This is a genomic window from Arenibacter amylolyticus (assembly GCF_002150785.1).
GTDB classification, from domain to species: domain Bacteria; phylum Bacteroidota; class Bacteroidia; order Flavobacteriales; family Flavobacteriaceae; genus Arenibacter; species Arenibacter amylolyticus.
In genome coordinates this window covers 1-57,671 of record NZ_MTAZ01000016.1, presented here as the reverse complement: position 1 = coordinate 57,671, position 57,671 = coordinate 1, and the positions used below count along the sequence as shown (strand labels likewise).

At 40.6% G+C, this 57,671-nt stretch carries 59 protein-coding genes (1 of these 59 running past the window's edge); 40 read left to right on the top strand and 19 right to left on the bottom strand.

Annotation, left to right across the window (positions count from 1 at the left end):
* The 18 genes from sov to tsaB form a co-directional block, all read left to right on the top strand.
* On the top strand, positions 1-1,075 hold the final stretch of the coding sequence (gene sov / locus BV214_RS08245; RefSeq protein WP_394334926.1) for a T9SS outer membrane translocon Sov/SprA. Its footprint begins 6,095 nt before the window's first position; the window shows 1,075 of its 7,170 coding nt (coding positions 6,096-7,170); the start codon falls outside the window, past its left edge; it ends in the stop codon at positions 1,073-1,075.
* Between the two features lie 133 nt (positions 1,076-1,208).
* Positions 1,209-1,589: a glycine cleavage system protein GcvH gene (gcvH, locus tag BV214_RS08240; protein ID WP_086477027.1), complete on the top strand. Its 381-nt coding sequence runs from the start codon at positions 1,209-1,211 to the stop codon at positions 1,587-1,589.
* A 37-nt stretch (positions 1,590-1,626) separates the two neighbouring features.
* Positions 1,627-1,986, top strand: a complete 360-nt coding sequence (locus BV214_RS08235; protein ID WP_176328482.1) for a VanZ family protein — start codon at positions 1,627-1,629, stop codon at positions 1,984-1,986.
* Between the two features lie 219 nt (positions 1,987-2,205).
* A complete protein-coding gene (locus BV214_RS08230) occupies positions 2,206-2,910 on the top strand; it encodes an energy transducer TonB (RefSeq protein WP_086477025.1) in 705 nt (234 codons plus the stop codon).
* A gap of 301 nt (positions 2,911-3,211) precedes the next feature.
* Positions 3,212-4,111 carry a heme o synthase gene (gene cyoE / locus BV214_RS08225; protein ID WP_086477024.1) on the top strand — a complete coding sequence of 300 codons (900 nt, stop codon included), beginning with the start codon at positions 3,212-3,214 and terminating at the stop codon, positions 4,109-4,111.
* A 4-nt stretch (positions 4,112-4,115) separates the two neighbouring features.
* Positions 4,116-4,697 (top strand): cytochrome c oxidase subunit 3, encoded by a 582-nt coding sequence (locus BV214_RS08220; RefSeq protein WP_086477023.1) that lies wholly within the window; start codon positions 4,116-4,118, stop codon positions 4,695-4,697.
* A 149-nt stretch (positions 4,698-4,846) separates the two neighbouring features.
* Complete coding sequence (locus BV214_RS08215) at positions 4,847-5,821, top strand: cytochrome c oxidase subunit 3 (RefSeq protein ID WP_086477022.1); 975 nt, start codon at positions 4,847-4,849, stop codon at positions 5,819-5,821.
* A 51-nt stretch (positions 5,822-5,872) separates the two neighbouring features.
* Positions 5,873-6,256, top strand: coding sequence for a cytochrome C oxidase subunit IV family protein (locus BV214_RS08210; protein ID WP_086477021.1), 384 nt, complete (start codon positions 5,873-5,875; stop codon positions 6,254-6,256).
* Between the two features lie 117 nt (positions 6,257-6,373).
* A complete protein-coding gene (locus tag BV214_RS08205; RefSeq protein ID WP_086477052.1) occupies positions 6,374-7,006 on the top strand; it encodes a thioredoxin domain-containing protein in 633 nt (210 codons plus the stop codon).
* Positions 7,006-7,734: an SCO family protein gene (locus BV214_RS08200; protein ID WP_086477020.1), complete on the top strand. Its 729-nt coding sequence runs from the start codon at positions 7,006-7,008 to the stop codon at positions 7,732-7,734. Before BV214_RS08205 ends, BV214_RS08200 begins: the two co-directional genes overlap by 1 nt.
* Complete coding sequence (locus BV214_RS08195) at positions 7,735-8,268, top strand: DUF420 domain-containing protein (protein ID WP_086477019.1); 534 nt, start codon at positions 7,735-7,737, stop codon at positions 8,266-8,268.
* Positions 8,258-8,518: a hypothetical protein gene (locus BV214_RS08190; RefSeq protein ID WP_086477018.1), complete on the top strand. Its 261-nt coding sequence runs from the start codon at positions 8,258-8,260 to the stop codon at positions 8,516-8,518. The genes BV214_RS08195 and BV214_RS08190 overlap by 11 nt, the downstream gene beginning before the upstream one ends.
* Positions 8,519-9,090: 572 nt before the next feature.
* Positions 9,091-9,795, top strand: a complete 705-nt coding sequence (locus tag BV214_RS08185; protein WP_086477017.1) for an ABC transporter ATP-binding protein — start codon at positions 9,091-9,093, stop codon at positions 9,793-9,795.
* The gene (locus BV214_RS08180; protein WP_086477016.1) at positions 9,785-11,014 is read left to right on the top strand and encodes an ABC transporter permease; all 1,230 of its coding nucleotides are present in this window, start codon (positions 9,785-9,787) and stop codon (positions 11,012-11,014) included. The genes BV214_RS08185 and BV214_RS08180 overlap by 11 nt, the downstream gene beginning before the upstream one ends.
* A gap of 1 nt (position 11,015) precedes the next feature.
* On the top strand, positions 11,016-12,278 hold the full coding sequence (locus BV214_RS08175; RefSeq protein WP_086477015.1) for an ABC transporter permease: 1,263 nt from the start codon (positions 11,016-11,018) through the stop codon (positions 12,276-12,278).
* Positions 12,279-12,310: 32 nt separating this feature from the next.
* A complete protein-coding gene (locus BV214_RS08170) occupies positions 12,311-13,450 on the top strand; it encodes an efflux RND transporter periplasmic adaptor subunit (RefSeq protein WP_086477014.1) in 1,140 nt (379 codons plus the stop codon).
* A 36-nt stretch (positions 13,451-13,486) separates the two neighbouring features.
* Positions 13,487-14,827: a TolC family protein gene (locus tag BV214_RS08165; RefSeq protein WP_086477013.1), complete on the top strand. Its 1,341-nt coding sequence runs from the start codon at positions 13,487-13,489 to the stop codon at positions 14,825-14,827.
* A gap of 18 nt (positions 14,828-14,845) precedes the next feature.
* On the top strand, positions 14,846-15,520 hold the full coding sequence (tsaB, locus tag BV214_RS08160; protein WP_086477012.1) for a tRNA (adenosine(37)-N6)-threonylcarbamoyltransferase complex dimerization subunit type 1 TsaB: 675 nt from the start codon (positions 14,846-14,848) through the stop codon (positions 15,518-15,520).
* Here the strand turns inward: tsaB and BV214_RS08155 are convergent.
* From BV214_RS08155 to BV214_RS08145, 3 genes are all read right to left on the bottom strand, one after another.
* Positions 15,517-16,347 (bottom strand): mechanosensitive ion channel family protein, encoded by an 831-nt coding sequence (locus BV214_RS08155; protein ID WP_394334925.1) that lies wholly within the window; start codon positions 16,345-16,347, stop codon positions 15,517-15,519. The genes tsaB and BV214_RS08155 overlap by 4 nt on opposite strands.
* Positions 16,348-16,521: 174 nt before the next feature.
* Positions 16,522-16,722: a dodecin family protein gene (locus tag BV214_RS08150; RefSeq protein WP_086477011.1), complete on the bottom strand. Its 201-nt coding sequence runs from the start codon at positions 16,720-16,722 to the stop codon at positions 16,522-16,524.
* Positions 16,723-16,791: 69 nt separating this feature from the next.
* Positions 16,792-17,700 (bottom strand): NifU family protein, encoded by a 909-nt coding sequence (locus tag BV214_RS08145; RefSeq protein ID WP_086477010.1) that lies wholly within the window; start codon positions 17,698-17,700, stop codon positions 16,792-16,794.
* 119 nt (positions 17,701-17,819) lie between these two features.
* On the opposite strand from BV214_RS08145, the gene BV214_RS08140 reads away from it, so the two are divergent.
* From BV214_RS08140 to BV214_RS08115, 6 genes are all read left to right on the top strand, one after another.
* Positions 17,820-18,812 (top strand): PorP/SprF family type IX secretion system membrane protein, encoded by a 993-nt coding sequence (locus BV214_RS08140; RefSeq protein ID WP_086477009.1) that lies wholly within the window; start codon positions 17,820-17,822, stop codon positions 18,810-18,812.
* Between the two features lie 192 nt (positions 18,813-19,004).
* Positions 19,005-19,514 (top strand): gamma carbonic anhydrase family protein, encoded by a 510-nt coding sequence (locus BV214_RS08135; protein ID WP_394334924.1) that lies wholly within the window; start codon positions 19,005-19,007, stop codon positions 19,512-19,514.
* A gap of 211 nt (positions 19,515-19,725) precedes the next feature.
* Positions 19,726-20,613, top strand: a complete 888-nt coding sequence (gene fabD, locus BV214_RS08130; RefSeq protein ID WP_086477008.1) for an ACP S-malonyltransferase — start codon at positions 19,726-19,728, stop codon at positions 20,611-20,613.
* Between the two features lie 245 nt (positions 20,614-20,858).
* Positions 20,859-26,519 carry a Calx-beta domain-containing protein gene (locus BV214_RS08125; protein WP_086477007.1) on the top strand — a complete coding sequence of 1,887 codons (5,661 nt, stop codon included), beginning with the start codon at positions 20,859-20,861 and terminating at the stop codon, positions 26,517-26,519.
* 8 nt (positions 26,520-26,527) lie between these two features.
* Positions 26,528-27,517, top strand: a complete 990-nt coding sequence (locus BV214_RS08120) for a PorP/SprF family type IX secretion system membrane protein (RefSeq protein ID WP_086477049.1) — start codon at positions 26,528-26,530, stop codon at positions 27,515-27,517.
* 60 nt (positions 27,518-27,577) lie between these two features.
* On the top strand, positions 27,578-29,473 hold the full coding sequence (locus BV214_RS08115) for an OmpA family protein (protein WP_245806762.1): 1,896 nt from the start codon (positions 27,578-27,580) through the stop codon (positions 29,471-29,473).
* Positions 29,474-29,546: 73 nt separating this feature from the next.
* On the opposite strand, the gene BV214_RS08110 is transcribed toward BV214_RS08115, so the two are convergent.
* The 3 genes from BV214_RS08110 to BV214_RS08100 all read right to left on the bottom strand — a co-directional run bounded on the left by BV214_RS08110 (position 29,547) and on the right by BV214_RS08100 (position 31,870).
* The gene (locus BV214_RS08110) at positions 29,547-29,741 is read right to left on the bottom strand and encodes a hypothetical protein (RefSeq protein ID WP_086477005.1); all 195 of its coding nucleotides are present in this window, start codon (positions 29,739-29,741) and stop codon (positions 29,547-29,549) included.
* A gap of 152 nt (positions 29,742-29,893) precedes the next feature.
* Positions 29,894-31,144, bottom strand: coding sequence for an NRAMP family divalent metal transporter (locus BV214_RS08105; RefSeq protein ID WP_086477004.1), 1,251 nt, complete (start codon positions 31,142-31,144; stop codon positions 29,894-29,896).
* A 90-nt stretch (positions 31,145-31,234) separates the two neighbouring features.
* The gene (locus BV214_RS08100) at positions 31,235-31,870 is read right to left on the bottom strand and encodes a SanA/YdcF family protein (protein ID WP_086477003.1); all 636 of its coding nucleotides are present in this window, start codon (positions 31,868-31,870) and stop codon (positions 31,235-31,237) included.
* Positions 31,871-32,116: 246 nt separating this feature from the next.
* Here BV214_RS08100 and BV214_RS08095 point away from each other — a divergent pair, with 246 nt between their 5' ends.
* Both BV214_RS08095 and BV214_RS08090 read left to right on the top strand, forming a co-directional pair.
* On the top strand, positions 32,117-32,575 hold the full coding sequence (locus BV214_RS08095) for a pyridoxamine 5'-phosphate oxidase family protein (protein ID WP_086477002.1): 459 nt from the start codon (positions 32,117-32,119) through the stop codon (positions 32,573-32,575).
* A gap of 96 nt (positions 32,576-32,671) precedes the next feature.
* Entirely contained in the window at positions 32,672-33,067 is a 396-nt protein-coding gene (locus BV214_RS08090) for a DUF302 domain-containing protein (RefSeq protein WP_086477001.1), read from the top strand.
* Positions 33,068-33,071: 4 nt separating this feature from the next.
* On the opposite strand, the gene deoD is transcribed toward BV214_RS08090, so the two are convergent.
* Together deoD and deoC are read right to left on the bottom strand one after the other, a co-directional pair.
* Positions 33,072-33,770 (bottom strand): purine-nucleoside phosphorylase, encoded by a 699-nt coding sequence (gene deoD / locus BV214_RS08085; RefSeq protein WP_086477000.1) that lies wholly within the window; start codon positions 33,768-33,770, stop codon positions 33,072-33,074.
* The gene (deoC, locus tag BV214_RS08080; protein WP_086476999.1) at positions 33,767-34,426 is read right to left on the bottom strand and encodes a deoxyribose-phosphate aldolase; all 660 of its coding nucleotides are present in this window, start codon (positions 34,424-34,426) and stop codon (positions 33,767-33,769) included. The genes deoD and deoC overlap by 4 nt, the downstream gene beginning before the upstream one ends.
* Before the next feature lie 281 nt (positions 34,427-34,707).
* Here deoC and BV214_RS08075 point away from each other — a divergent pair, with 281 nt between their 5' ends.
* Complete coding sequence (locus tag BV214_RS08075) at positions 34,708-35,553, top strand: universal stress protein (RefSeq protein ID WP_086476998.1); 846 nt, start codon at positions 34,708-34,710, stop codon at positions 35,551-35,553.
* A 64-nt stretch (positions 35,554-35,617) separates the two neighbouring features.
* Here BV214_RS08075 and BV214_RS08070 read toward each other — a convergent pair whose 3' ends face one another.
* Positions 35,618-35,872, bottom strand: coding sequence for a hypothetical protein (locus tag BV214_RS08070; RefSeq protein WP_140157740.1), 255 nt, complete (start codon positions 35,870-35,872; stop codon positions 35,618-35,620).
* 169 nt (positions 35,873-36,041) lie between these two features.
* Between BV214_RS08070 and BV214_RS08065 the strand changes: the two genes are divergently transcribed.
* Positions 36,042-36,920 carry a universal stress protein gene (locus tag BV214_RS08065; RefSeq protein WP_086476996.1) on the top strand — a complete coding sequence of 293 codons (879 nt, stop codon included), beginning with the start codon at positions 36,042-36,044 and terminating at the stop codon, positions 36,918-36,920.
* A 161-nt stretch (positions 36,921-37,081) separates the two neighbouring features.
* On the opposite strand, the gene BV214_RS08060 is transcribed toward BV214_RS08065, so the two are convergent.
* Positions 37,082-37,468 (bottom strand): hypothetical protein, encoded by a 387-nt coding sequence (locus BV214_RS08060; protein WP_086476995.1) that lies wholly within the window; start codon positions 37,466-37,468, stop codon positions 37,082-37,084.
* 250 nt (positions 37,469-37,718) lie between these two features.
* Between BV214_RS08060 and BV214_RS08055 the strand changes: the two genes are divergently transcribed.
* From BV214_RS08055 to BV214_RS08025, 7 genes are all read left to right on the top strand, one after another.
* Entirely contained in the window at positions 37,719-38,951 is a 1,233-nt protein-coding gene (locus tag BV214_RS08055) for a PAS domain-containing sensor histidine kinase (protein WP_086476994.1), read from the top strand.
* Between the two features lie 25 nt (positions 38,952-38,976).
* Entirely contained in the window at positions 38,977-40,029 is a 1,053-nt protein-coding gene (locus tag BV214_RS08050) for a response regulator (protein ID WP_086476993.1), read from the top strand.
* Between the two features lie 166 nt (positions 40,030-40,195).
* Entirely contained in the window at positions 40,196-41,092 is an 897-nt protein-coding gene (locus BV214_RS08045) for a universal stress protein (RefSeq protein WP_086476992.1), read from the top strand.
* A gap of 102 nt (positions 41,093-41,194) precedes the next feature.
* Positions 41,195-42,040 carry a universal stress protein gene (locus tag BV214_RS08040; protein WP_086476991.1) on the top strand — a complete coding sequence of 282 codons (846 nt, stop codon included), beginning with the start codon at positions 41,195-41,197 and terminating at the stop codon, positions 42,038-42,040.
* 53 nt (positions 42,041-42,093) lie between these two features.
* Positions 42,094-42,945 (top strand): ATP cone domain-containing protein, encoded by an 852-nt coding sequence (locus BV214_RS08035; RefSeq protein ID WP_086476990.1) that lies wholly within the window; start codon positions 42,094-42,096, stop codon positions 42,943-42,945.
* Positions 42,946-43,036: 91 nt separating this feature from the next.
* Positions 43,037-44,407: an MBL fold metallo-hydrolase RNA specificity domain-containing protein gene (locus BV214_RS08030; RefSeq protein WP_086476989.1), complete on the top strand. Its 1,371-nt coding sequence runs from the start codon at positions 43,037-43,039 to the stop codon at positions 44,405-44,407.
* Positions 44,408-44,512: 105 nt separating this feature from the next.
* Positions 44,513-45,148, top strand: coding sequence for a hypothetical protein (locus BV214_RS08025; RefSeq protein ID WP_223883396.1), 636 nt, complete (start codon positions 44,513-44,515; stop codon positions 45,146-45,148).
* 126 nt (positions 45,149-45,274) lie between these two features.
* On the opposite strand, the gene BV214_RS08020 is transcribed toward BV214_RS08025, so the two are convergent.
* Together BV214_RS08020 and BV214_RS08015 are read right to left on the bottom strand one after the other, a co-directional pair.
* Positions 45,275-46,123 (bottom strand): 3-keto-disaccharide hydrolase, encoded by an 849-nt coding sequence (locus tag BV214_RS08020; protein ID WP_086476988.1) that lies wholly within the window; start codon positions 46,121-46,123, stop codon positions 45,275-45,277.
* A 236-nt stretch (positions 46,124-46,359) separates the two neighbouring features.
* Complete coding sequence (locus BV214_RS08015; protein ID WP_086476987.1) at positions 46,360-48,384, bottom strand: S9 family peptidase; 2,025 nt, start codon at positions 48,382-48,384, stop codon at positions 46,360-46,362.
* Positions 48,385-48,748: 364 nt separating this feature from the next.
* Between BV214_RS08015 and BV214_RS08010 the strand changes: the two genes are divergently transcribed.
* Positions 48,749-49,525 (top strand): DUF1206 domain-containing protein, encoded by a 777-nt coding sequence (locus BV214_RS08010; protein ID WP_086476986.1) that lies wholly within the window; start codon positions 48,749-48,751, stop codon positions 49,523-49,525.
* A 173-nt stretch (positions 49,526-49,698) separates the two neighbouring features.
* On the opposite strand, the gene BV214_RS08005 is transcribed toward BV214_RS08010, so the two are convergent.
* From BV214_RS08005 to BV214_RS07990, 4 genes are all read right to left on the bottom strand, one after another.
* Positions 49,699-50,196: a hypothetical protein gene (locus BV214_RS08005; RefSeq protein ID WP_086476985.1), complete on the bottom strand. Its 498-nt coding sequence runs from the start codon at positions 50,194-50,196 to the stop codon at positions 49,699-49,701.
* 151 nt (positions 50,197-50,347) lie between these two features.
* Entirely contained in the window at positions 50,348-51,049 is a 702-nt protein-coding gene (locus BV214_RS08000) for an LrgB family protein (protein ID WP_086476984.1), read from the bottom strand.
* A complete protein-coding gene (locus BV214_RS07995; protein ID WP_086476983.1) occupies positions 51,042-51,380 on the bottom strand; it encodes a CidA/LrgA family protein in 339 nt (112 codons plus the stop codon). The genes BV214_RS08000 and BV214_RS07995 overlap by 8 nt, the downstream gene beginning before the upstream one ends.
* 409 nt (positions 51,381-51,789) lie before the next feature.
* The gene (locus BV214_RS07990; RefSeq protein ID WP_086476982.1) at positions 51,790-52,698 is read right to left on the bottom strand and encodes a serine hydrolase; all 909 of its coding nucleotides are present in this window, start codon (positions 52,696-52,698) and stop codon (positions 51,790-51,792) included.
* 357 nt (positions 52,699-53,055) lie between these two features.
* Here BV214_RS07990 and BV214_RS07985 point away from each other — a divergent pair, with 357 nt between their 5' ends.
* Positions 53,056-53,568, top strand: coding sequence for a YfcE family phosphodiesterase (locus BV214_RS07985; protein WP_086476981.1), 513 nt, complete (start codon positions 53,056-53,058; stop codon positions 53,566-53,568).
* Between the two features lie 549 nt (positions 53,569-54,117).
* Positions 54,118-54,981: a hypothetical protein gene (locus BV214_RS07980; RefSeq protein WP_086476980.1), complete on the top strand. Its 864-nt coding sequence runs from the start codon at positions 54,118-54,120 to the stop codon at positions 54,979-54,981.
* 3 nt (positions 54,982-54,984) lie between these two features.
* Here the strand turns inward: BV214_RS07980 and BV214_RS07975 are convergent, their stop codons facing one another.
* A complete protein-coding gene (locus BV214_RS07975; RefSeq protein ID WP_086476979.1) occupies positions 54,985-55,242 on the bottom strand; it encodes a type II toxin-antitoxin system RelE/ParE family toxin in 258 nt (85 codons plus the stop codon).
* 25 nt (positions 55,243-55,267) lie between these two features.
* Complete coding sequence (locus BV214_RS07970) at positions 55,268-55,543, bottom strand: type II toxin-antitoxin system ParD family antitoxin (protein WP_086476978.1); 276 nt, start codon at positions 55,541-55,543, stop codon at positions 55,268-55,270.
* 1,075 nt (positions 55,544-56,618) lie between these two features.
* Between BV214_RS07970 and BV214_RS07965 the strand changes: the two genes are divergently transcribed.
* Positions 56,619-56,819 carry a hypothetical protein gene (locus tag BV214_RS07965; protein WP_086476977.1) on the top strand — a complete coding sequence of 67 codons (201 nt, stop codon included), beginning with the start codon at positions 56,619-56,621 and terminating at the stop codon, positions 56,817-56,819.
* On the opposite strand, the gene BV214_RS07960 is transcribed toward BV214_RS07965, so the two are convergent.
* A complete protein-coding gene (locus tag BV214_RS07960; RefSeq protein WP_086476976.1) occupies positions 56,805-57,158 on the bottom strand; it encodes a hypothetical protein in 354 nt (117 codons plus the stop codon). The genes BV214_RS07965 and BV214_RS07960 overlap by 15 nt on opposite strands.
* A 117-nt stretch (positions 57,159-57,275) precedes the next feature.
* On the opposite strand from BV214_RS07960, the gene BV214_RS07955 reads away from it, so the two are divergent.
* Positions 57,276-57,482, top strand: coding sequence for a hypothetical protein (locus BV214_RS07955; RefSeq protein ID WP_086476975.1), 207 nt, complete (start codon positions 57,276-57,278; stop codon positions 57,480-57,482).
* Positions 57,483-57,671: the final 189 nt, after the last annotated feature.

The window sequence follows — 57,671 nt, the reverse complement described above, 5'->3', positions numbered from 1 at the left end:
AGTGGCAGATAGACAGTTCTCTGAAAGCTATAAAGAAAGTTTTAAAGTGACCGACCTTGGAAACAATGCCTTCGAATATGTGAACCTCTTGGGGAATAATTATGGGAGCTTTAGTATTTCTACCCTGATGATTGGTACGGTATTCAATAAAAGTGACGAGTTTGGTTCTGCTAATTTTGAGACCTTTAAAGAAAACCGTATAACCGTGGCCAATAGAATTGTGGCCGAGCGAAACCACGAAACGGGCAATGTAGATGAGGACGGCTTCCCAGAACGATACGGAAAAACCAGTCAAGACGTATTGTTGCCAGCATTTTTTGCCGCCTATACGGGGCAGGATGCCAACAAAGTAAATTTAGGTGCTTTCAGGAATGTGCCCATTCCCAATTGGAATATTAAATATACAGGCCTCATGAGGAATGCTTGGTTTAGGGAGAAATTTAATCGCTTCTCTTTAACCCACGGGTATAGATCGGCCTATAGCATCAACTCCTTTCAGACCAATTTGGAGCGTACCCAAATGGTGAATGAGGGCTTAGAGCCCATAAATAGAGAAAATCAAGACTTCCTGCCGAAGACCATTATGAACAACGTAGTGCTAACGGATCAATTTAATCCGTTGGTGAAGGTAGATTTTGAAATGCGAAACTCCATGAGTGTCCTTGCCGAAATTAGAACCGATAGGGCCTTGTCCTTGAGTTTTGATAATAATTTAATGACAGAAATTACTGGGAAGGAATATACCCTAGGGCTGGGATATAGATTTAAGGATGTACAATTGGTTACCAATATTGGCGGAGAGCAACAGCGACTAAAAGGAGATCTAAACCTAAAGGCAGATGTTACCCTTAGGGACGATGTTACCATTATAAGGAACTTGGATATAGACAACAATCAAATAACCTCCGGGAAAAATATTATGTCGGTTAAGTTTAGGGCAGATTACGCTCTAAGCAAAAGCTTAAACGCCCTATTTTTCTACGATCATTCCTTTTCCAAGTTTGCGGTTTCTACCGCTTTTCCCCAGACGGCTATCAATACTGGGTTTACCCTAATTTACAACTTCGGGAATTAAGGATACCATTGTAAGCGTGAGGGTGTAGGGTAGGAGGCGTTAAAAATTCCGTATTAATTGGAAAGTTTAAATGCGTAATATAGATTTGCTTCGGATAATCTTTTTAAATTTGTTTTTTTAACAATCAGAAATAATGAATGTACCTTCAGAATTAAAATACACCAAAGACCACGAGTGGGTTAAAATAGAGGGCGATACCGCTACAATAGGAATCACGGATTTCGCGCAGGGAGAGTTGGGCGATATTGTATATGTAGAGGTGGAAACCTTGGATGAGACCTTGGATAAGGACGAGGTGTTTGGATCAGTAGAAGCCGTTAAAACCGTTTCGGACCTGTTTCTTCCCTTAAGTGGCGAGATAGTTGCCTTTAACGAATCCTTGGAAGACGAGCCCGAAATTGTAAACAGTGACCCTTATGGGGCGGGGTGGATCATAAAAGTGAAATTTAGTGACGCTTCCGAGATAGACGAGTTGATGTCCGATGCGGATTACAAAGAATTAGTGGGTGCTTAAGAAATATTTTTTCACCATTGCATTTATAAGCTGGATAGTGTTAGTAACACTGCTCAGCTTATTTTCTTTTAGTGGTACTCATGTACTCCCTGTAATTAGAATACCACACTTTGATAAATTAGTGCATCTTGCATTTTATTTTGGAGCCACTATTCTGGGGACACTGTGTATTTGGGAGCGTACTAACGGAAGGTATACACTTCATAAAACCGTAGGTTGGGCTGTGGGCTATGCAATTTTTTATGGCATAATTATTGAAGTTCTTCAGGCGTGGTTTACTACCTATCGCCAAGGCGATATATTAGATGTGCTGGCCAATACTGCCGGGGCTCTTTTGGGAGGACTAGTGGTAAAGTTGATTTTTTCGGGGAATACCTCCCTGAAGTGGAAAAAGTAAAATTTTTTGAATACCTTGTGGACGGTTTCCAAAGAGGCAGCTAAAACGTATATAATTCTTTCGCCCAATTGGGTTTGGTGGTATTGGCTACATTAATAGGATTCTATAGCAAACTTGGCGCTCCTGGAAGGGGTTTTAAAGTTTTTTCCCTATTTTTTGGAAAAAATTTTAAACAGATGAAATAAATATATAAATTAGCGAACATTAAACTTAAAAACTATGGAACTTAAAAAAAATCCAAAGGCGGATTTAACAAGGAATAGCGGACTTTACTTCGTTATTGGTTTGGTGATAGTGTTGTTGTTAACTTGGGGTGCCTTGGAATGGAAAACCTATGACGATGACAATCAATTTGATTATACTATGAACGTGGATGATACGTTGGATGAAGAAGTTCCTATGACTGAACAAATAAAAACACCACCGCCACCGCCGCCACCAGCAGCTCCAGAGATCATCGAGATTGTTGAGGATGAGGAAGAAGTGGAGGAAACTGTAATTGAGTCTACTGAAACTAGTCAGGAAGAAGAGGTAATAGAAGTAGAAGACGTACAGGTAGAGGAAGTAGAAGAAGAATTGGATATTCCCTTCGCAGTTATTGAGGATGTTCCTGTTTTTCCAGGTTGTGAGAACGAAAAAGATAAGAGAGCTTGCTTTAACTCCATGATGCAAAAGCATATTAGAGATAACTTCCGTTACCCCGAAATCGCTCAGGAAATGGGTGTGCAAGGTAGGGTGAATGTAATGTTCGTGATTCAAAAAGACGGTAGTATCGGTAATGTAAGGATGAGAGGACCGGATAAGAACTTGGAGGAGGAAGCGGCTAGGATCATTGGTAAATTACCGAAAATGACTCCTGGAAAGCAAAGAGGTAGAGCTGTACGTGTGCCTTTTAGTATCCCAATTACTTTTAAGTTGCAGTAGTTAACAGTATTTAAGATAAATGACATCCCGGGCCTTGGTCCGGGATTTTTTTTTGCTTTTTAGTTTCTCTTCGGAATTTTTCTGATGGGTAGTCCATCCAAAATGGTATTTTCTAGACCTACTCCTAAACCTTCACGGTGAGCCTGCTGTTGGCCAGTGAGGTAGCATCTTGAGGTAGCTACTTCCCTGTTTACTGTAATGAATTAGGTTCTATAGGCTGCACAGCCTGTAATAAACCTTGTTAATTGGTTGCAAAAATATGGAAGGCAGTGTATCTTTGCGCACTTATTATAAAAGGGTGATGAAAACGGTGGTTGGTTCGGTTAAAGGCGCTTCCTTTGCAATGTATTTTTCTGACTTTAAAGAAATTACAAAGGTTAGGCTGGCTGTAAGTGTTGTTTTTTCTTCCATTGCTGGATATATGTTGGGTGCCGTTGAGGTAAACTTAGTGTCCATTTTAATACTTGCCTTTGGGGGGTATTGCATGGTGGGAGCTTCAAATGCGTATAATCAGGTTATCGAGAGAGACTTGGATGCCTTGATGAAGCGTACTAGAAACAGGCCTATTCCTGCAGGAAGGATGTCGGTGGCAACTGCCATGACTATTGCAGTAACGCTTACCATTCTAGGCATTGTGACCCTTTATTTCCTTAACCCCAAGACAGCTATGTTTGGGGCAATTTCAATTTTCCTATATACCAGCGTTTATACGCCCTTAAAGACCAAGACGCCTTTGTCTGTCTTTGTTGGTGCTTTTCCCGGGGCAATCCCCTTTATGCTTGGTTGGGTGGCTGCTACCGATAATTTTGGAATTGAGCCAGGGACCTTATTTATGATTCAATTCTTTTGGCAATTCCCCCATTTCTGGGCGTTGGGCTGGATGTTGGATGACGACTATAAGAAAGGCGGATTTAAGATGTTGCCCACTGGCAAAAAAGATCGGGGGACCGCTTTGCAAATCATAATGTATACCCTTTGGATGATACTGATCTCTATTATTCCAGTCTTTGGGTTTACAGGGCGCTTGCAACTATCCGTAGGTGCTGCGGTGCTGATTTTTATAATGGGGCTGGTGATGCTGTTTTTCGCGTTTCGTCTCTATGAAAAAAGGGATAATGCCTCTGCACGTAAATTGATGTTGGCCAGTGTTAGTTACATAACTTTAATGCAGCTGGTATACGTAATAGATAAATTTATTTAATAAGATGGACTTAACAAAAGGGACAGATAAAGTAAAGAACGAAAGGGCAAGAAAGATGATGCTTTGGTTTGCTATTGTAAGCCTTGTAATGGGGTTTGCAGGTTGGACCAGTGCCTATATTGTTAGTAGCTCTAGGGAAGATTGGTTGCACGACCTTTCCCTGCCATCTGCTTTTTTAGGTAGTACCATTGTGATAATCTTAAGTAGTATCACCTATTGGTTGGCCAAAAAGGCAATTGCCAAGGATAACCGCAAGCAGTGTTCCAATTACTTGTTGCTTACCTTGGGGTTGGGAATTGCATTTATTGTTTTTCAATTCAATGGATTTTCCCAGATAATTGCACAAGGATACTATTTTACCGGGCCTACTAGTAGTATTAAGATGTCCTATGTGTTCTTAATTGCAGCAGTGCATGTGGTACACGTGGTGGCCGGGATTGTTAGTCTTTCGGTGGTGGTAGTCAATCACTTTAAAGGGAAGTACTCTTCAGATAATATGCTTGGATTAGAACTGGGAGCCACTTTTTGGCATTTCTTGGACTTTCTTTGGTTATATTTGGTCCTGTTTATGTATTTCGTTGAATAGGGGAAACGCCTTATTTTTAAGATGTTCGGCGCGCTTGATCTAAGCCTTATTTAGAATGTGTTTTTTTAACCTTTTTTGAATGGCAATAATTTGGTTTAGCCGAAAAAAATGTAAATTTGTGAAAATTTTATTAACACGATAATTTTTATATGGATTCTACGGTTACTACGGTTGCAGAGGAGAACGTTTGGGACGGAGGGAACAAACCATTAGGTGCTAGCTATGGCAAAATGATGATTTGGTTCTTTATAGTTTCTGATTCATTAACCTTTGCGGGTTTTCTTGTGACATACGGTTTTGCAAGGTTTAAGTTCGCTGATTCGTGGATAATTGCCGATGAGGTATTTACCCACGTACCATTCTTTCATGGAAGTTACCCCATGTATTATGTGGCGTTCATGACTTTCATTCTTATTATGTCTTCTGTTACGATGGTGTTGGCAGTTGATGCAGGGCATAAGATGCAGAAGAAGAAAACAACTTGGTATATGTTCCTTACCGTTCTTGGTGGACTTATATTTATTGGTTCGCAAGCATGGGAGTGGGCTACCTTTATAAAAGGTGACTACGGAGCTTTGGAAACCAAAGGAGGTCGTATCATCCAGTTTCAAGCTGCTGATACCGGAGAGCGCTTGGCACTTAAGGACTTTGCTAAGACCATTCCTAGTGAGCGTGTAAATCACGAACGAAGAAATGGGGTATGGTACTACGGCGAGAAAGAGTTGCCTAGTTATAGTCTTAACGAGGTAATCGAAGGGGTGAAAGCAGATCCCAATGTAGTGGTCCGTGTAGAAAAGCTTAACGAAAGAGGCGAGAAAACAGTCCTCTCAAGGGAAGAAAGTCTTAAAAAGCTAGATGAGACTGTAGGAGTGGTAGAAGGAGCCAATCTTATACATAATGAGTACGGGAACAGGCTTTTTGCCGACCTATTCTTCTTTATTACCGGATTCCACGGGTTTCACGTAAGTGTTGGTATTATACTGAATATAATCGTTTTCTTTAACGTACTGTTGGGTACCTATGAGAAACGAGGCCATTACGAGATGGTAGAGAAAGTAGGACTCTACTGGCATTTTGTGGATTTGGTTTGGGTATTCGTATTTACATTCTTCTACTTGGTGTAGATAATCGGATAAAATTATAATTGTCATAAGACTTAAAAAAATATATTTACAATGGCAGAAGATCAAAAGCTTGCAATTTTTAGAGGGTACTGGAAGTTTAAGAGCAACGTTCATAAAATATGGGGGGTATTAATCCTTCTTACCCTTGTTACTGCGGTAGAGGTGATATTGGGGATTATTAAACCAGAGGTTTTGGTGCATAGCCATTTCCTTGGAATGAAGTGGCTAAACTGGATTTTCATAATCCTAACCATAGTGAAGGCCTATTATATTGCATGGGATTTTATGCACCTTAGGGACGAGAAAACCTCCCTTAGAAGGATTATTGTCTGGACTGGGGTGTTTCTAATATCCTATATGGTATTTATATTATTATTCGAGGCAGATTACGTCCATAACGTTTTAAAGGAGGGCTTTATAGCTTGGAACTTCTAACGAATAATTAACAACTAAAAAGACGGTTTAACAACCGTCTTTTTTATTTTTGTACGGCCCCTACAGGGAATGGGCCAACCCTTCTTTTTACAAGATGGCCCTGCTAATATTTTTCAGATGAAAAAAACATTTGTCTTAGTTGTCCTCTTTGTGCTACCTATCCTAATTTATCTTTTTTTTGCTTCAGGAGTTACCAACTTTGGTAGGTTAACCCAGTTGACCGAGGAGGTCGCCGAAGTAGACTTCGGTCAGGATGCCGTATCCCTTGATGGAAAGATTACCATTTTGGGTTTTTTAGGTAAGAATATCCAATACCAGCAGGCACAAGCCTTCAATCTGAATCAGAAAATTTATAAGCGCTTTTATGAATTCAATGATTTTCAGTTTGTGATGGTAATGCCTAAAGGCACCGAGGAAGCGGTAGAATCCCTGAAAAAGGAATTGAACCAATTGGCAGACGCCTCCAAATGGCATTTTGTTTTTGGGGAGGATGAGGAAATCAAAAAGCAATTTAACAGTCTAGAAAGCAATTTAACCCTGGGGGAGGATTTGGGGACGCCCTATGTGTTTATTATAGATAAAGAGCGTAGACTAAGAGGAAGAGATGACGATGAGGACGAAGGGGTTAAATTCGGGTTTAATGCCTTAGAGGTAGCCGAGCTTAATAATAAGATGGTAGACGATGTAAAAATAATTCTGGCCGAATACCGTATGGCCTTGAAGAAGAATAATTCCAATAGAGAGAAATAATGCAAAAAAATAAGTATACCTATGTGTGGGTCTCCTTGGTGGTTTTGGTGTTTGGAATCATTTTTATTCCGCGAATCATTAATCGCTTTCAAGAGGGTACCGTAGTTAAAAGTGGTAGAATGAATTTAAAGGGTGATAACGAACCCTTGGCCTTTGTGGAAATAAATGGGAAGAAGCGAAAAGTTCCTGAATTTGCCTTCGTTAATCAGGATAGCCTCATGATTACCAATAGGGATTATGATGGTAAGGTTTATTTGGTGGAGTTTTTCTTTACCTCCTGTCCTACTATCTGCCCTATAATGAATAGGAATTTAGTGGAGTTGCAAGATGAGTTCAAGGATTTTGACAACTTTGGTGTGGCTTCCTTTACCATTGACCCAGAAAATGATACGCCAGAAGTGCTCAAAACCTATGCCGAAAGATACGCGGTTACCAATATGGATTGGCACTTTTTAACCGGCGACATGAAAGATATCTATGAGTTGGCCAATAATGGGTTTAATATTTTTGCAGCCCATATGCCCGATGCTCCTGGTGGCTTTGAACACGCCGGATTGTTTGCGCTAATCGATAAAAACGGATACATCCGTTCTAGAATGGATAAGTTTGGAAATCCCATTATTTACTACAGAGGGGCTATTACAGAGGCCGAAGGCGTAAATGACCACGGTGAGGAGGAGCAGATCTCTATCCTAAAAGAAGACATTAAAAAACTATTGCAAGAGTAGATGGAAGTTAATTTAGCTAAGGAGAAGAAATTTAATAAGCTTATCAATGTGGTTTCTGTGGTGATTCCGCTGGTAGTTGCCCTGCTTTTTGGGGTTAAATTGCCCAATGTGGAGCCCTTAATGTTCTTGCCGCCCATATATGCTTCTACCAATGCGCTAACAGCAGTTTTATTAGTGGTGGCCGTTATTGCGGTAAAGCAAGGGAAGTTAGGCCTGCACCAAAAACTAATGACAGCTTGCATTGGGTTGTCATTGGCATTTTTAATTATGTATGTGGCGTATCACATGACGGCAGACTCTACTACCTTTGGAGGAGAAGGCAATATTAGGTATGTGTACTATTTTATTCTTATTACACATATCCTCCTGTCTATTGTAATTGTTCCTTTGGTGTTGCGTACCTTTGCAAAAGCATATTTAAAGCAATTTGAAGCGCATAGGAAACTCGCTAAGATTACCTTTCCAATTTGGTTGTATGTAGCAGTGAGTGGCGTAGTGGTTTATTTAATGATATCTCCTTATTATGGAAGCTAATACTAATGTACTGTTTAATAAAGTGGCTAGAACCAGGGTAAAATACCTTTTGGGGTCCCTTTTTTTATTGGTGATGTTGTTCCCGCAGTCGGCATCGGCACAATGTGCCATGTGTAGGGCGGTATTACAGACGGGAGATAATAACGCGGTAGCTGAGGGTATTAATAATGGGATAGTTTATTTAATGGCCGTGCCTTATATATTAGTGGCTGGGGTTTTCTTTTTTGTCTATAGAAAAATGAAATCTTAGTCCAGAACACCAAATACTTCCCGAATGGGGAAGGCATGCCTTTCCTCTTTTTAAAACTTCCTTTCTTGTCGGATGGCTGCTTACCTAGAGCCTCCTGGGCGTTCCGTTTGCCATTTTATATTTATCTACGGCTTCGTTTGGCGATGAATGCCAACTTCTTTGATGCTTTTTACTCATCTCCCTTGCGCTTTTATAGTGCTATTTCTTTTACTCCCCTTTTGCGAAAGGAAAGTTCCTGAATTAGAGCTTGGTATATAGGTTTTATTTGTATTTTACAGCGTAGAACGTTCTTGTTCCTATTTCATCCATCGTACTATTCCCGCGGGTTTATTCGTAATATGGCGTCTTTCCTTAAAAGCTTGTCTTAAAGGAGTAGCTCCAGCGGTAATGCTTTATAGTACATGGTAAATAGGAATAGCCATCTGATTAAATATTTTCACTAAATATATTATGCTGATTATCAGGGTTTTTTGTTTTGATTAAAAGTTTTGTCAAATAAAACTGTAACAAAATTAAGAAGGAATAGTCCTATACCTGTATAAGCTGCTAAAACCTGCTAATTCAATAATAACATGATAGAAATAAAAGACCTTCATAAATCTTATAAGATGGGGAACAATTCCCTTCACGTCTTAAAAGGAATCAATTTTACCGTAGATGATGGGGAGTTGGTAGCTATTATGGGGTCTTCGGGTTCCGGAAAATCTACCCTTCTCAATATTTTGGGGATGTTAGATGTCTTGGATGAGGGGACGTACACGCTAGATGGAGTGCCTATTAAAGATATGAATGAAACTAAGGCAGCGCAATATAGAAATAAGTTCTTGGGGTTTGTTTTCCAGTCCTTCAACCTTATTAATTATAAAACTGCGGCAGAGAATGTAGCGCTCCCCTTGTACTACCAAAAAGTGGGTAGAAAGGAACGAGAAATAAAGGCATTAAAATACCTGGAGCAGGTAGGGCTAAAAGAATGGGCAGGACATCTTCCCAGTGAATTGTCTGGAGGGCAAAAACAGCGGGTTGCCATCGCTAGGGCTATGGCAGCAGAACCTAAGGTATTGTTGGCCGATGAGCCTACAGGAGCCTTGGACAGTAAAACCTCTTATGAGGTGATGGATCTAATTCAGAAAATTAACGATGCCGGTAATACCATCCTCATTGTAACCCATGAGCCAGACATTGCCAAGATGTGTAAGAGAATAGTACATTTAAAGGACGGGGTTATCATAGAGGATGAAAAAATTAATCAAGTAAGAGCTTCTTCATATGTTCAGTAGGGATAATTGGAAGGAGATATTCGATACTATTCAAAAGAATAAGCTTCGTACATTCCTGTCAGGCTTTACGGTATCCCTGGGTATCCTCATTTTTGTGGTTCTCTTTGGTATGGGTAACGGCCTTATCAATACTTTTGATGATTTTTTTGGGGACGATGCCACCAACGTGCTGTTTGTGTTTCCTGGTCGTACCTCCGTTCCTTATAAAGGGTATAAATCCAATAGAACCATTGAATTTGATAACTCGGACTTGGAGGATATAGAAAAAAACCTCGCCATGTTTGTGGAGTATACCACTCCTAGAATCACCCGAAGCGCCCTGGTTAAATATAAAAACGAGTCCAATAATTACACTACCCGTGCGGTAGCCCCTGCACATCAGTATGCGGAAAAGACCATTATGATGAAGGGGCGTTATTTAAACGAGCAGGATATAATAAATAGGACGAAATACGTGGTGATTGGTAGGTTGGTAGAACAAGACTTGTTTGGTAGTAAAAATGCCGTTGGAGAATACCTAGATGTGGGAGGGATAGCCTTTAAAGTTATAGGCGTCTTCCAAGATGAAGGAGGCGATAATGAGGAGCGTTTAATTTATTTACCCTATACCACCAGGCAGCTTATAGAGAAAAACACGGATAAGATCAATCAGATTATCGTGGGATTTAAACCAGAGATCGGGTATGTAGGTGCCATGGCGCTAGACAAAAGTTTGGATAGGTTGCTAAGGGAGAAAAAACATATTAGTCCTGAGGATCAAAACGGATTTTTTATAAGAAACGTCGCCGATCAATTAAAGCAAAACCAGCAATTTGCAAGGGTGCTCCAAATTATAGTTGCTTTTGTAGCCTTTGGGACCATTATAGCCGGGATAATTGGGATTAGTAATATCATGGTGTTTGTGGTAAAAGAACGCACCAAGGAATTGGGAATTAGAAAAGCCCTGGGGGCCACCCCTAAGTCGGTAATCAGTTCCATTTTATTAGAGTCCGTTTTTATAACCACTATTTCTGGATTTGTGGGGATGGTTATTGGCATAGCCATTCTAAACTCCATGGGAGATGAACTGGAAGATTACTTTATCACCAATCCCTATATAGACTTAACATTGGCCATCAGTGCTACCATACTTTTAATTGTGTTTGGGGCCATTGCGGGTTATATTCCAGCAAAGAGAGCCGCCGAAATTAAACCAATCATAGCCCTAAGAGACGAATAATATGCGATTTTTATTTGACCGAAATACATGGCAGGAGATTTTTGGTTCTATTGGAAAAAATAGGACCAGAACCATAATTACCGTAATTGGGGTGTTGTGGGGTATCTTTATTTACATTGCCCTATCCGGTGCCGCAAAGGGGATGGATAATGGCTTTGAAGAGATCTTTAAAAGTGTTGCCAAGAACAGTATGTTTGTTTGGGCGCAAAGTACTAGTATGCCCTATGAAGGCTTTAAAACTGGCAGGCCCATTCAATTAAAGTTGGAAGATGCGACCCAGCTAAAAAATAGGATTCCCGAGATAGAATACATTGCTCCCAGAAACGTAAGGGGTGTATTTGGAGACGCGCCAGGGACCATAGTAAGAGGACAGAAGTTTGGTAGTTATAACGTATACGGCGACTTTCCCGTTTTCACCAAAATTACCACCAAGAAAATTTATGACAACGGCAGGTTTATCAATGATGCAGATATAGAAAAAGCGAGAAAGGTTTGTGTTATTGGGGAGCGTACCGAAAAAGAATTGTTCGAAAAAGGCGAGTCGCCTATAGGGAAGTTTATCAGGATAGACAATGTATACTTCCAAGTAGTGGGAGTACATAAGTTTTCCCAAGGAGGAGGTTTCGATAATGATGGTGATATTTTTATCCCCTTTACCACCTATAGAAAATTATACAACACCGGAAACGACGTGGGCTGGTTTTCTATCGCCGCTTATAATGATGCCGATGTGCTAAAGGTAGAAGAGAGTGTAAAAGCACATTTGAAAAGAATACATAGAGTAAATCCAGATGATGAAAGAGCCTTTGGTTCCTTTAATATTGGAGAGGTGTTTAATAGAATCAGTGGTTTTGCCCAAGGGCTTACCTTCTTGTCTTTAGTAGTGGGGATTGCCACTATTTTGGCAGGGGTGATCGGGATTGGTAATATCTTGTTGATCTCCGTAAAAGAACGTACCAAGGAGATTGGGGTGCGTAGGGCCTTAGGAGCAACCCCCCGAGAAGTACGTGCCCAGATAATTTTGGAATCCGTGTTTCTAACAATGATTGCTGGGATCATGGGTATTATTCTAGGGGCAGGTGTGCTTAGTATAATCAACAACGCCACGGAAGATCTAGATTTTCCCTATTCCAACCCTACTGTTCCCATTCCCTATATTTTAGGCGCCTTGGCCATTATGGTGGTTCTGGGAACCCTAATAGGGCTGATTCCTGCGCAGCGGGCGGTCAGTATTAAACCAATAGACGCATTAAGAGAAGAATAAACATAACCAATTCTAAATAAATAGATACTGAAATGAATAAGATAGTAAAATATGTGCTAATAGGTGTTTTGGTGCTTGGAGCGCTCTGGGCTGCAGCTTTCTTTATTAAGTCCAACAGCAAATCTGCCATATCCTACGAGGTAAAAGCCCCCATCACTACCGATATTGAGAAGAAAACCGTAGCCACAGGAAAGGTTATTCCCGAAGACGAAGTAGAGATTAAACCTCAGATTTCAGGGATAATCGATGAAATATTCCTAAAGGAAGGTGCTAAGGTAAATGCGGGCGATCTTATAGCTAAAATTAAGGTGGTTCCCAATGAGCAGTCCCTTAACCAAGCGAAAGGAAGGGTTAGGAATGCAGAAATAGCCTTGAATAATGTGAAATCTGAGTACGATAGAAATAAAACCTTGTTTGAAAAAGGAGTGATTTCTAGTCAGGATTATGATACCCAAAAGCTACGCTATGACCAGGCGGTGTTAGAACTAGAAAACGCGCGATCGGACTATCAGATAATACGAGTGGGGTCTGCTGGAGGATCTTCGCTGGCAAACACCAATATTAGGGCTACCGTCTCTGGAACAGTCTTGGAGATTCCCGTGAAAAAAGGGGATCAGGTAATACAGAGTAATAACTTTAATGAAGGAACCACCATTGCTACCATCGCAGATCTGAGTGTAATGATCTTTGAAGGAAAAGTAGATGAAGGAGAAGTCGGTAAATTGGAACTGGGGATGCCATTGGAAATAAGCTTGGGGGCCATTAATGATAAAACCTTCGATGCCAAGCTTAGGTTTATAGCGCCTAAGGGATTGGAAGAATCAGGTGCTGTACAGTTTAAGATAGAAGGGGATGTTACCATTGAAGACGAATTCCTAATACGTGCAGGTTATAGTGCCAATGCCTCTTTGGTGCTAGAAAGGAAAGAGAATGTGCTGGCCATCCCAGAAGCGCTATTGCAGTTCGATAAAAAAACCGACAAGCCTTATGTAGAGATTGCCACGGGGCCCGTGGAAGAACAGAAGTTTGAAAGAAGGGATGTGGAAATTGGAATCTCGGATGGGGTAAATGTAGAGATCCTATCGGGAATTACGGAAAATGATAAGGTGAAGGTATGGAATAAAACAGAGCCAATTAAAATAGGAACGGAAGACGAGGAAGAGGCCGAATAAACCAATGACATTATCAATAAAAAAAACAGGATATAGATGAGAATTAATGGTATTATAGGAATATTTCTTTTCAGTTTTGCGACCATCACGGCCCAAGGGAAGAAGTGGACTTTGGAAGAATGTGTTCGTTATGCCGTAGACCACAATTTAACAATAGAACAGTACGAACTGGACTTGGACAATGCTATGATAGATAGGTCCGATGCCATTGGCGCTATGTTGCCTACCTTCAATATGAATGCAAGGATTTCTGGCAATTCGGGCTTGGTTCTGGACCAATCTAGAAACCAGCAGGTAACCGGAACCATCACCACCGCTTCGGGCGGATTTGGTTCGTCCGTTACAATTTTTGACGGGCTTAGGAACATGCATAGATTAAATAGGGCTAAGCTAAATGCCTTGGCCAATCAATATCGCTTAGACAATTTGAAGGACGATATTATGCTGGCCGTAGCCAATGCCTACCTCCAGATACTGTCTAATAAAGAGACATTAAAAGTACTCCGTGCACAATATGCCGTTACCACTCAGGATTTGGATAAAACCAAAGAGTTGGTGAATGCCGGGGTGGTCCCAAATGGTGATTTGTTGGAAATTGAAGCCACCTTGGCCAATCAGGAACAGCAAATAGTAAACATGGGAAATAGTGTTTTGCTTTCCCGGATAAATTTGGCTCAGCTTTTACAGATAACCGATTATGAGAATTTTGATATCGTAGAAGAGGAATTTGATATTCCCCCCGCAACGATCTTAGACAATTCCCCGAAATCTATTTTTGAAAAAGCGCTTACCTTTAGGAATGATATTAAATTCTCCTTGTCCAATGTAGACTTGGCGATAAAGGACCTGCAAATAGCCAAGGGGGCCGTTTACCCTACTTTGGGAGCCTTTTTTAATTATGGGACACAGTATTCCAGTGAATTTAGAAATCCGGCTACAGGAGAGCGAATTCCCTTTGCAGATCAGTTGTATCTAACCGATGGAATTTCATATGGCTTGCAATTGAATATCCCCGTGTTTAACGGCTTTAGCACCAGAAATGCGGTGCAGCGAGCCAAAATCAACGTAGAGCGGTCTAAGTTGCAGCACAAGCAAAATAAATTGGATCTGGAGACAAATATCAATCAGGCTTATGTAGATGTAACCAGTTATGCCAAGGCGTACGAGGCAGCAGAAAAAACACTGGAAGCAAGGCTGTTGGCATACGAATACTCTAGAGACCGATTTAATGTGGGTTTAATGAACTCCTTCGACTATAGTCAGGCGCAATCCCGTGTAGATAATGCGGAAGCAGAGCTTATCCGTACCAAATACGATTATATTTTTAGATTAAAAGTGCTCGAATTTTATTTTGGTCTGCCAATAGTTTTAGATTAAGTTATATTTGTAGCCTATATGGCGATACTATTAAACTTGGAAACGGCAACCACCAATTGTTCGGTGAGTATTGCCAAAAACGGAAAGCAGATCCTTTTAAAAGAGGATAATAGCCCTAATTACTCACATTCAGAAAAACTACATGTTTTTATACAGGAAGCTTTGCAAGAGGCTTCCTTGTCTTTTAATGACCTTTCGGCCATTGCCGTAAGTAAAGGCCCTGGTTCCTATACCGGATTGCGAATAGGAGTGTCTGCGGCCAAGGGATTGTGTTTTTCATTGGATCTCCCCTTAATATCGGTTGCTACGCTAGAGAGCTTGGCCAAGCAAGCCACCCCCAATACCTATAAGTATATTATTCCTGTTTTAGATGCAAGAAGGATGGAAGTGTATTCGGCCATTTTTAATACGCAAGGAGAACAACTAAGGGAAACCATGGCCGAGATTATAGAGGAAGGCCATTTTATGGAGTATGCAGAACAAGGGCCGGTGCTGCTCATCGGGGATGGGGCAGAAAAATGTAAGGAACTCTTAGATCATCCTAACTTTACTTTTGAAACTGCCTTGCCAACAGCACAGCAAATGGGAGAACTCTCCTATAAAAAGTTCAAAGTAGGCGATTTTGAGAATGTCGCCTACTTTGAACCCTATTACTTAAAAGATTTTATTCTAAAGACCAAGAAGAAGTCCTAAGCCTTTGCATTGTGTATTACCCGTTGTGGGAATGGTATTTCTATACCTGCCTCATCAAATCGATACTTAAGCTCTTCTATTACATGGAAATGAGCCCCCCAAAACACGCTGGTTTCCGCCCAGAAGCGTAGGGAAAGATTTACGGAGCTATCCCCCAATTCGGCAACAAAAACCTGTGGAGCAGGATCCTTTAGTATGTTCTCGTTCTCAGCACATATTTGCAAAAGGATTTCCCTAGCTTGTTTGATATTAGCATCGTACCCAATCCCAATGGTAATATTATCCCTTCTTGTGCTTTGCGCATTGTAGTTAATAATATTGTTGTTAGACAATTGTCCGTTAGGGATAATGGCAATTTGATTTCCAGCAGTACTGAGCTTTGTGGTAAATATCGTGATTTCCCTAACCGTACCGTCTACACCCTGTGCAGATATCCAATCGCCTACCTTAAAAGGCTTAAACAATAAAATGAGGACACCACCAGCAAAATTGGACAAGGACCCCTGTAAGGCCAGACCAACAGCAAGACCAGCGGCACCAATAATGGCGATTAGTGAGCCAGATTCTACTCCTAGCTGGGTGATTACAAGAACGAAAAGCATTATTTTAAGCCCAATATTGATAAAACTTCGCAGGAAGCTCTCCAATGATGGGTCGTAATCCGTCTTCTCAAAGAATTTACGCACCAAACGATTGATGATTTTTATAGCCCATGAGCCTAAAAAATAGATGAGAATGGCCATTCCTAAGCTTGGAAGTGCCTTCCACATAAATGCCACTGCCTGATCCCAGTGTTCTTCGTAATTTGTAATAATATCGATATCCATAAATTTTAAATTTTTAACAAAACAAATAAAAATCTTTTAGGTCGCCAAGAATAGAAAATCAAACAATTGTTAATGTTGGCAACCGAAGCCAATTTAGGGTGAAAGGGCCAAAATAAATTGATGACATAAAAAAAGCGCCTAATAGTGGCGCTTAATTAGGGTGGGTAAATAAAACTACTTGACTTCAAATGTTATTTTTACATTCACGCGATATTGCATAATTTTTCCATCCTCTACGGTTGCACTTTGCTCTTTTATATATACGGATCGTATATTTTTAACGGTTTTGGAAGCTTCTTTCACAGCATTTTTAGCTGCATCTTCCCATCCATCTTCTGAACTTGCTAGTATTTCAATAATTTTTAAGATTGCCATAATATATGAATTTAGATTTTCTTAAAGTTAGCAAATAAAAGATGGAAAACCTTGTAAGTGCGCAGAAAATCAACCGTTTATGGCAACTACTTCATTGATTTTGTCACCCATCATATTTTTTAACATCGTCTCAATCCCATTTTTCAAGGTGAAGGTAGAGGAGGGACATCCACTACAAGCCCCCTGTAGAATTACATTTACGGTTTTGCTATCTTCTTCGTATGATTGAAATAGGATGTTTCCGCCGTCCGAAGCAACTGCTGGCTTCACGTATTCTTCCAATATATCAATGATCTGCTTAGAGGTGTCGTCCAGATTGGAGTCTTCCAATTTTGAGGCAGGAGAATCCGAGCGCTGCTTTTGAATGCTGCTGGCAGATACCACTTCGTTGCCTTCGGCAATAAAATCGCGGATGGTCTCGCGAATAGAAGAGGTGACCTCATCCCATTCTACCACATCATATTTGTTGATGGAAACATAATTCTCATCAAAGAAGACTTCTTTTACAAAAGGAAAGGTAAATAAATGGCTCGCCAATTTAGAGTCTTTGGCTTCTTCAATATTCTTAAACTCGAACGATGTGGGTACTATTCTTTTATTGGTAACAAATTTCATTGCAGCGGGGTTTGGGGTAACTTCTGCATAAACGGTCACCGCTACTTTCTTTTTGTCGTCCACCTCTTCTTCATTAACTACCACCTCGCCGGCATTTAGGTAATCGGCTAATTGCTGGGCTACCGTATCTTTTACATCGTCCCACTCCACAATATTAAAACGCTCCAAGCCAATGAAATTACCCGCTATATAAACCGTCTTTATAAATGGCAAGTGAAATAGCTGTTGGGCCAAAGGCGAGTTTTTGGCTTCGTCTATATTTTTAAATTCGTATTGTTGGTTCTTAGTGAGAAAGTGGTTGGTTTCAAATTTTAGGATCGCCGGATTATTGGTCGGGACCACTGTAATTGTATACTCCTTCATAATGAATATTTTTTACAAAAGTACGAAGGATTTCTAAGTTATGGCGTATATAATAATGTAGTCTTTAAATCGTTATAGATTGTATATGGGCAATGCAGCTAAACCCCCTCACCTCTTAAATGAAGCAGCTATATTTGGTTATCCTTTTTGTTCTTGCCCTGGGTCCTTCAACCCATGGTCAAGAAGGAGTACCCGTATACTTTGATTATTTATCGGACAACTATTATTTGGTTTATCCCTCTATGGCAGGGATCGGGGAAGGTGGTAAGATAAGGGCAACCTTAAGAAAACAGTGGTTTAATGTAGATAGGGCACCCAATTTGCAAACCCTCAATGCACATTTTAGAGTAGGGGAGCAAAGTGGTTTGGGGGCCATTTTCTTTAAGGATGCCAATGGCTATCATTCCCAAGCCGGACTAAAGCTCACCTATGCCCATCACTTGCGGCTGGGAGGCGACTTTAGAAGCCTTAATCAGTTGTCTTTTGGACTAAGTGCAGGATTACAAGAAAGTACTTTAGACGAAACTTCCTTTGTTTCCGTAATACCAGACCCCTTGGTTACAGGTTCTAGAAATAGTGTTGGTTATTTTAATTTGGATTTGGGGATGTCTTATAACTTCCTGGAATTCCAAGCACATGCGGCGGTGCATAATTTATTGGGAAGGGGTAGGGACCTATACTCCGCAGTGGAAGCTACCAATCTCAGGAAATACCTACTCTCCATTGGCTACCTTTTTGGACGAGGGGATTGGCAAATAGAACCTTCTACCTTGTTTCAATACACCGAATTTACTAGGGAAAGGGCCATAGATATAAACCTTAAGGCGTACAGGGCTGTAAATTTTGGTACGGTTTGGGGCGGAATTTCCTATCGGAGAAGTTTGCAAAGCGTGCACTACCAAACCCAATCCGACGTGGGGGAACAATCCTTGCAATTGATTACGCCCATGGTAGGGGTAAATTATAAACGGTTTTTGGTGGCATATAACTATTCCTATCAAATGGGCGATCCCAAGTTTCACGACGGAGGATTCCATCAAATTACCCTGGGGTACGACTTTGGGCAAAGGGAAAAAAGGTACGACTGTTCCTGTCCCGCGGTCAATTATTAAGTGAGAAAATGTGATACTTCTTTTAATTCATCCATCTTTTGGTCTTCGGTTTCTGTACCATCCATGGAGAACTCCCACTTATTTTGAATAGTTTTGTGATAGTGAAAATAGTATGTCTAGGGGTCCAAGTCATTGAGGCAGCATGATAGCTCTTTAATGGCAGTTACAGAGGCATTAATTAATAATCCAATTATGATCAAGGAAGTAAATGGGAAATCGCCCCAAATAGGGGAAGATTGTTATATAGCCGAGAATGCGACCATTGTTGGCGATGTAACCATGGGAAAGCAATGTAGTGTATGGTTCAATGCGGTAATTCGCGGTGATGTACATTACATTAAGATGGGCGATAAGGTGAATGTACAAGATGGAGCGGTAATCCATGGTACCTACCTTAAGTCGCCCACCACAATTGGCAATAAGGTGTCTATTGGGCATAATGCCATTGTACACGGTTGCACCATACATGATAATGTCCTCATAGGGATGGGAAGTATTGTGATGGACGACTGTGTGGTGGAAAGTAATAGTATTATTGCGGCCGGAGCGGTACTTACCAAAGGTACCCATGTTCCCTCGGGGACTATTTTCGCAGGGATGCCGGCAAAAAAGATCAAGGATATTAGCGAGGCCTTAAGTGAGGGCGAGGTTAATAGGATTGCAGAGAGTTATGTGAAGTACTCCAGTTGGTTTAAAGAGTAGTCAATACGCTTGCAAATACCTTCATTCTTCCTAGTTTTAATTAAAAAAATAGCTGCCTATCTAACTGAAGGTGTATTTGTAAGGACAATAAGTCAAATAATCCTATTTTTGCAAAGCAAAAAAAGATTAAAAATTGCATGCGACATACCTCCCCTAGGGACAGTGAATGTCACTTTTAAATTCAGGAATATAAATTTATAACTTTAAAAATATGAATGCATATATATTTCCCGGGCAGGGAGCCCAATTTGTAGGTATGGGATTGGACCTTTACGAAAAATATCCCTTGGCGCAAGAGCTATTCGAAAAGGCCAATGAGATCCTAGGTTTCTCCATTACGGATTTGATGTTCGAAGGAAGCGCGGAAGACCTAAAGGAAACCAAGGTTACCCAACCGGCAATTTTCTTGCATTCGGTGATATTGGGCAAGATCATGGGAGATAGTTTTGCACCCGATATGGTGGCAGGGCATTCTTTGGGAGAATTTTCAGCCTTGGTGGCCAACGGCACCTTAAGTTTTGAGGATGGCCTAAAATTGGTATCCCAACGTGCCCAAGCAATGCAAAAAGCATGTGAATTGCAGCCTAGTACTATGGCTGCTGTGCTAGGATTGGAAGATGAAGTAGTAGAAAAAATATGTGGGGAAATTCCTGGGGTAGTAGTGCCCGCCAATTATAATTGCCCAGGGCAATTGGTAATTTCAGGAGAAGTGGCAGCTATAGAGGAAGCCTGTGAGAAACTGAAGGAAGCAGGTGCCAGAAGAGCCTTGGTATTGCCAGTTGGTGGTGCTTTCCACTCACCTTTAATGGAGCCTGCAAGGGCAGAATTGGCCGCAGCAATTGAGAATACCACCTTTAATACGCCAAGTTGTCCAGTATATCAGAATGTGACCACTACAGGGGTAACAGATCCCCAAGAAATAAAAGAAAACCTTATTGCGCAGCTAACGGCACCTGTTAAATGGACCCAAAGTGTGCAGCAAATGGTAGCCGATGGGGCAACGCTCTTTACCGAAATAGGACCTGGAAAAGTATTGCAGGGATTGGTGAAGAAAATTCATCGCGATGCGGAAACACAATCCGCTAAGGTAGAAGAATAAAACCTACCAGAACATACACCCAAAGGGGCAAAGGAGCTGCGACCAATTTTTTATTGATTGCCCTCCTTTGCCCCTTGCTATTTTACACCTAAATAGACGTTGCTAGAAGTTATTTGCCGTTCATCTGATAAATACATATTTGACCCTAGTTTGTTAGGACAAGGCCCTGATTTTTAGTTATCTTGACATTCCCTTTTCGCATTATTACCTACTGTGTTTGGATTTGTTTATAGAGACTATCAATTATGAAAATAGATACCCTATATAAAGCAACTTCCAATTGTTTTAAAGCCAAGTTCTTAATTCTTGGGTGGATTGTGCTGTTTTGTTTGCTGTTTGGAGCAGTAGTAAATGCGCAAGAGATTTCTGTAGATGTATCGGGTCCTAACGCTTCGGAGGAAGGGCCTGTTAAGGGACATTTTAGGATATTTAGTAATGGAACCATAGTGAGCGATGCTGTTGTGTTCTATCAGTTTAGTGGTACTGCTACAGAAGGTGTGGACTATAATCCAGTTCCTTTGGTGGGATCAATTAACCTTCCAGGCGGGACTAATGAAGAGGTGTTTGTAGATATAAATGTTATAGATGATACGATAGTAGAAGGGGATGAGTCGGTAACGATCACCTTGTTAAGTGCCTCTTCAGAAACTGTTCATCCTACTAATAACACCGCTACCCTAAACATCCAGGACAACGACGCTTCGGTGACTTTTTCCACCCCCACCGCCTCCGATTCGGAAGATGCCGGAGGGAATCTCCCTAGCTTGCTTGTAAACGGAAATGTTGTGGATGTGGCTACTACGGTTACCATAGCAATAGACCCCAGTAGTACGGCAACCCAAGGGGACGATTTTACCCTGGCCAGTACTACCATTACCATCCCCGTTGGTAATTATAACGACGAGCCGTTTCCCTTAGGACTTACGATCAATCCAGATAATACCGTGGAAGGGGATGAGACCATTGTTCTAAATATTACTGGGAGCTCTGGAAGTATCAATGCCATTATAAATCCTAGTACTACCACCTATACGATTCTGAATGACGATGTTGAGATTTCCCTGGATGGTCCTATTACCCTTGCCGAGGGGGATTCCGGTTCTACCGCCTTTAATTTTACGCTTACCCGTAGCGGGGACCTGTCTGGCACCCCTTCCGTGGATTATTCCGTAGCGGTTAGCGGTGCCAATGCAGCCAATGCGGCCGATTTTGGAGGGGCGTTGCCTTCTGGTACCGTTACTTTTGTAGACGGGGAGGCCAACGCTACAATTACCATAAATGTAAGTGGAGATCTTGATCTGGAGCCAGATGAAACCTTCACCCTAACGATCAGTAACCCTACTCCTGCTACCATCAACCTGGGGGCTACCACCGCTTTGGGAACCATCCTAAATGACGATAGTGAAATCTCCCTAGATGGAGACGTTTCTTTGAACGAAGGAGACGCAGGGAGTACCGCCTTTAATTTTACGGTATCCCGTGTTGGTGCTACCAATGGTGCGGCTAGCGCTACCTACACCGTAACTGCTACGGGAACCAATCCGGCTAATACGGCCGATTTTTCAGGGGGGATATTTCCTTCTAGTACGGTTAATTTTGCAGATGGGGTAGACACCGCTACCATTACTGTAAATGTTGAGGGCGATACGGAGGTAGAACCCAATGAAACTTTTTTGTTGACCCTTACCAATCCTACCAATACCAGTATAGGAACAGCAACCGCTGTAGGAACCATACTCAACGACGATAGTGATGTTATAAGCATAGGAAGCGATGTGTCGCAGAACGAGGGGTCGGGCGGGAGTACCACCTTTATCTTTGAAGCTAGTAGAACAGGGGACACTAGTTTAGCCGCCAATGCTACTTTTACCGTTTCGGCAGGGCCCTCCAACCCAGCTTCTGCAAATGATTTTGTGGGGGACGTATTTCCTACGGAACCCGTTACTTTTTTGGCAGGGGACGACACGGCAATAATTACCATAAGCGTTAAGGGAGATACGGAGGTGGAAGCGGACGAAACTTTTATCGTGACCCTTAGCAGTCCAAGTACCGGATATACCTTAGGGAAGACCCAGGCGCAGGGTACTATTCTTAATGACGATTTTAATGAGATTACCATGGGAGCGGATGTTTCCCTTCCCGAAGGGAATTCAGGAACTACCATTTTCTCTTTTACCGCAAACAGGACCGGGGACACCAGCTTAGCTACTACCGCAAATTATACGGTGACGGGTGGCCCTGGAAATGCAGCCAATGCGGCCGATTTTGTAGGGAACGCATTCCCTACAGGGGAGGTTACTTTCCCAGCGGGATCTTCAACAGGAACCTTTAATATAAATGTAAATGGGGATACCGCTGTAGAACCCAACGAAACCTTTACCGTAACCCTAAGCAATCCAAAGACAGGCTATGTAATAGGGGCAAAATCTACGGCAATAGGAACTATACAGAATGACGATAGTGATGTGATCTCCATAGGCAACGATGTTTCCCAAAATGAGGGCAATGGAGGAATTACGGTCTTTACCTTTGAAGTTACACGGACTGGGAATACCAGCGCTGCAGCTACTGCTACCTATACGGTGGCGGGATCTGGCGGACCTGGTACAGCGGCCACTGCGAACGACTTTCAGGGGAATGTATTTCCCTCGGGGACCGTGGAGTTTAATGCTGGGGAAGATACAGCAACAATTGTTATTAATGTGACGGGCGATACGGAGGTGGAGCAGGATGAGACATTTTCGGTGACCCTCAGTAACCCTAGTACAGGATATACCCTAGGGAAGATTCAGGCACAGGGCACTATAGTGAACGACGACTTTGATCAGATTACCATAGGGTCCGATGTAGTCCTTGCCGAAGGAAATTCTGGAACCACGGTTTTTACTTTTGTTGTGAACAGGACAGGAAATACCAGTTTTGCTACCACCGCAAACTTTACGGTAACAGCTGGCCCTGGGAATGCAGCCAATGCTGCAGATTTTGTGGGGAATGCCTTCCCCTCAGGGGAGGTGAGTTTTCCGTCCGGATCGGCTACAGGAACCATTAATATTAATGTGAATGGCGATACCGATGTGGAACCCAATGAGACCTTTATTGTTACCCTTAGCAATCCCGGGACGGGATATGTGCTGGGATCAAAAATAACGGCTATGGGAACCATACAAAATGACGATGTTAATGAGATATCCATAGATGGTAGTGTAACACTTTCCGAAGGAAATTCTGGGGACACAACTCCCTTTACCTATACCCTTATCCGTACAGGGGATGCCAATGATGAGGTGAGCATTAATTACAGTGTTTCACCCACGGGAAGCAATCCCGTAAACGGAACCGATTTTGTGGGAGGTACGCTCCCTTCCGGAACAGCCACCTTCCTAGTAGGCGATGAAACAACAACCATTACCATAGAGGTTCAAGGAGATCTTATGGTGGAACCAGACGAGACGTTTTTGGTGAGACTTAGCAATCCCCCTACAAATTATGTACTGGGCAAGGATCAGGAACAGGGAACTATCCTAAATGACGATAGCTATGTGGCCTCTATTGTTGCTACGGAACAGGATGCTTCCGAAAATCCCTTGATTTCAGGAACCTTTACAGTAAGCTTAAACACCACAAATACCACCGGTAGCCCTATCAGCATACAGTACAATGTAGATGGTACGGCAACGGCAGGGGACGATTATTTTGCGCTTTCGGGAACGGTTTCCATTCCCAACGGACAGAATAGCAGTACCATTAGCGTAACCCCAATAGATGATGATGAGGTGGAGGCAGATATAGAAACGGTAATTGTTTCCTTGGCACCCGGTAGCGGTTATAGTATAGGATTTCCTAACCGGGCTACCGTAAACATCGCTAGTGATGATGTTGCCGGAGTTTCCATCAATGATATTGTAGTAGATGAGGCGGTAGGGAATGCAGTATTTACCGTAACCCTAAATGCAGCTGTGCTTTTGGGAACCACAGTAGCCTATACTACGGCAGATAATACCGCTATTGCAGGTAGTGATTACCTAAGCAGGTCTGGAACCATTGGTTTTCTAGGCTTAAAAGGGGAAACCAAAACCATTAGCGTTCCAATTATAGATGACGATGTAGCTGAAGGGACCGAAACCTTTTTTGTAAATCTGGTGAATGCCACGGGCTTCGCTCAAATTGAAAAGGGCCAGGGGGTAGGTACCATTACGGATAACGATAATTGTATGGAAGCCCCGTTGATAAATGCTAATATACCTACCATTTTCTGTACCGATTTTACTCAGAACTTAAACGATTATAACAGTAGCCCTATTCCGACCGGATTTGAGCTGATATGGAGTAGTAGTGATGACTTTTTTAATGAAGGAGCCCGTTTGGAGAGTAGCGTAGTAGATTTTGTAGCTACCTTCTATGGTTTCCTTTACAATAGCACAACATCTTGTGTTAGTCCGCCTTTGGAAGTGACATTAGTAAGGAATACGCCCCCAGAAATATTGGATACCTCCGGGGCGTCTATTTGTGGTCCGGGGAGAGCAACCATTACGGCCACAGCCTCCGATAATGGAAGCCTTTTTTGGTATTTATCTAATACAGCCGTAAATCCAATTGGGGAGGGCAGCAACTTTACTACCCCTCAAAATGCGTCTACAACGGTTTATTATGTGGAGGCAAGCGGGAACGGCTGTACAACGGATCGGATTGCAGTAACGGTGACGGTGGAAGATCCCGTAGATGTGGGAACTACCGAGAATACCGCGGCCTGTAGTATTGTGGGAGAGGGGGTATCCGTTATAGATTTGGATGATACCCGGAAAAGTGGAACCGCTACCGGAGTGTGGAGTATTGTTGGGACGCCACCAGGATCGGTCACTATAGGCGCAGATAATACGGTAGATTTTAAGGATGCCCCCGAAGGGGACTATACGTTTAAGTTTACTACCAATTCTGCCGTAGCACCCTGTGCGGATGCCAGTGTGGAGGTCACCATTTCTGTAAGCAACTGTTTGTTGGATAGCGATGGGGACGGTCTTTACGATAGGGACGAAATAATACTGGGAACCGATCCCTTTAACCCAGACACGGATGGGGATGGCATAATGGACGGAGTGGAAGTGGGGCCAGATTTGGACAACCCAATTGATACCGATGGGGATGGAATTATAGATGCCTTGGAGTCTATGGTACTAGATGCGGATAACGATGGCGTAGTAGATCAATTAGATCCCGCAAACAACGACCCCTGTATTCCAAATGTGGGGGCTGCCAGCTGCAAGGTCGATTTAGAAATTATAAAGGAGGTAGATGAGACCAACCCATTTGTTGGGGATGAGATTACTTTTACCATTACCCTTACCAACCTAAGCAATCTAATGGTTACCAATGTAAGTGTACAAGACCTAATAGACCCTAGTATTGGTTTTATGTATATCAGTAGCACAGCAACTGCGGGATTATATGATGAAGTAAGCGGATTGTGGGAGTTGGAAGAGATTTTGGAGAACGATACACAGACCCTCACCATAGTGGCATCGGTACCAGTGGCCGGTAGTTTTCAGAATACGGCCACCTTAACAGATAGCTTCCCGGAAGATGGGAATCTAAGTAATAATTCCGCCGCGGTTACGGTGACGGTTGCATCTAGGTCCAATGATGAATGTGGTTTTCTATTTAATTTAATATCGCCCAATGGAGATGGTAAAAATGATAGATTACATATTAATTGTATAGATGATTTCCCCAATAATACCCTCCAAATCTATGATCGTTACGGCAATGAAGTCTTTGCGACAAGTCAATATAACAATACTTGGATGGGAACAGGTAAGAAAGGGGATTTACCCAAGGGAACCTATTTTTATATCCTAGATCTTGGCGATGGGACCGCCGTTAAAAAGGGGTGGATCCAAATCATTAGATGATAAAGACTATGCATTATAGATTATTTAATTTAGGTGTTGGAAAGAGATGGTGTGCTGCATTTTTTTTGCTGGCTACCCTTATGGTCCATGGCCAGAAAGAACCCCAGTACACCCAATATATGTATAATATAGGTAGTTTTAATCCCGCTTATGTAGGCTCCGTGGAGACACCAGATATTTCCGGATTGTACAGAGTGCAATGGACAGGGATTCCAGGGGCTCCCAAAACGCTGAGGTTTGGGGTGAACCTCCCCCTAGAAAATGAAAAACATGGCTTGGGTTTTAATGTGGTAAGTGACCAAATAGGGCCAACCTCCCAAACCTACGTAGATTTTGCCTATTCGTTTCAGGTGAAACTCTCGGAAACTACCAGATTGTCCTTTGGTGTAGACGCTGGTGGTTCCCTTTTAAATGTGGATTATGGAAAAGGTGATTTTGAAAATCCCAATGAACCTCTTTTGAATGGGGAGGATACTTTTAATAAATTTTATCCGACCATTGGTGCCGGATTGTTTATGTATGAACAAAATTGGTATTTGGGACTATCCATCCCTAATTTTTTAACCGATGGTATATATGCGGATGAGGTATCTAACATAGTGGAAGATAAGCTGCAGTTTAATTTTATTGGAGGATATGTTTTTGATCTTTCGGAGAATTTAAAATTTAAACCCGCCTTTTTGGTCAACAGCCTAAAAGGTGCTCCTGTAAACCTTAATTTGTCCACCAATTTTTTAATTAATGATATCGTAACCCTAGGGGCCTCCTATAGATGGGATAATGCCGTAAGCGGATTGGCGGGCTTGCAAATATCGAATAATTTGTTCCTAGGGTATTCTTACGACTATAATACCACCAATTTTGGAGAGTATAGTCAAGGTTCACACGAGGTGATCCTAAAGTTTTATTTGGGCAGGGAAAGCTCTAAGCCTGCCAAGGGAGAGAAGCGCGAATCTAAAGGAAAACCTAAGCAGATAGACAGTCCAAGGTTTTTTTAAAAACAAAACAGTAACATGAGGGGCTTAAAATTATGTATATGGCTTTTAATAATTCCTTGCGTGGGTTTTGCACAGCAAAAGCCCTCCAAGGGAGATATATCATTTTTTGAGTATGCCTATAGAAGGGCCATTGTGGAATATCGGAAAGAACAAAATAAAGGGGGCCTAACCACTGCTCAGTATTTAAATTTGGCAGATTCCTACCTTAAGGTGGGTAACTATAAAGAGGCCTCCAATATCTATAGGGATGTTTTTAAAAAGGATAGCAGCATGTCTGCAGGTCATTTTAATAGGTTGTTGCAATCGATCTCTAAAACAGAGGGCTTAGAGAAGGTGAAGCTTTTTCTCAACAATAATCAGCGGTCATTCTCAGTCGTAGTATTGGAGAATGCCGAATTTAATTATGAATTGCTCCAAAGTAAAAACAAGTTGCTACCGGGCTATGGGGTATTCAATGTCAGCGCCAATAGTGCGCAGGCAGATTTCTCACCTAGCTTTTACAAGGACAAGGTGTTATTTTCCAGTGGGCGACCAAGAGGATCTAAAAAGGTGTATAATCCGTCTGGGGAAGCGTATTTAAATATTTATGAGGCTGAGGTAGATGCCAATGGGAACCTAAAAAATACCAGGGAATTTGGGGGACTAATGGCTTCGTCCTTCCATAAGGCAACACCCTATTACGCGGCGGAATTAAATAGTATATTCTACAGCCTATCCAATGCGGATGGGGCAGAATTGCTGTTTAGCACCAATGGGAAAAATGCCATGTCTATCGGTAAGAGTAGCGGTCCCGATTCACATCTGTATATCTTGAGGGATTTGGATACCTCCTTTTATTACCCCTTTTATGATGCAACTACCGGCCGACTCTATTTTGCGGCAAATTTTAAGGATAGTTACGGTGGGACCGATATTTATTATGTGCATACCAATAATGGAATTATAATGTCTTCTCCAATAAATCTGGGGCCTAGGATCAATAGCCCTGGAAATGAAATAGCCCCATTTATATTTGATGGCTCCCTCTTTTTTTCCTCGGATGTCTTTTATGGCTTGGGAGGAATGGATGTCTATCGGTCTAATATGAAGGATGGAAATAGTTTTAGCATTCCCGTTAATCTGGGAGCCCCTATTAACTCTCCAGAAGACGATTTTGGCCTGATTATAAAAACAAAAGATTCGGGAGAACTCATAGGGTATTTTGCCTCTAACAGACCGGGTGGTAGGGGGAATGATGATATCTATGGTATTCATATGCTAGAAAAACCAGGATTAAAGACCTTGGCGATAAAGGGAGCGGTTAAGAAGCCTCTAGGTGGGGCCGGAATTGAAGAAGTGGTCATTAGTTTATTGGATAAGGAAGGAGCGGTTCTTAAAGAGGTAATTACGGATAAGGAGGGGAGATACCAGGTGGAAATACCATGGCGAGATACTATTACTCTCACCGCCTATAAAGAGCGTTATTCCCAATATAGGGAGCAGTTCAATGCCGCGGCATTGGACACTATCAATACTTCTAAATTCAATTTAGACCTGATGTCTATTGATGATATCCTAGACTGGAACGAGGAGCGAAAAGTTATTAAGCTTAATAAGTTTTATTTTGATAAGGGGAAATCTGAAATTACCCCCTTCATAGCCACAGAATTGGATAAAGTGGTAGCTATAGCCAAGGGTTTTCCCGAGCTACAATTAAAAGTGGAGTCGCACACGGACAGTAGAGGTAGCAATAGTTACAACCTAAAGCTGTCACAAAGAAGGTCTGATGCTATAAAAGACTATTTAATGCAGCAGGGAGTGCCTAGCAGTGCGTTAGTGGAAGTTGTAGGCTATGGGGAAGAGCAATTGTTGAACAACTGTAAAAATGGCGTTTTCTGCCTGGAAATGCTTCACAACAGAAATGAAAGATCTAGTGTCATAATTCTAAATTACAACGATCTGTTTGGTTCAAACTAAGCATAATCGAAGCTACTCGGTGGAGTTGTATTGGGTGTGCTACAACAAATATCCAATTGGAACTGCCAAAAGCTTATTTGCTCAAGACGCATTGCTCACAATCTTTTACCTTACCATAATAGGTTTCTCGGTATTTGTGAAGCGTGTTAATGGGGATAATTCCAAGTATAGTTTTTTTGATATAGGTTACCTTGGTGTATAGGATCCCCATCTTTTTGGTGAATCTTTTTTCTTGTTTGGTGTTTCTGGTTATTGTAATCAATTTCATTGTAAAATTCCTTTGCATTGGGTGCAAAGATTGGGGATACACAGGCCAATTACAAATCTAGATCGTTAAGGATGTGTTAAAGTTATTTTGATGTGATTGATAATCAATGATTTGCTTAGGGGTGTGCAAGGAGTGAGGGTGTACACCTTCCATTAAATGAGTACCATCCAGCAATAGTAGAGTGAAAATGCACTAAGAAAGAGGATTCCTACGTAGGTGAGATATTGTAGCGGTTTTTTGGGACGATATTTTTCTGGAATTTCCTGGCTCATCACATTTTTTAGATTCATATAGCCAATGATGGGGGCAACTACAAAGGATACAAATGTGGCAATAGACAAGAGCACACTCATATTGGCCATAAAGAAGGTGATAACCATAAAATTGATCAGAGCTAATAATAAAATAGCAATGGGCACGCCTTTTTTCTTAATGTATTTTTTTTGGGGAAACAACAAACTTAGGGCATCCACGCTAACCCTGGCAATGGCATCGTGAGCGGTAAGACAGGTGCTGAACATAGTGGCAAAGGCTGCTATGGCAATAAAGATATAGGCCCATATACCAATACTATTGGTGAATATTTGCACCAATTGGTCGGCGAAAATAACTGCATTTCCACTTAATTCTGTATTGGTTCCATAGAGGGTAAACCATCCAATGATTAGAAAAAACACAGCCAAGAAAGCCGTTACATAATACCCGAATTTAAATTCGGACAGGGCCTCTTTTAATCTGGGTTTATGTGCGGTGGTCTTAAATTTTTCCACCGTCCACAAGCTAATCCAACTAGAGGCCTCTACGGTGGTAGGCATCCAGCCCATCAAGCCGATTAAAAATAAAATTCCCACTTCATTAAAAATAGGGGGCGGAGTAAATCCGGTAGTGTGGGCTACCTGACCCTTAATCAATACCATGATGGTGGTGACCATTAAGGCAGCGAATAAAATGGTTACCACATATTTTAGGGATATTTCCAAAAATCGGTACCGACCTATAATAAGTAAAAGTGATATTAGTATAAATAGGCCCCCTGCAGTTGTGCCCACAGTATGTGGGGGTAATTGTAGCAAGTTAACAAGGAGTCCGGCAGTCACCACATAGAGGGCCGCTAAAATAGTAAAGGTGCTTAATAAGGTAATTAAGGAGTAAAAGATGAGGTACCCCATTCCCCTGTTTAAATAGCCCTCAATCAATGTTTTTTCGGTGATATTGGTGTAGCGAACCCCAAATTCGAAAAAGGGATACTTTAGCACGTTGGCCAGGATAATAGGAACTATCATAATCCAACCATAGGTGGCCCCTGCTGTAGTAGACAGCACTAAATGTGAGGTGCCAATAGCCATACTCGCAAAAAGGAGACCCGGTCCAAGATTCTTAACGAGTTTTTTTATGGCAGACATGCGTGGTTATTCTGAAGGTAAAAATATAAAAATCTAGGGAAATCACTGCTTGTTACCTCAATAGAGGCATAGTATATTCTTCCTCTCCCGCTATTGTACGGAAACCTTATCCCCAATAACCTTTGGCTGAGTGTTTATTGCGAGGTCTATAAAAACCTTGACCCGTGCAAAATACTCACGCATTTGAACCTTGAATCCACGTTTTAGGGTGAGATCGTGCGCATTGTAACCAATTGCGCGCAGGCCCTTTTGCTCTGCAAGGTAAATGGCCCGTTTATTATGGAATTTTTGTGAAATAATGGTAACCTCATCTAGACCAAATACCAATTTAGCCCGTACCATAGAGTCCAATGTTCTAAACCCAGCATGGTCCAAGAGGATACATTCTTCGGGAATCCCCCCATTTACCAAATCCTTTTTTATAACGTTTGGCTCATTGTAATAGGGGGTGCCGCTATCGCCACTAACCAAGATATAATCTATTTTCCCAGCTTTAAATAGGTCAAGGGTAGCTACTATTCTGTTGGTGTAATAGGGATTAGATTTTCCACCTACTAATTTAGGGGAAGTGCCTAGAATGATCCCTACTTTATTTTTCGGTATTAATCCTATATTTTCATAGGTCTTCCCCGCACCTGCCATCTCAATGATCAGGTTGCAACCAAAAACCACCAGGAAAAAACTGATGATCAATAAAAGAAAGCTATAGCCAATTTTCTTCCACATTATTCCTGATTATCATTCTTAAAGGTAGGTATTATGTTGTTATTGAAAGGTGAATTAAAATTAGGGACGGATTCTATTTGTTTTTTTCATAAATTAAGAGGGCTAATAGTTTAAAAAGCGATTTCAGGTTTTTTCGTATGATTTATGTCATTTGGCAAAAAACTGGATCTCCCTAATTTTAGTTCAAATCCTAATTTTTTATAGCGATGTCCATAGAATAAACTAACCATTTTAATCCGAAAACCCATGATGAAAGACATTAATGAAGCCCAATGTATAGAGGTGTTACAGAACCATTGTATGGGGTACTTGGCCTATATGGATCACGATACACCCTATGTGCTGCCAATCACCTATTATTACAATCCTGAGGAAAAATGTATCATAAGTATTTCTGGAGAGGGACACAAGATGCGCTGTATTCGTGAGCATCCTTCGGTTGCGTTGAATGTGAGCAATAAATCATCACTAAAAGACTGGCAATCTGTTATGGTACATGGGGAGGTGGAAGAAATTAAAGGGAGTAATTCCAAGTATCAATTACACCAGTTTTTACAGGGGGTAAAAAGGATATCGGGCAATAAGGAGAATGTAAACCTGCAATTTATCAGTGATTTTTCAAGTAAGAATACCGAGGGGGGGACCTCGGTGGTCTATCGTATTAAAATAAAGGAGATTACTGGGAAACAAAGGAAACCCAAATAAAAAAATGAGGAAACTATGATGGGTAAGGACCCATATAAAAATAGTTCAACTTCATCGATTATCTTGCTTTAGCACCAATTTTATAAATTTTAGATCATGGAATATTACTTTAGTAAAACACTCTCCAATATAAGTTTTGATCAAGCTGTGGAGAAAACCAAGGAGGCATTAATGGAGGAAGGCTTTGGCGTCCTCTCTGAAATTGATTTAAAAGCCACTTTAAAGAAAAAAATAGAGGTAGATTTTTATAACTATAAAATTCTGGGGGCCTGTAATGCGCCCTTTGCGTACAAGGCCCTACAGGCTGAAGATAAAATAGGGACCATGCTTCCCTGTAATGTGATTGTCCAAGAAAGGAATGCCGGATTTATAGAAGTTTCTGCTGTAAATCCTACGGCTTCCATGCAGGCGGTAATTAACTTGGATCTGGTGGAAATTGCCGATGAAGTTTCGGAAAAATTGAAACGGGTCATCAAGAATATTAAGCCATAACTTTTTAGGTAATGTTGAGGGCTATCTCTACCATATTTGCAAAGGTGGATTGGCGTTCCTCAGCAGTAGATTTTTCTCCCGTGATTAACGAGTCGGAGATGGTAAGTATGGCCAAAGCATTCACGCCATGCTTTGCAGCAATGGTGTATAGCCCTGCCGCCTCCATTTCTACACAAAGAACCCCATGTTTTTCCCACGGTTTGTACTCCTCTATATCGTCACTATAAAAAATATCGGAGGTAAGTATGTTTCCCACTTGTATGGGGAATTTTAATTCGCTGGCGTATTGGGTCGCTTTTAGCAGCAATTCAAAATTGGCTGTGGGCGCATAATGGGCATTTGCAAAAACTTTATTGTTAATACCCGAATTTGTGGATGCCGCCATGGCTAGGACGATATCTCCCAATTGTAGGTTTTTCTGTATTGCTCCGGCAGTGCCAACCCTAATTAAATTTTTGGCACCGTAGTTGTGAATTAATTCGTGGTAATAGATCATCGCAGAAGGAACTCCCATACCACTGCCCTGTACCGAAACCCGTTTCCCTTGGTAGGTGCCCGTATATCCCCACATTCCCCTCACCTTATTGTAACAAAAAGGATTTTTTAAAAAGGTTTGGGCAATCCATTCGGCACGCAACGGATCTCCTGGTAATAGTACGGTGTCTGCTATATCCCCTTGGTTCGCCTCTATGTGTAAACTCATGGTTTTTTATTTATTAGTGCCTTCATCATCTCAATGCCAGAGGAGGTCCCAATTCTGCTAGCACCCAATGCTATATATTGTAGGGCAGTGTCAGCGTCTTTAATGCCTCCAGAAGCTTTTATTTGCACATTGTTCCCAACTACTTGCTTCATTAGTCTCACATCTTTGAAGGTTGCTCCTGCAGTACCAAAACCAGTGGAGGTCTTTACAAAGTTGGCTTTGGCTTCCATGGCCAACTTGCACGCAATTTCCTTTTCCTCGTCCGTTAAGTAACAGGTTTCCAATATCACCTTGAGAACCTTAGTCCCTATCTCGGATTTTACTTGGGAAATGTCGTTCATCACCGCCTGGTGTTTTCCAGATTTTAACCACCCAATATTGATTACCATATCTATCTCATCGGCACCTTGGTCCATATAATCCCTTGCTTCCATAACCTTGGCTTTAGTGGTCATGGCGCCTAAGGGAAATCCCAATACGGTGGCTATTTTAATAGAAGAATTCTTTAACCTAGCCTTTACCAAAGGTAGGTGGGACCCGTTTACGCAAACAGCAATAAATTGATATTTCAATGCTTCCTCGCATAACCTAAGAATGTCTGCTTCGGTAGCAGTTGCCTTTAAAAGGCTATGGTCAATATAGTTTTGTAGCTGCATATAGGTTGGTTGTTGTGATGGCTTATTGGGGGCCAAAAGAAGTGCGCCCAGATATTTTTTAGATAAATAAGACTAGCCATGTATTTAAATTTTAGGACTGATCAATATCATATTTTTTCAGGTTCGGATACGCTATTTTGATGGGATGCTGCGGAGGTTGTAATCCCCACCCCAACTACCGTAATCTAACAACCTTGGAGGTGACTTAGGATAAGATTTAGGCAACACCCCGTGGTATCGATTTTAAAGATAGGGAGTTTAAGCAATAATAAACAATAAGGATGAAGATAATTCTTTTACCCACCGATTTTTCAGATAGTGCCTGGAATGCAATGTTTACGGCACTAAAGCTATATGCCGATATGGTTTCCCATTTTATTGTACTAAACGCCTACGAGCCAAATATCGCCAATGTGTTAGGGGCAAAGGACGAACAGCGATTGGGGGTGATTTATGACTCCATGGCAATTCAATCGCACAAAGAATTGGATAAAATTCTAGACTATTTACGGCAAAATCACAAGAACCAAAATCACACTTTCGAAAAACTTTCCATTTCTGATAATCTGTTGATTGCCATAAAGAATACCATGATAACCCACCATATAGATTGTATAGTGATGGGTACTACAGGAGCTACAGGAGCCAAGGAGGTTTTTATGGGGAGTAATACGGTAAGGGTCTTAAAAACCATTAGGAGTAGGCCAATTATAGTGGTGCCTAAAGAGGTTAATTTTCAAAGCCTGAAGCGACTCGTTCTCCCCACTAATTTTCTCAAGTACTTTGAGTCTTCAGAATTGAATCCAATGTTAGAGTTGGTGAGATTATGGAGGGCGGAAACATATATTTTTCAGGTAGGTACAGAATTTAAACTCAACGACTTTCAGGAGTCTAATAAGCTACGGTTGGAAGAATATTTTAAGGATATTGTCCATGGTTTTCATAAGGTTCAATTTGAAGAGGGAGTAGCCAAAGCTATTACCGATTTTGCTACGGAAAGCAATGCCGATATGATTGCTTTAATCCAATACGACCATAGTTTTTTTGAGAAGCTCACGAGGGAGGCAGTAGTTAAAAAGATGGCGTTTCACACCTCCTTGCCGCTAATGGTGTTAACCAAGAGATAGGGTAGCAAATAGGAATGCATTGGTGTAAAACTTTACGGGAAACTACCTTTAAAGTAAAATTCCCTTAAGCCAAGCCACCCGTATCCGTCCCGCCTGGGTGTAGGGGTGTGCGGTTAGGGAAGGCATAGGATTGAATAGGAAGTCCTAGTTGCATTAATTTTTCCTCTACCATCATCAGATCCATATTGCCATTATAGGTGATTAGTAATAGCCCACTTCTAAGATCTAGATCTAAGATTTGGATATCAAAGAGAGGTCTAAGGATATCTCTAATTAGATTGCCTTCTGTTGTTGATAAAGGACTTTTAAGTTGTGCCATCGCTTTCATAGGATAAATCTAACCAATTTAGTGCAGCTAATGCCGGGTTCTCTTACTAATAAAAAATGTCTTCTTTATGTCAAAAGAATTCTGGGGCTACCCATCAATGACCAAAATCATTGTTTTTCGATATTAAATCCGCTATATTTAAGATATAAAAAATATTATTATGATAGATACTATATTTTATGCTACTGATAGGTCCGAGCGTGAGGTTCCGGTCCTAAAATACGTCTATGACCTTAGTGTAGAGTTGGGGGCCAAGTTGGTGGTCTTATACGTGCATAGAATGAAACCCTTACGGGTAGGTGTAAGCCGACCAATACAGCAAATTGTGTATCATTTGATTGAGGAGCAGAAAGAAATCCTTGAAGCGTATTGCAAACAACATTTGGGGGCCAATTTTATTACAAAGAATATAAGTTTGGAGGTGGTAGAAGGAGATTCCATATCCCATACCATTTTGGAGACTTCCAAGGAGCATAAGGCAGACTTACTAGTAATTGGAAGAAAGGAAAAGCATTCAGATCGCGGTTTATTTGTTGGAGATATTGGCAAGGCACTTCAAGACCGGGTAACCTGTCCCCTTTTAATTGTACCCAATACCAAGGATAAGGCTACGGTAAAAACAATTTTATATGCTACGGCTTTTGAGGAAGCAGATATTTTAGCGCTCAAAGATTTGGCTCAAATGGCACAGTTGCTCAAAGCGAGAATAGAAATCATACATATTTCCACGGAAAAGGAATATGCAGGAGAGCAGCAATTGGAGTGGTTTAAGGAAATGTTGGAGCAACAGGTAGATTATGAAAATATTGGATTACAACTAATCTTCTCCGAAGACATAGAGGATAAGCTTAAGAAAGTAGCAAAGGAAATTAATGCCGACATACTGGTGTTGTTAGAACGAAAGGAAACCGGTTTTTTCCAGCGAATTTTCCATAAAAGTCTGGTGAAAAAAATGGAATCGCACATCACCATTCCCCTGATGAGTTATAATGAGGTAAATCTATTTGCCCAACAGCAGCATACTGCCAGTAAGGTGTAACAAATACTTCCCAGTTGGAGAGGGGAGCCTCTTGTCTCCCCGGTAAATAAAATGAAACAAAAAAGCGGTGCCAGTGCTTAGCAAGGGCCCCGCTTTTTAGGTAGCGGGTCATTTTCTTTTCGATTAGTGAGTACGTTCAGTAAGCAGGAAATGCGTACCTGCTATGAAGAGAGCAAAAGCTTCAACTTATTTAATAAAATCACTTCAGACTTATTCTTATGCGCAAAGGAAGCAGCTATATCATCTGCTGTTTTCCATATCCGATTTTTTATTTCAGGACTAAATAAGGGGGGATTCTTCAAGTAAAAAGCCTCAAATTCATCAAAACAATCCTTCGCTTTTTTTTCTTGTTGTTGTAGTAGTTCAAATTTTTCTTGGATAAGCTTACTAGCTGCATTTCCATCGTCCAAGGAAACCCAATAATTACGAATACTGTTTTGGAGCGATGCCACTTCCTGTGGCACTATATTTTTATCGGCCTTGGCAAGGGCATAAAATAATTTCCCCAAATTTTCATAGAATTCCTTTGGTTGTTCTGTGGGTAACATAGTGCTGTTTTAGATTAAATTCGTGTAATGCCTAGTGAGTGATTGTTGACTGAATTCGGCTTCCCTTAAAAATACAAAAATGATTTTTGATGGTCTGTGTCATTTTAGTTTGGGAGCCATCAATTAGGTTGCTATATTTAGTGTTTTGGGAAACATGGGAGTGAAGTGGGCGTAAAAGCTTCACAGGAAAGAGATTGCTTATCATGGTCTAAGACTGATCTTACAACATAAATTAATGTAATTTTATACAATGCGCGTATTTGAGAAGAATAAGGATATTTTTCAACTGCTTTCCGAAGCGGTATCCGAGGGGATTTTGGTGGTGAACCAAGAACGTATAATTGTAGCCACCAATCACCGAACCAACGAAATGTTTGGCTATAAGGAGAATGAGATAAGGGATCAGAATTTAAACATGTTGATTCCGGACAACCTTCATAAAGCGCATGATACCTATGTGGACGAGTTTAGTAAAACCCGCGATCAAAGGAGAATGGCCCATGGTAGAACACTTTACGGGAAGCGTAAGGATGGATTGCAATTTCCTATTGAGGTGGGGCTAAATCCGTTTAACTTATCTGGGGAGTCCTATGTAATGGCCCTTATTATTGATGTTACCGAAAAAAAGGAGCAGGAAAAAAAGATAAAGGACCTAAATGACCAATTAAAGCAGAAGATAAAGACGCGTACCAATGAATTGGAAGAAACCGTAGCCAAACTCACTCAAGAAATAAAGCTGCGGGAAGCTGCGGAATCTAAAATTAAAAGTGCCCTCCAAAAGGAACGAGAGCTTAATGACCTAAAATCCGAATTCTTGTCCCTAGTCTCCCATGAGTTTAAAACACCCTTGAGCGGCATACTCACCTCGGCCACATTAGTGGGGAAATACACCAAGGAAGATCAGCAAGATAAAAGGGAAAAACACCTCCGCACTATTATTGGAGGAGTCCATCATCTTACCGGGATATTAAATGACTTTCTATCATTAGAACGATTGGAAAAGGGGAAAGAAGTGTATAAATTCACAGAGTTTTCCCTAAGTAAAGTCATAAATGAAGTGGTATATAATGCCAATATGCTCTTAAAGGACGGACAGAATATAAAATACCCTGAAAATATTGATGAAATAGAAATCTATCAGGAAGAGCGTATTATTACTTTGGTGCTTACCAATTTACTGCACAATGCCATTAAATATTCCTCGGAGGATACAGAAATAGCTATAAAGGTGGATTTACAACCCACAAAAATTATTTTTCATATTATTGACCAGGGAATAGGGATTCCTGAAAAGGCTTTGAAGTATATTTTTACCAGATACTTTAGAGCCGAAAATGCACTGCTTATACAAGGTTCGGGAATTGGCCTGAATATAGTAAAGAAGCATGTGGAGAATATAGGGGGAGACATTTATTTTAAAAGTAAGTTGGGGGAAGGATCGGAGTTCTCGGTTGAATTTCCTCTTAAGAATTCCTTAAATTAAAAGATAAATATTAAATTTACTGTTAATGAAACGTGTGTTGCTTATAGAGGACGATCCGGTATTGCGGGAAAATACCGCCGAACTTTTGGAATTGTCCGAATTCCAGGTAGTTACAGCTTCCAATGGAAACAAGGGGGTGCAACTTGCAAAAGAGCACTTGCCAGATATTATCATTTGCGATATTATGATGCCGGAGCTGGATGGCTATGGAGCCTTGCAGGCCTTGTCTCAAGAAGAGCAAACTAAACAAATCCCCTTTATTTTTCTATCTGCAAAGACAGAACGGAAAGACATACGCAAGGGTATGGATCTGGGGGCCGATGATTATATTACGAAGCCCTTTACCGAGGCAGAGCTGGTAGGAGCTATTAACAGCCGACTGGCTAGGATGAATATTTTAGCCGAGCATAGGGATACGGTTAATCCCAGATCCTCCAATATTGGCTTAGGAATGCAAACCATGGAACATCTCAAAAACCATCTGGTAGAAGAAGGGCGACCCTTCCAATTTTCCGTGGGAGAAGAGGTGTATACCGAGGGTAGCAACTCCAATTTTATTTATTTGGTAAATAAGGGGGTAGTGAAGACCCATAAATTGGATGAGTGGGGCAAGGAGTTGATTACGGGAATTTATAAGGCGGAGGATTTCTTTGGTTTTAGCTGTTTTACTAAAAATCTCCCTTACCAAGAAGCTGCAACAGCTATGGAAGAAGTGGACTTGATAGGGTTGCCGCAGGACGAATTTGTGAAATTGCTCCAAGAAAACCCTCAATTAGCCATGGAGCTTATGACCTTGCTATCGGAGAATCTAACGGACGCCAAAGAGCAATTGCTAGAGATGGCATATGGGTCGGTTAGAAGGAAAACAGCAACCACCATATTAAAATTTGCAGAGAAACTAGAAAAAGATTCACAGGGCAGATTGCATATTCTTCGAAGCGACCTAGCCAGTGTCGCTGGAATGGCAACAGAGACCCTGATAAGGACCTTGTCTAGCTTAAAAAAAGAGGGATTGATCCGCATAGAGGATCGTAAAATTCAGATTTTAGACAAAGAAGGTCTTGCAAAGGTTACCTAGCCTTATTATTCAAGTGGGTACTAAACGCATTTGAATTTTGAGGGTAAAATTATTTTTAACGCTAAAGGCCTGCTCTATTTGGAATAAAGCTACTACATGACCTTTGTCATTTAGGTTTAGGGTTTCGCGACTTACTTTTATCGAGTATAAGCAAACCCAATTAGCAATGAAGAACATTTTAGTACCTACGGATTTTTCCGAAAACAGCTTTAATGCCTTAAAATATAGTGTGCAACTGTTTAAGAAACACAGGTGTACGTTTTATTTACTGCATGTTAATCCTGTTCCCATCTATTCTAATATGGGGACTGCCATTAAGCCTTCGGAATTCCGTCCACAAAATGGTGCTCTAGAGGAAAGTCGCATAAAATTAAAGGATTGGGTGGGAAGGATTCAAGAAATCCTTCCCAATACCAAACATACCTTCCTGTCGCATACGGTACACGATTATTTTGTGGATGCCATAAAACGCGAGGTATACAACAGGGGAATAGACCTTATCGTAATGGGATGCAAGGGAGCTAGCGAAGTAAAACACGCGGCGCTTGGAACCAATACGGGGAACGTAATCACTAAGGTGAAATGTGCCCTGCTGGCAGTTCCGGAAGAAGCGATATATCAAAAGCCAATGAGGATAGCTTTCCCAACCGATTACCATTTAGGCTACGATATAAACGTATTGGAAAATCTTTTGGGCATTGTGCAATTGAACCAGTCTGCCCTGCACATAGTACATTATTCTAGAAGAAAAGAAGATTTAAGTCAGGATCAGTTGACCAATAAGGAGTTTTTAGACGATTATTTTAAGGATGTAGAACATAGCTTTTTCTCCCTTGGTGGTTCTAATTTGGATGGGGCAGTAGACTCCTTTTCAGAGGAAAGAAGCATTGATATGATTGCCATGGTAGCCAAAAATTTAAATTTCTTTCAAAAGATATTATTTAAGCCGGCATTGGATGAGATAAGCTATCATACCAAAATTCCCTTCTTTATTCTGCACGAGAAGTCTTCTTCCAATTCATTTTGGTCGGAGGTAAACAAACTTTCTAAATATAAAAACTGAAGGGGATACATAGGTTTTTGTAAACGAAAGTAGGTTCTCACCTATAGTTTGATGACGGTCTTAAAAGGTGTATGGTTTTATTAAAGGATAATTTATAGTCTTATGAGAAAAGTATTGGTACCCACAGATTTTTCGGAGAATGCCTTTAATGCATTAAAGTATGCCTGTCAGGTGTTTAAATATGAAAAGTGTGAGTTTTTTATTCTTCATGCCTTTGCAGATGAGGTGTATCGGAAAGCAGTGACAATGGATGCTGAAAGCGTGGAGGATTTAAAAAAAGAAACCCTGCAGAAAACTAAAAAGTCATTAGCGAAAGTAGTGAAGCAGTTAGCAGATTTTTCTCCTAACCCCAAACACAAGGTAAAGTCGTTAGCAGTTTTTGGTGACTTGGTAGACGAGGTAAACGAGCTGGTTAATGAGGAGAACATGGATATTGTAGTAATGGGCACCCGGGGCGATACCAATGACAGGAACCTTAGCTTTGGTAGCAACACCCTGCACCTTTTAAAATATGTACATTGCCCCGTACTGGCCATCCCGGAAGGGTATGAGTTTCATCCTCCAAAAGAAATTCTCTTTCCCACAAATTATATGGTTCCCAATAAAAGAAGGGAGCTGAAATTGCTTTGTGAAATGACGGGGTCTTTCCGCTCTACGGTGCACCTGTTGTATATAGATCCTATTACCAATCTATCTTGGAGGCAGGAGGACAATAAGGAGTTTCTGAAGAACTGTTTGAAAAAGCCTAAACTTAATTTTGAGACCACTTTAGAGAAAGATAAAACGGTAGCAATAACCAAACACATAGAACATCACGCCATCAATATGTTGGTCTTGGTCAATTCTAGACACTCCTATATGGAAGACATGTTGTACCAGTCTACCATCGATAAATTGGGGTTGCATCTTAAAATCCCCTTTATGGTACTTCAAAATGTATCCAGATAAGGTCTCTTTGTTAGGTAGCAAGGTAATGGCCTTAATATACTTTAAATGAAGCCATGGAAAAAGTCAGTATAGATATTGTTAAATCTTCGGGAGAGAAGGTGCACTTCTCTACGGACAAGCTGCGCAGTTCCTTGGTGCAAAGTGGAGCGGATGACCAGTTGGTAGAACAGATTGTGGGGCAAGTGAAAGAGGAGCTTTATGACGGAATAACATCCAGGGAGATTTACAACCGTGCCTTTGCCCTTCTAAAGAATAAGAAATCTATTTATGCCGCCAAGTACAAAGTAAAAAGGGCAATCTTCGAATTGGGGCCTACCGGATTCCCTTTCGAGAAATTTGTTGCTGCCATTTTAGATTACTCTGGCTTTAAAACTACCGTAGGTAAAATTATGCGTGGAGTATGTGTTACCCACGAAATTGATGTTTTTGCCGAGAAAAATGATAATATCTACCTGTTGGAATGTAAATTTCATGGAGAAGAAGATCGCAATTGCAATGTGAAAGTACCGCTGTATATCAACGCTCGATTTCAAGATGTGAAACAGCAGTTGATAAAAGATGGGGAAATGGATAAAGAAAGGGTAATTGGCGGAGTGGTGACCAATACCCGTTTTACGGATGATGCCTTAAAATATGGTATCTGTATGGGATTACATCTTTTTAGTTGGGATTATCCAGAAGATGACGGACTTAAGGACCGCATTTATCGGTTGGGCCTATATCCCATCACCGTATCCCAATTACTTACCAAAAGGGAAAAACAGTTTTTGTTGAGTCGGGATGTGGTGCTGTGTAGACAGCTAATAGAAGACCAGTTTTTCTTGGATCATTTGGGGGTTTCAGCAACGAGGAAACAAAAGATCCTCAAGGAAATAAACCAGTTATGTGGGCATGGGAAAAGGTAAACTTTCTTTCAGGCAGACCTTGTAGTAGAGTAGTTTGTTTGCAGTAGGCTTCCAATTTGGTATGGGGCAAATCTAACTTAAATCAATATCGATGAACAAGATCAAGATTCATTTTTTGGGAGCTGCGGGTACTGTTACAGGATCTAAATTCTATTTAGAAACTCCAGAACAAAACATTTTAGTGGATTGCGGAATGTTCCAAGGTCTAAAAGAATTAAGGGAGATTAATTGGCAGCCTCTTCCAATAGACGTTTCTAAAGTAGACTGTGTGCTACTAACTCATGGGCACCTGGATCATACCGGTTATTTGCCGCGTCTGGTGAAAGAAGGCTTCCATGGGGAAATAATAGGAACATCACCCACCTTAGCTATAACCGCTATAATATTACGGGATAGCGCTAAAATACATATGGAAGAAGCAGAAAGGGCCAATGAAGAGGCGTATAGTAAGCACCGTCCTGCAATTCCTTATTATACCCTGGAGGAGGCAGAAAAAACCCTTGGAATGTTTAAACACGCAGAAAAGGACGAGTGGCTATTCCTATCGGAGAACATCAGGTTTAGATTTAGATATAACGGTCATATCATTGGAGCCACTTTTATTGAATTGGAACTCTTTGGTAAGCTATTTGTATTTTCTGGGGATGTAGGCCGTAGAGAGGACCCCTTGCTTTATTCTCCAGACCGACCAGAATGGGCAGATTATCTGTTTCTGGAAAGTACCTATGGGAATAAACTACACCCAGAAGAGAAGGTTGGGGATATTCTTTCAAGTTTAATAGCTAAAACCATTAACGAAGGGGGAAATTTGATTATTCCATCTTTTGCTGTAGAGCGACTCCAGACCTTAATGTACCTGCTATGGACGTTGTATAAGGAAAATAAGATTCCCAACATCCCTATTTTTATCGATAGCCCTATGGGGAACAATGTACTGTCTGTGTTTGAGGCGTATCCACAATGGCATAAGCTTTCCCTAAAGGAATACCGTGCCATGTGTGACCATTTTAATATTATAACGTCCTATGGTGATACTTGGAAGACCATAGACAATCCTAGACCCAAGGTGGTGATTGCAGGAAGTGGAATGGTAACCGGAGGTAGGGTACTAACCTATCTTAAGCAGTTGGTAGATAGGGATGCTACAACCGTTTTATTGGTAGGGTATCAAGCGGAGGGAACTAGAGGCCGACAATTATTGGAAGGGGCCCATGAAATAAAACTGTTTGGAAAATATATTCCGGTTAAGGCAGAAATTCACCATCTAGAAAGTCTGTCGGCCCATGCAGACCAAGGAGAGTTATTGCACTGGCTGAAAGAAGTAAAGAATATTCCTGAAAACACCTTTTTAATTCACGGGGAGCCCAGTGCCTTGGATGCCTTTAGGGTTAAAATAAAAGATAGTCTTGGTTGGAAGGTGCAGGTGCCCCATCTTCAGGAAGTGCTGGAACTGACCATCTAATAGTATAAAAGGAAATTACTAGAATACCGTGAGATCTTCCTTTATTGGGGAGACAAAATAGAGGAGTACATCATATAAATGTATATTCATTAACATATTTAGAAAGTGAAAAAGCTATTGGTATTTGCATTTATTATAGGAGTGTTGGGCTGTTCTTCCGTGGAAATGGTAGAGAATTACAAGAATCCAGACATCGTTTTATTTGATGCGTATAAGGTGCTTATTGTGGGGATGACCGATAATGCCGAGGTTAGGAAGGATTTTGAAACTCGATTTAAAAAAGAGTTCGATAAAAGAGGTATAGAGGCCATGAGGAGTATCGACCTGTTTGATGTAGCCTTTACCAATACCAAAAAAACGGAGGAGGAATTGGATCAATTGGAAGAACAGTTATTGGATAAAGGGTTCGATGCCATTATGTTTAGTAAGGTTTCCGGATCGGAAAACAAACAGACCTTTCGCAAGACCATGTCCGAACTTCAAAGTTTTTATGGGGGCTTTAAGGATGACTATTTGGGTAGCCAGGGAGTTTTTTACGATCGGGATTATTACGACCAATTTAAGGTATATCATGCAGAAACGTCCTTGTACTGTATCTGTGTAGATAAGGAAAGGGCATTGATATGGAGAGGGGCTATAGATATCACGGACCCCAAGAAAATAGACAAGACCTTGGAAGATTATATTAAATTGGTGGTACGGGCAATGGAAGAACAAGATCTTATTTTTCGAAATAAATAAGACTTAGGAGAAAATAGTTAGGGGTGTTGGTCCAAGGTAAAACTGGCACAACACCCCTAAATATTAATGGCTTGTTTGGTATACAGGTTAAACGCGCTCTGTTATCTTAGGGCGAAGCTCTAATCCTTACTGCTTGGGAATACGCTTCTCTGCCATTAACTTATCAATGGCTTGCTGTAATTTTTCAGGATCGTTTGCCACCTTGTCTAAATTAACAATCTCTACTTTTCTAAAATCAACTGGGTGACTCTCACTTTGTAGGGAAATGGTTCCGCCGGTTAATAGTTCCCCCTGCTTATTTCCGTCTACCGGATCTAGTTGGGGCTTGTTATAACGCATCACCTCTTCACCATTGGCATAGTGTACCACTAAAGAGTCCCTTAGGACCAACACTTCTACACGTACCCATTGGTCTCCGTGGAAGGTCTTGGAATTGGAGTTGGTGCAGTGCCTTGAAATAATCTCACCATCTTTTTCGTATTGAGTTCCTGGAGTACAAAGGTTGGCGTTAGAACGCTCATCCTTTCCGTTGCCCCCCAATAGTTGAACCTCTATGGAATTAGGGAAATCCTGGTCTAAGGTCATATCCGCTGGATCCTGACCGTGAATCATGATACCACTATTCCTATAAGCCCAACCTGGTCCGCCCGTTACTTGATCTCCCACAAAACGGTATTCTACCCCAATGAGGTAAGAAGAATAGGGCTTTTCGTAAAACAGATGTCCAAATTGCTCATCAAAGCTATCATACCCATCATATCGCACTTGTATCTGACCGTCATTTACCCTAAAAGTATTGGCGTAGTTTTCATTCAGTTGATGGTGCCTAATCTTAATATTCCAATTACTTAGGTCTTTCCCGTTAAACATTTGCTCCCACTTTAGATCTGGGGTTGTGCTGCAGCTATACAGAATAAACGAAAGCACCAAAAGGGATGCTAGTACTGGAACCGAATGGAAAGATTTATTTTTCATGGATAGGGTTTAAAATAAAACGATTTAAAATTAATTAATGAGTTTTTCGGCGGAAATCCGCCAAATGATAAAAGTATCAATTTTATTTGTAAATACCCCGGTAGATAAATCTTGGATTTTAAGATAAATACTACGCTCAATAGGATGCTGAACAATTTACATTGATTTTCAGCATCCTGTCAAGACCTTTCACCGTGCTATCGCATACAAGTTTTTTGTAAACTGGAGACTTATGATCACTCCTTATATTTATCAAACCAGGCTAGGATACTAGCAACTTTTGCGATAAAGTTACTGGGCTTATTGGCTATCCCATGGGAAGCGCCTGGTATTCTAACCATGGCAGTTTCTACATTTTCCAATTTTAAAGCCGCATAAAATTGTTCCGTTTCCGCTATAGGAGTCCTAAAATCCTCCTCCCCCGTGAGAAGCATGGTGGGCGTATTTATATTAGCCACATAGGTTAAAGGGGAGCGTTTTAAATAGCTCTCCGGATCTTCCCATGGCTTTTTATCGAACCAATATTTAGAGAAGTAGGCCACGTTATCGGCATATAATACAAAGCTATACCAGTTTATTACCGGCTTTACTACCACCGCCGCTTTAAATCGGTCTGTTTTACCTACTATCCATGCGGTAAGTACACCCCCGCCACTACCACCGGTGACAAATAAATTATCTTCATCGATAAATCCTTTTGCAATAACCGCATCTACACCAGACATAAGATCGTCATAATCGTTATTTGGATAATCGTGGTGTATCAATTGCCCAAATTCCCGACCGTAACTTGTACTTCCCCTAGGGTTGGCATAGAGCACTACATAGCCTGCTGCAGCGAATGCCTGTATTTCTGCAGAATATACAGAGCCATAACTGGTGTGTGGGCCTCCGTGGATCTCCAGAATCATTGGATATTTTTTGCTGGGATCAAAATTTGGAGGAGTTACAATCCATCCCTGTATTTTTCGATTGTCGAAGGACGATTCCCACCATATCTCCTCTACGTTCCCAAGGTTTCTAAAGGAGAATAAGTCATCATTGAGAGCGGTTAAACGCTTACTGCGCTTTGTGTCTGCCACCCCCAAGTCCGCAGGATGATCGGTTGCTCCAAGGGTATAGGCAAATTTATCGGTTTTAGAGGCACTGAAACTAGCGGCATTATAGGGCCTGCCTAAAGAAAGTCCGCCTAAACTTTCAGTGATTATAGATACCTTGCCAGCTAAAGAGATGTAGGCTAACTTGGTATCCCCCTTGTCGTCGTATTGGAAATAAAGCCCCTTGCCGTCATTTTTCCAATAAATATTTTGAATATCCCTATCAAAATCAGCAGAGATTATTTTAGAATCGCTGCCATCTATATTCATGGTGTAAAGGTTGGTCACTTGATACCCGTAATGCGTATCATCGAATCCTAAATAGGCAATCTTTTTCCCGTCTGGTGATAGTACGGGATTGGTATCAGGACCGTAGCGATTGGTGAGGGCCTTAATAGCCCCATCTTCTAAGGCTATCTGGTAGATCTCCCCATCTAGAGGCTCCATTTCTTCTGGTTTGTGGAAATTGGCACTAAAATATAATAAGGCATTGTCCTTAGACCAAATAGGGGCGCCATGATCAAAATCCGTGAAGGTTAGTTGCCTTGCGGTGCCTCCGTCTATGGGGATGGTGAATAATTGTACGTTCCCGCTTTTTAAGTATCCCTGTCCATCACCACGGTACTTTGTATCGTCAATATATATTGGGGGCGCATTCCATTTGGCTCCCTCGGGTTTATGGGGCATTTTTATGATGGATTCGCGCTTCTTGGGTACAAACATGTTAAAAGCTAGGTGCTTATCGTCGTAAGACCATGCTACATCCCTGGGGACTTCGGTGCTATTGGTTATGGCAACATACTCCCTGGTATCCAACCACATCATATAGAGCTTCGTTTTGTCATCTGCCCTATTCGATTTAAAAATTATTTTTTTACCATCATGGGACCAGCGGGGATACGTGTCGTTGTGGTTTCCCGTTGTAAGAGGTCTATTGTTAGAGCCATCAAAATTTATCATCCAAAGATTAGAGAGATTTTTATCGGTCATTATATCCTTGAAGTTTCGTACGTAGATAACCTTGGTTCCATCTGGAGAAATTTGTGGATCCGATACAAACTCCATATTAAATATGTCCGTGAGTTCTAAATTGGATTGTATTTGTGCGTAACTAGAGGTAGTTATCGCTAACAAAAATGTAATGGTAACAAAGAGGTGTTTCATTATTAAACGATTTGAACTTATTGATTAATATTTTTCTGCGGAAACCCGCCAAATGATAAAAGTATCATTTTTATTCTTCATTACCCTAAAAGATAAATCCCGATCTGGTGTTAGGGGCTTTTACAAACGGATCGGATTTTACTAGATGTTGTTTTCCTTATTATTTTGGATACATCCAAGATGTGATTACTGGGAGATACTATGAGATTAATAATCACTTTTCTCAAGGGGTGCTGTCACAAGTCTACTGAGATAGCTGAGATTATATCTAAACCCCTTATAATTGCATATAGTGTAGAAAGTTAGGGTATTAGGGGTAATAATATTGGCCTAAGTGGACTACCTTGAGGTCAAATTTGAAATCATGGACAAAAGAATTCGAAAAATTGCCCGAACCGGTTATGTCTCCAAGGGGGTGGTCTATGCATTGACAGGAATTTTAACGCTGGGGGCCGCCATCGGTCTTGGTAGTTCTTCCGAAGGGAAATTGGGCATCTTAAAGTTTTTGGAAGAGCAGCCCTTTGGGAAAATACTTTTGGGGCTGTTGGGCCTTGGATTGTTGTGTTACGCCTTTTGGCGCTTCTTCCAAAGCATTAAAGATCCAGAAGACATGGGTAACAGCGCGAAAGGAATTGGGAAACGCATCGGGTTTTTAATTAGCGGATTGGTGTATTTAGGACTAGGAGTCTATGCGTTCTATGAAATATTTAAAGAAACTAACCAGGGGACAAATGGAAAAGTAAATATGCTCCCTTCGGAATCCCTTCCGTACCTCTTTTATGCAATTGCTGCCGGAATTGCCATCAAAGCCATTTTTCAGTTTGTACAAGCATTTAAAGGCGATTTCTTATCGAAATTTCATTTGAATACCTTATCCAACAGGAAGACCGTTAAAAGCATCAAATGGCTGGGCTATGCTGGCTTAATTTCCAGGGGAATCGTAGAGGGCATCGTCGCTTACTTCTTCTTTAAGGCAGCAGATACGGCTAGTCAAGAGTCAATAAAAGGCACTTCAGAGGCGTTTTCCTTCTTGCGTCAAAATTCTGAAGGTCCTTGGCTGGTGGGTTTGGTAGCTTTTGGACTCATCTGCTATGGTGTTTATATGTTCCTTATGGCCAAATATCGGGGATTTAAGGATTAATACCGTGGTCTAGATCAAAACAGGAATAATTCTATGGTCGGGATGGTTTAGTAGGCAATTTTGGACGCTGAATAAAAACGGTAGAAAGATACCGGCATAGCTATGCAAAAAAATAAGGGTTCCCATAGAACTATTAAAGTCCTAAAGGAACCCTTAATTAGAAGGGCTTAAACTTATTTGGAATTGTCCATTGGTTTAAACTCTTGATTGCTGAAAGGTGAGAATTCTGGAACCTTAACAACATTATACCCCATGTCTACGGCTAGATGGCATTGGTTACAGCTTATTGTAAGCTGTTTGTAGCTCCTATTAAATAAATCGATATCCTTCTTTTCAATGGCTTTTTCAATACTATCCAAGGCCGGTTCTAACATGCCAATCATCTTAGTTTCCTCTCGGTCAGCTTGAAAGTTGAGAATGCCTTCAATAGCCTCCTCTATTTCGTGCACTTCAAAATCGGCAAGTTGCCAGTTGTGATTTTGTGCTGCAAACCATAGTTTGGCGTGATGTGTTTGTATGCTCCCCATAAAATCCCCAAATCCGGGTTTATAGGTGTTTGCAAGTTTTACTTCTAAACTGTCTATGTGGTTTTGTAAAGTTGTAATTTGGTCTTTCTGCTGATTACATGCAAAAAGTCCAAAGCTTAATAGTATGATTACTAGCTTTTTCATTTTTCCATATGTTAGATGATTCCTTAGCTAAATAGCTTTGCGTAGTGAAGATCGTTTCTTCCTTTTTTTACGTGTTTTGCGAAGATAGCAAATGATTATCGATTTCGTAAAAGTTGGGCTCCCCCATAGACCTGGGCATTTCAATGCAAGGTTATACCATAGGAAGGATTAGCTCTAGGAGGTAGGGCGTAATTAGGGCCGTTAACAAGCCATTAATGCACATGGCTAGTCCGCCATAGGCACCTGCCAACTTACCTTCGTCTAAGGCTCTGGCAGTGCCAATGCCGTGAGCAGCAGTTCCTAGGGCCGCCCCAATGGCATTTTTGTTCCTTATCCCTAAAATACGCAAAATACCAGGGCCAAAAGCATTGCCAAAGATTCCTACCGCAATTACAATCCCAGCAGCAATATAAGGCAATCCGCCAATAATTTTAGCAATTTCCAAGGCTATTGGAGTGGTGACAGACTTGGGTGCCAAGGATCGTATAATGGGTTCGGAAGCGCCAAGTAGCATAGCTAAAAGGCATACGGATAGTACGCTGATGGTGCCTCCAATGACCACCGAAGCTACAAAGGGCAGTAGGTTTAACTTTATCTGTTCGTATTTCTCGTAAAATAATACCCCCAAGGCCACCACGGTAGGCCCTAATAAAAATCCTAAATATTGGCCGCCCACATTGTACGCTTCAAAATCTATATTAAATAGGAGCAAAAAGCCAATGATGGATACAACGGAAAGCAACACTGGATTGAAAAGTACAAACTTCCATTTACGAGCAATTATTTGGGATAATTGAAATACCAATAAGGTTATAAAAATTCCAAATAAGGGTTGTTGATAGATTTCACTCATCTTTTCCAAATTTTTGTAAGACGATACCAGTTACATACAAGGTGAGGATAGTACTTAATACCGTGCTCACTACTATGGCGACCCAATGCATTTTTAGCATGTCGTAAAAAGTCATTAAGCCTACTCCGTAGGGTATAAAAAATAAAACCATGTATTTTATAAACTGATCCGAGGCAGGCTTCACATCCTTTAATTTAATCACTTTTGTCTTTAAGGCTATAAAAATGGCAACCATGCCAACAATGTTGCCAGCAATGGGAAGATTACATAGGGAAACTATGACTTCTCCAATTAGTAGGAATAAAAATATATATAGGACTCCTTTAAGCATTTTAATTAATTCTGATTTGGAATTGCACTCCTATTCCGGGAATATTAGAGCGAGTTATACGTAATTTAACAGGTTTATGCGATGGTTGTGAGGTGTATTTCCTTTTAACCTGAATCTTCCTGCTGCGTCCTTCTGTTTCGTACTGTGTTTTAGTTGATGTTGTGCGAACTGCAATTTTACGGGATGTACCCCTATTATCAAAAGAAACCAAAAAAAGCTTTCAAAAAAAAGTTGAAAATAACATAATTGCGTGCAAGCTAAGTCATTCAAGAACTTCTTGATAGCACCCTATGTTGGCATGGATTTTTCAGTGGAATAAAACTCTTATCATTCAGTTTTTTTTCATGCACGCTTATATGGATTCTTCACGGATAGCCATAGACTTGCCGGTATATGGGTCTTATTGGCTTTAATTACTGCTTACATAGTCATACAAGGTTTTCGATATTCTGGCTAATTGTTCGGTCCCCTTATCAAAATCTTTTAAATTCTTAGAAAGTAGTACTAATACATAGGCGTTGCCATCTGGCAAATACACAATTCCCGCATCGTGGTGAACCCCCGTTATAGATCCAGTTTTGTGCGCTACTTTCACCGCTTCGGGTAAATAAAAAGGAATTAGACTCTTATGCTGTTGATCTTTTAAGATGGTGATCATCGCCTCACAATCTTTAGGGGTTCCTGCAGAATTATTTGCGATAGATTTCATTATAACCATTAAATCCTTGGCGGTAGTAGAATTACTTAAGCCTTTTTCATACGCTTTTAGATCTTCAACGCCCCTCAAAACTTCTATGTTTTCTGCGCCTAAGTCTCGCATGCTAGCGGTTACCATTTTGGCATCTACAAGTTCAATTAATACATTGGTGGCCAAATTGCTACTTATCGTAATCATGCTATGCATTAAATCTTTGAGCGCTACTTTACTGCCAATTTGATTGTAGATAATATCGTCGCTATCATCGTTTATGTCCATACGGTACAAGCTGTCATCTACAATGCTTTTAAATTCATTTTTCAAAACAATAGAATCTTGAAGATTTATTTTCCCTTGGCTAGCCTGCTTAAATAATTCGATCATCACAGGCACTTTCATGGTGCTGGCTGCATGAAACTTCTCGTCAACATTTATTAATAAACTGTCTTTGGGTTTAGATAAGCTATAAAATGCAACAGCAACGGTACCGTCTATTGAATCTATTTGGGTATGGATCTTTTTTGCTAAATCTTCTTTTTTAGAAGTTTTTACCTGACAGGAGTTTGTTAATAGGGAGACGGAAATTAAGCTGATGGCTAAAATAGGTTTCAATGATTTCATGGTTATTGATTAGTTTTTTTTATACCGATAAAGGATTGATGAAAATAAACTTTTAAGCTGGACTTTGAGCTAAGTAATATAGGAAGAAATAGGTTTTGGGTTATTTATCAAAAAACAGGATGGTTAATTATTGAAACACCTGGATTATAACGGTCAGGTTATATTTTTAAGAATATTAGGCGCGAACGGGTTGCCTCACTACCGGCATAGGCCGGAAAGGGTTAGCTGGTATTTATTGCCGATTTGTGACTTTAATTTTTTGTAAATTAAAAGCAACTACAAAAAGTTTAAATTAGGGATGGATTTTAATCCAAGCGCCTAACCTTAATGAATTAAACGTATCAATACCCACCGCAAATGAAAATCGCCCTACTTTCCGATATCCACGACAACATCTGGAACCTGCAAAAAGCCTTATCCATGCCAGAGCTACTTGCTACTGAAGCGATGCTGTTTTGTGGTGACCTCTGTTCGCCTTTTATAATACATTTATTAGGGCGTTCGTATTCCGACCCAGTTCACATGGTCTTTGGTAATAACGACGGGGATGTTGCTGCTATCCTACGTAACGCTAAGAAATACCCCAATATTCACATCCATGGAGAATATTTTAAAAGTCTTTTAGGTGGAATCTCCCTGGCTATGAATCACTATCCCGATAAAGCTAGGACAATCGCCGAGAATGGAGGATATGACGTTGTCTGCTATGGGCATAATCATATGGTAGTAAACGATGAAATGATAAACGACACCCTACTGATTAATCCGGGGGCCATTATGGGCTATCATGGGGGTGATCTAAGGGAGATTCCTGCAACCTTTATGGTATTGGATACCGTTTCCCTAAAAGCTGAAATTCATCATGTTTAAATTGAAGATTACATGACACTAGGATGTCATAGTTCTTATAGACGATCGTTTCTCCAGTCTTTGACTTGTAGGATTCCGGTCTGTCTGCAGTGGAAGGATTGATCTAGCCAAGTAATTCATGTTTATGAACGAGAATTCTTGAATAAACACAACAATTACTCAGGATTCATTTCCTCTTTCAAGTATACCCTATAGGGTATAATAAAAGGGTTGAGGTTAGGTTTTATACCTGATAGGGTATAAAATCTATTGCCTTGTATATACCTATGTGGGTGATCGTATCTAATGCCTACGGTATTGGAAATAGGCAATGATAAGAATTGAGAATAGGGGACTTACATAATAACGGGTAATAATCTACGAGATACTTGTTTCTTTGAGCGTTTTAAGGACCTGGTGCACCCGCTTATAAAACTTACAGATAATGTGGTCTTTGGTGTTCAATTTAAAGTTTTGCCTATATTTATAAAAACACAAAAATTTTTCTGTTTCGTCACCGTAGCCTATTTAACGGCGACCTAGCCTTGGTTGTGAACGAATTCTTGAACCATGAGAAAAACCACTGAATATATAAAAAGAGATCCTGACTCAAATGATGATGATTATCTTCAAAGACTACTGATGAATTTAAGGAAGGCTTATGCAAACCAAGAAAGTTTAACATTTCGTATAGTAGAAGGTAGGGCTAAAGGATTTACAGTAAAGGTGGGAGGATTATTTGCTTTTGTTTCTTACCAACATTTTAGCTGGACATATCCTACAATAGATTTTTGGCACAATGTTTCCAATCATCTAGTTGGAAAATATTTTAGGGGTAAAATCTACAAGTTGGAAGAAAACCCTATTTTAATACAAATGGATGCCACGCAACACAGTTTTGAATATCCGAATTTTATGGAACAAGCTAGGTGTCGCGGTGTTATTTTACAAAAAGCAAAATATGGCATTTTTGTAGACATAGGGGTACACTTTAAGTGGAAGTTTGGTTCAATTTTAGGCTTAATTCACAAATCGACCCTAGTTGAAGAATCAGATTATGACCATTGGAAGGTAGGAAAAGTTATTATCGTTCGTTTTCAAGGATTCAACAAAGATGGACACCCTCTACTTAGGGATAATCGTGATCGTGGAAAATGGTTCAATGGGGAAATGGATCAGCTTATAGGAACTAAACAAAAAGTAAATGTAGTCGTAAATAAACAAGGGCAACCCGAATTTTATGTATTAGGAAAGCATGAAGCTCTAATTCCAGTAACAAAGGAGTTTTATCCTGACTCTATATCACGCAAAAACATAAAATGGTTTATTTATAATTTGAAAGATGGTGAAATATTAACATGCGAAATAGTTAGAATAAATAAAAGAAAAGATAGTTTCGTCATAAAATTATTACTTCAACCTACAGACAATTAGCATTTAAAGATGTCCTCTAAAGTCCTGTCGTTGTCCTAGAATGCGAATGATGAAGATGCCATTTTTAGTCGGCTCATAAAATATTGTATGCGCTTTGAAGGTATATTTTTTTAGTAAAGGTGCATATTCAGCAGCGCTATGCCGTATTTCTGGACTGTCAGCAAGCGTCTGGAAAAGGTGTGCTAACTCGGAAACATAAGCATATGTCTGCGATTCACTCCAAGTCTCTAGAGTACAATCTACGATATCGTCTTTATCCATGTCGGCTTTCGATTATAAATTGTATCTATTCATCCATGGGTGTTTGACCGCTATTTTTCTTGCGAGATTTGGCCGCCTCAACAATTTCTTCAACAGACCTAATTTTAGAGCTCACACCGCTATCATAGCCTTCTTGTATTGCTGCTTTGGTCATTAAAATTTCCCTATTGCGTTCTTCATCCAACCGTATTAGATGTCGCATATATTCGCTGTCATTAGCGAAACCACCATGTTCAATTTGCAACTTTATCCATTTTTCTTGAGAAGTGGTAATAGTCAATGATTTTCTAATTGTTGCCATAGTTTTAAGCTTTATTTACATACAATATACGCGAAAGAACATATTATTGACCTACGAATTAATAAATGCCACGTGAGGAATAGGGAGGAAGAGGCGGAAGGTAGTTCTGATCTACCCTGGTATTTTCAATTTTTCTATGCCAAACCACTGTGACCATCGGGTCAACCATACGATACTATTCTTTATCCTTTCCACACTTTCCAAATCCGCCAGGGTAATGCCAGATACAAATAGCCATACACATACACTAACTAAGGGTGAAGATTAATTGTTATGTTTAGGTGAAATATTAATGTTGATTTGAGCAGGACTTATTTTTTTGATATTAGTTAAACTTTACCTTTCCCCTCAACCAAATTCCCTTTCATTTTACTCAAGAATTATTATTTGTTTTTTAAAGAATTTCGTGAATCTCCGATTTCTTTGCTTGTCTAGGTCCGAGGGATAAAGGTACAGTGTACCTTTGGATGGAGGAGCCAGCTGTAGCCAAGGGCTAAGGTGCTATAATGCTACATGCTGAAGTTACGATTTTCAATAACCCAGTGGGAAACTCATACCGATACTTTTTAAGAAGCCAGCCGCAGCGAAGAACAACGCACCAACTGGCCCCTCTCTACAAATGTAAATCCTTGCAATTTCTTATGGGTCCTAGATTAGATCTAAAAACCGGTTTAAAAACTCCGCGCTTTTTTAAAAAAAATAAAAAGCTGAATCTCGGAGCTTTCCCAGCTCTCCAACTGGCCCCTCGCTATAAATGCAAATCGTTGCATTTACTTCTCGGTCCTCTGCGGATAAGGAAGGGTTCAAAAGTGGCGTCTACCAATAGTTTTCGGCCTACTTTCTCCTTTGGTAGCAAATCAGATCAAAGGTTGCAAAGGTTTTTTTGGGGTCACTACGCACGGGTGAGAGGTAGCAATACGGGTTAAAGGGTGTTTACAAAAGTTTACATTTGATTTCTGAAGTTTTCTGAAGGATGTTAAGTTTTGAAAACAGAATAACAGCGGGGTAACAGTGAGGAACGCCACCAACCGCATTAATTTGCTGAATTAATAATAATAACCATAAATAAAATAGAATGTACGACTTTGAGAAATTGAAAGCGGAAATACAGCATCTTCCATTAAGAGAGCAACAGATAAAATTAATAGGGGCAAAAGCAAACTACCTACAGACCGTAATGCCAAGTCTTAATGATGAGATTGAAATTTCCTTTGCAGAAAAATGCAGTTTGGAAATAGAGAAAATAAAGGAGTTAAGGAAATTAGGTGTTTTTTGAACTGCTTTCTGAATTGACTTTATTTTCAAGTTCCTGTTGCGATGACTCAGTTTTATCTAATTTTTTTATTATAGGATTATCCTTTATTTTTTCAAGTCTAGTAATTACCATGTCGAGTAATTGAAGGGTGGTTAGGTTTTCTGATTTATTCGTAATATCTGTATTGCATGTATTTTTCAAATATGCCCTCAATATGTCTAAGGTAGATTTATGAGGTCTTATCGACTTCCCATTTAATATTTTATTTATACCTACTTCTGTTAATGAAGTATTTTTCGCTATTTCATAAGCGGTTAATTTTCGTTCTTTAATCTCTTCAATTATATCTTTTAGTTCCATGGTATTATTTTTAAAGTTGGTTAAGTGAATTTACTAATTTTAAGGAAATGAGATTATTAAAGGTAGTTTTTTGATTCAAGAAGTTTTAAAAGAGTTTTGTAAATTCAGATAAGTCCAATGAGAACTTTAAGGGTTTTAACCATATTGGCCTTGTTTGTCTCCTGCCAAAAAGAAGGAGATAACTGTAAATGCATAGAGCGTGTGACCGATCACGGAAGGTATCAAGCGCAAGCCTGTAACCCGGAATCGGAAAACGGCATTAGAACTATGGAAAGGTCGCAGAGATACTGGGAGCAGTACCAAAGAGATTACCCCTGTAATTGAGTAGGTTGTTTTAAGGTTATTTTGAAATGGTTAGCAAATGGTTGGCACGATGGTAAAAAAGAAAACCGCAACACTTTTACTATAAAGTTGTTACGGCATGTCTTCGTACTCGAGGCGGGAATTGCCTATCGGCGAGTCCCATTCAAACGTGTTGATAAGATAAGGCCAGTCCTTACAGGACTGCTATTT

What these genes read in the sequence shown, in the direction of transcription:
- gcvH (WP_086477027.1), top strand. Translation starts at nt 1,209, where the DNA reads ATGAATGTACCTTCAGAATTAAAATACACCAAAGACCACGAGTGGGTT.
- BV214_RS08230 (WP_086477025.1), top strand. Translation starts at nt 2,206, where the DNA reads ATGGAACTTAAAAAAAATCCAAAGGCGGATTTAACAAGGAATAGCGGA.
- cyoE (WP_086477024.1), top strand. Translation starts at nt 3,212, where the DNA reads ATGAAAACGGTGGTTGGTTCGGTTAAAGGCGCTTCCTTTGCAATGTAT.
- BV214_RS08220 (WP_086477023.1), top strand. Translation starts at nt 4,116, where the DNA reads ATGGACTTAACAAAAGGGACAGATAAAGTAAAGAACGAAAGGGCAAGA.
- BV214_RS08215 (WP_086477022.1), top strand. Translation starts at nt 4,847, where the DNA reads ATGGATTCTACGGTTACTACGGTTGCAGAGGAGAACGTTTGGGACGGA.
- BV214_RS08210 (WP_086477021.1), top strand. Translation starts at nt 5,873, where the DNA reads ATGGCAGAAGATCAAAAGCTTGCAATTTTTAGAGGGTACTGGAAGTTT.
- BV214_RS08205 (WP_086477052.1), top strand. Translation starts at nt 6,374, where the DNA reads ATGAAAAAAACATTTGTCTTAGTTGTCCTCTTTGTGCTACCTATCCTA.
- BV214_RS08200 (WP_086477020.1), top strand. Translation starts at nt 7,006, where the DNA reads ATGCAAAAAAATAAGTATACCTATGTGTGGGTCTCCTTGGTGGTTTTG.
- BV214_RS08195 (WP_086477019.1), top strand. Translation starts at nt 7,735, where the DNA reads ATGGAAGTTAATTTAGCTAAGGAGAAGAAATTTAATAAGCTTATCAAT.
- BV214_RS08190 (WP_086477018.1), top strand. Translation starts at nt 8,258, where the DNA reads ATGGAAGCTAATACTAATGTACTGTTTAATAAAGTGGCTAGAACCAGG.
- BV214_RS08185 (WP_086477017.1), top strand. Translation starts at nt 9,091, where the DNA reads ATGATAGAAATAAAAGACCTTCATAAATCTTATAAGATGGGGAACAAT.
- BV214_RS08180 (WP_086477016.1), top strand. Translation starts at nt 9,785, where the DNA reads ATGTTCAGTAGGGATAATTGGAAGGAGATATTCGATACTATTCAAAAG.
- BV214_RS08175 (WP_086477015.1), top strand. Translation starts at nt 11,016, where the DNA reads ATGCGATTTTTATTTGACCGAAATACATGGCAGGAGATTTTTGGTTCT.
- BV214_RS08170 (WP_086477014.1), top strand. Translation starts at nt 12,311, where the DNA reads ATGAATAAGATAGTAAAATATGTGCTAATAGGTGTTTTGGTGCTTGGA.
- BV214_RS08165 (WP_086477013.1), top strand. Translation starts at nt 13,487, where the DNA reads ATGAGAATTAATGGTATTATAGGAATATTTCTTTTCAGTTTTGCGACC.
- tsaB (WP_086477012.1), top strand. Translation starts at nt 14,846, where the DNA reads ATGGCGATACTATTAAACTTGGAAACGGCAACCACCAATTGTTCGGTG.
- BV214_RS08155 (WP_394334925.1), bottom strand. Translation starts at nt 16,347, where the DNA reads ATGGATATCGATATTATTACAAATTACGAAGAACACTGGGATCAGGCA.
- BV214_RS08150 (WP_086477011.1), bottom strand. Translation starts at nt 16,722, where the DNA reads ATGGCAATCTTAAAAATTATTGAAATACTAGCAAGTTCAGAAGATGGA.
- BV214_RS08145 (WP_086477010.1), bottom strand. Translation starts at nt 17,700, where the DNA reads ATGAAGGAGTATACAATTACAGTGGTCCCGACCAATAATCCGGCGATC.
- BV214_RS08140 (WP_086477009.1), top strand. Translation starts at nt 17,820, where the DNA reads ATGAAGCAGCTATATTTGGTTATCCTTTTTGTTCTTGCCCTGGGTCCT.
- BV214_RS08135 (WP_394334924.1), top strand. Translation starts at nt 19,005, where the DNA reads ATGATCAAGGAAGTAAATGGGAAATCGCCCCAAATAGGGGAAGATTGT.
- fabD (WP_086477008.1), top strand. Translation starts at nt 19,726, where the DNA reads ATGAATGCATATATATTTCCCGGGCAGGGAGCCCAATTTGTAGGTATG.
- BV214_RS08125 (WP_086477007.1), top strand. Translation starts at nt 20,859, where the DNA reads ATGAAAATAGATACCCTATATAAAGCAACTTCCAATTGTTTTAAAGCC.
- BV214_RS08120 (WP_086477049.1), top strand. Translation starts at nt 26,528, where the DNA reads ATGCATTATAGATTATTTAATTTAGGTGTTGGAAAGAGATGGTGTGCT.
- BV214_RS08110 (WP_086477005.1), bottom strand. Translation starts at nt 29,741, where the DNA reads ATGAAATTGATTACAATAACCAGAAACACCAAACAAGAAAAAAGATTC.
- BV214_RS08105 (WP_086477004.1), bottom strand. Translation starts at nt 31,144, where the DNA reads ATGTCTGCCATAAAAAAACTCGTTAAGAATCTTGGACCGGGTCTCCTT.
- BV214_RS08100 (WP_086477003.1), bottom strand. Translation starts at nt 31,870, where the DNA reads ATGTGGAAGAAAATTGGCTATAGCTTTCTTTTATTGATCATCAGTTTT.
- BV214_RS08095 (WP_086477002.1), top strand. Translation starts at nt 32,117, where the DNA reads ATGATGAAAGACATTAATGAAGCCCAATGTATAGAGGTGTTACAGAAC.
- BV214_RS08090 (WP_086477001.1), top strand. Translation starts at nt 32,672, where the DNA reads ATGGAATATTACTTTAGTAAAACACTCTCCAATATAAGTTTTGATCAA.
- deoD (WP_086477000.1), bottom strand. Translation starts at nt 33,770, where the DNA reads ATGAGTTTACACATAGAGGCGAACCAAGGGGATATAGCAGACACCGTA.
- deoC (WP_086476999.1), bottom strand. Translation starts at nt 34,426, where the DNA reads ATGCAGCTACAAAACTATATTGACCATAGCCTTTTAAAGGCAACTGCT.
- BV214_RS08075 (WP_086476998.1), top strand. Translation starts at nt 34,708, where the DNA reads ATGAAGATAATTCTTTTACCCACCGATTTTTCAGATAGTGCCTGGAAT.
- BV214_RS08070 (WP_140157740.1), bottom strand. Translation starts at nt 35,872, where the DNA reads ATGGCACAACTTAAAAGTCCTTTATCAACAACAGAAGGCAATCTAATT.
- BV214_RS08065 (WP_086476996.1), top strand. Translation starts at nt 36,042, where the DNA reads ATGATAGATACTATATTTTATGCTACTGATAGGTCCGAGCGTGAGGTT.
- BV214_RS08060 (WP_086476995.1), bottom strand. Translation starts at nt 37,468, where the DNA reads ATGTTACCCACAGAACAACCAAAGGAATTCTATGAAAATTTGGGGAAA.
- BV214_RS08055 (WP_086476994.1), top strand. Translation starts at nt 37,719, where the DNA reads ATGCGCGTATTTGAGAAGAATAAGGATATTTTTCAACTGCTTTCCGAA.
- BV214_RS08050 (WP_086476993.1), top strand. Translation starts at nt 38,977, where the DNA reads ATGAAACGTGTGTTGCTTATAGAGGACGATCCGGTATTGCGGGAAAAT.
- BV214_RS08045 (WP_086476992.1), top strand. Translation starts at nt 40,196, where the DNA reads ATGAAGAACATTTTAGTACCTACGGATTTTTCCGAAAACAGCTTTAAT.
- BV214_RS08040 (WP_086476991.1), top strand. Translation starts at nt 41,195, where the DNA reads ATGAGAAAAGTATTGGTACCCACAGATTTTTCGGAGAATGCCTTTAAT.
- BV214_RS08035 (WP_086476990.1), top strand. Translation starts at nt 42,094, where the DNA reads ATGGAAAAAGTCAGTATAGATATTGTTAAATCTTCGGGAGAGAAGGTG.
- BV214_RS08030 (WP_086476989.1), top strand. Translation starts at nt 43,037, where the DNA reads ATGAACAAGATCAAGATTCATTTTTTGGGAGCTGCGGGTACTGTTACA.
- BV214_RS08020 (WP_086476988.1), bottom strand. Translation starts at nt 46,123, where the DNA reads ATGAAAAATAAATCTTTCCATTCGGTTCCAGTACTAGCATCCCTTTTG.
- BV214_RS08015 (WP_086476987.1), bottom strand. Translation starts at nt 48,384, where the DNA reads ATGAAACACCTCTTTGTTACCATTACATTTTTGTTAGCGATAACTACC.
- BV214_RS08010 (WP_086476986.1), top strand. Translation starts at nt 48,749, where the DNA reads ATGGACAAAAGAATTCGAAAAATTGCCCGAACCGGTTATGTCTCCAAG.
- BV214_RS08005 (WP_086476985.1), bottom strand. Translation starts at nt 50,196, where the DNA reads ATGAAAAAGCTAGTAATCATACTATTAAGCTTTGGACTTTTTGCATGT.
- BV214_RS08000 (WP_086476984.1), bottom strand. Translation starts at nt 51,049, where the DNA reads ATGAGTGAAATCTATCAACAACCCTTATTTGGAATTTTTATAACCTTA.
- BV214_RS07995 (WP_086476983.1), bottom strand. Translation starts at nt 51,380, where the DNA reads ATGCTTAAAGGAGTCCTATATATATTTTTATTCCTACTAATTGGAGAA.
- BV214_RS07990 (WP_086476982.1), bottom strand. Translation starts at nt 52,698, where the DNA reads ATGAAATCATTGAAACCTATTTTAGCCATCAGCTTAATTTCCGTCTCC.
- BV214_RS07985 (WP_086476981.1), top strand. Translation starts at nt 53,056, where the DNA reads ATGAAAATCGCCCTACTTTCCGATATCCACGACAACATCTGGAACCTG.
- BV214_RS07980 (WP_086476980.1), top strand. Translation starts at nt 54,118, where the DNA reads ATGAGAAAAACCACTGAATATATAAAAAGAGATCCTGACTCAAATGAT.
- BV214_RS07975 (WP_086476979.1), bottom strand. Translation starts at nt 55,242, where the DNA reads ATGGATAAAGACGATATCGTAGATTGTACTCTAGAGACTTGGAGTGAA.
- BV214_RS07970 (WP_086476978.1), bottom strand. Translation starts at nt 55,543, where the DNA reads ATGGCAACAATTAGAAAATCATTGACTATTACCACTTCTCAAGAAAAA.
- BV214_RS07965 (WP_086476977.1), top strand. Translation starts at nt 56,619, where the DNA reads ATGTACGACTTTGAGAAATTGAAAGCGGAAATACAGCATCTTCCATTA.
- BV214_RS07960 (WP_086476976.1), bottom strand. Translation starts at nt 57,158, where the DNA reads ATGGAACTAAAAGATATAATTGAAGAGATTAAAGAACGAAAATTAACC.
- BV214_RS07955 (WP_086476975.1), top strand. Translation starts at nt 57,276, where the DNA reads ATGAGAACTTTAAGGGTTTTAACCATATTGGCCTTGTTTGTCTCCTGC.